This is a genomic window from Pseudomonas sp. P5_B3, assembly GCF_056400405.1.
Window position 1 is genome coordinate 57,672 of the sequence record NZ_JBFULI010000033.1, and the last position, 46,645, is coordinate 104,316.

Annotated in this window: 49 protein-coding genes (1 of these 49 running past the window's edge); 18 read left to right on the top strand and 31 right to left on the bottom strand. The window is 60.5% G+C overall.

The features are described from left to right. The 9 genes from AC1DRN_RS19345 to AC1DRN_RS19385 form a co-directional block, all read right to left on the bottom strand. A protein-coding gene (locus tag AC1DRN_RS19345) for a secretin N-terminal domain-containing protein (RefSeq protein WP_223461559.1) crosses the window boundary here: on the bottom strand, positions 1-267 show its 5' portion. The gene continues 495 nt to the left of window position 1, outside the view; the window shows 267 of its 762 coding nt (coding positions 1-267); the start codon lies at positions 265-267; the stop codon falls past the left edge of the window. 216 nt (positions 268-483) lie between these two features. Beyond that, positions 484-909 carry a GNAT family N-acetyltransferase gene (locus tag AC1DRN_RS19350; RefSeq protein ID WP_223461561.1) on the bottom strand — a complete coding sequence of 142 codons (426 nt, stop codon included), beginning with the start codon at positions 907-909 and terminating at the stop codon, positions 484-486. Beyond that, positions 902-2,071, bottom strand: a complete 1,170-nt coding sequence (locus AC1DRN_RS19355; RefSeq protein ID WP_223461563.1) for a ribosomal protein uL16 3-hydroxylase — start codon at positions 2,069-2,071, stop codon at positions 902-904. Before AC1DRN_RS19355 ends, AC1DRN_RS19350 begins: the two co-directional genes overlap by 8 nt. A gap of 86 nt (positions 2,072-2,157) precedes the next feature. Next, positions 2,158-3,528, bottom strand: a complete 1,371-nt coding sequence (purB, locus tag AC1DRN_RS19360; RefSeq protein WP_007972090.1) for an adenylosuccinate lyase — start codon at positions 3,526-3,528, stop codon at positions 2,158-2,160. 124 nt (positions 3,529-3,652) lie between these two features. Continuing rightward, positions 3,653-4,276, bottom strand: a complete 624-nt coding sequence (hflD, locus tag AC1DRN_RS19365; protein ID WP_108217855.1) for a high frequency lysogenization protein HflD — start codon at positions 4,274-4,276, stop codon at positions 3,653-3,655. Beyond that, on the bottom strand, positions 4,273-5,406 hold the full coding sequence (gene mnmA, locus AC1DRN_RS19370) for a tRNA 2-thiouridine(34) synthase MnmA (RefSeq protein WP_223461565.1): 1,134 nt from the start codon (positions 5,404-5,406) through the stop codon (positions 4,273-4,275). Before mnmA ends, hflD begins: the two co-directional genes overlap by 4 nt. A gap of 59 nt (positions 5,407-5,465) precedes the next feature. Further along, the gene (locus AC1DRN_RS19375) at positions 5,466-5,912 is read right to left on the bottom strand and encodes an NUDIX hydrolase (RefSeq protein WP_223461567.1); all 447 of its coding nucleotides are present in this window, start codon (positions 5,910-5,912) and stop codon (positions 5,466-5,468) included. Positions 5,913-6,083: 171 nt separating this feature from the next. Next, positions 6,084-8,309, bottom strand: a complete 2,226-nt coding sequence (locus AC1DRN_RS19380; protein ID WP_223461570.1) for an NADP-dependent isocitrate dehydrogenase — start codon at positions 8,307-8,309, stop codon at positions 6,084-6,086. A gap of 339 nt (positions 8,310-8,648) precedes the next feature. Next, positions 8,649-8,816: a hypothetical protein gene (locus AC1DRN_RS19385; RefSeq protein WP_223461572.1), complete on the bottom strand. Its 168-nt coding sequence runs from the start codon at positions 8,814-8,816 to the stop codon at positions 8,649-8,651. Between AC1DRN_RS19385 and icd the strand changes: the two genes are divergently transcribed. Continuing rightward, complete coding sequence (gene icd, locus AC1DRN_RS19390) at positions 8,815-10,071, top strand: NADP-dependent isocitrate dehydrogenase (RefSeq protein WP_075947937.1); 1,257 nt, start codon at positions 8,815-8,817, stop codon at positions 10,069-10,071. The two genes, AC1DRN_RS19385 and icd, sit on opposite strands and share 2 nt — an antisense overlap. A gap of 80 nt (positions 10,072-10,151) precedes the next feature. Here icd and cspD read toward each other — a convergent pair whose 3' ends face one another. Next, positions 10,152-10,418, bottom strand: coding sequence for a cold shock domain-containing protein CspD (gene cspD / locus AC1DRN_RS19395; protein WP_223461574.1), 267 nt, complete (start codon positions 10,416-10,418; stop codon positions 10,152-10,154). A 224-nt stretch (positions 10,419-10,642) separates the two neighbouring features. Here cspD and clpS point away from each other — a divergent pair, with 224 nt between their 5' ends. Together clpS and clpA are read left to right on the top strand one after the other, a co-directional pair. After that, positions 10,643-11,005 carry an ATP-dependent Clp protease adapter ClpS gene (gene clpS / locus AC1DRN_RS19400; RefSeq protein ID WP_032829596.1) on the top strand — a complete coding sequence of 121 codons (363 nt, stop codon included), beginning with the start codon at positions 10,643-10,645 and terminating at the stop codon, positions 11,003-11,005. A gap of 30 nt (positions 11,006-11,035) precedes the next feature. Continuing rightward, positions 11,036-13,306 (top strand): ATP-dependent Clp protease ATP-binding subunit ClpA, encoded by a 2,271-nt coding sequence (clpA, locus tag AC1DRN_RS19405; protein WP_223461576.1) that lies wholly within the window; start codon positions 11,036-11,038, stop codon positions 13,304-13,306. Positions 13,307-13,476: 170 nt separating this feature from the next. Here clpA and infA read toward each other — a convergent pair whose 3' ends face one another. The 4 genes from infA to trxB all read right to left on the bottom strand — a co-directional run bounded on the left by infA (position 13,477) and on the right by trxB (position 16,274). Next, positions 13,477-13,695 (bottom strand): translation initiation factor IF-1, encoded by a 219-nt coding sequence (infA, locus tag AC1DRN_RS19410; RefSeq protein WP_002553999.1) that lies wholly within the window; start codon positions 13,693-13,695, stop codon positions 13,477-13,479. Between the two features lie 111 nt (positions 13,696-13,806). Beyond that, on the bottom strand, positions 13,807-14,514 hold the full coding sequence (locus AC1DRN_RS19415) for an arginyltransferase (RefSeq protein ID WP_223461579.1): 708 nt from the start codon (positions 14,512-14,514) through the stop codon (positions 13,807-13,809). A gap of 57 nt (positions 14,515-14,571) precedes the next feature. Further along, on the bottom strand, positions 14,572-15,252 hold the full coding sequence (gene aat, locus AC1DRN_RS19420; protein ID WP_477786775.1) for a leucyl/phenylalanyl-tRNA--protein transferase: 681 nt from the start codon (positions 15,250-15,252) through the stop codon (positions 14,572-14,574). A 62-nt stretch (positions 15,253-15,314) separates the two neighbouring features. Further along, positions 15,315-16,274 carry a thioredoxin-disulfide reductase gene (trxB, locus tag AC1DRN_RS19425; protein ID WP_223461583.1) on the bottom strand — a complete coding sequence of 320 codons (960 nt, stop codon included), beginning with the start codon at positions 16,272-16,274 and terminating at the stop codon, positions 15,315-15,317. A 305-nt stretch (positions 16,275-16,579) separates the two neighbouring features. Between trxB and AC1DRN_RS19430 the strand changes: the two genes are divergently transcribed. The 6 genes from AC1DRN_RS19430 to cysG all read left to right on the top strand — a co-directional run bounded on the left by AC1DRN_RS19430 (position 16,580) and on the right by cysG (position 24,219). Beyond that, positions 16,580-18,991, top strand: coding sequence for a DNA translocase FtsK (locus AC1DRN_RS19430; RefSeq protein WP_223461585.1), 2,412 nt, complete (start codon positions 16,580-16,582; stop codon positions 18,989-18,991). Between the two features lie 66 nt (positions 18,992-19,057). Further along, on the top strand, positions 19,058-19,681 hold the full coding sequence (gene lolA, locus AC1DRN_RS19435) for an outer membrane lipoprotein periplasmic chaperone LolA (RefSeq protein ID WP_223461587.1): 624 nt from the start codon (positions 19,058-19,060) through the stop codon (positions 19,679-19,681). A 149-nt stretch (positions 19,682-19,830) separates the two neighbouring features. Beyond that, positions 19,831-21,153: a replication-associated recombination protein A gene (locus AC1DRN_RS19440; protein WP_477786776.1), complete on the top strand. Its 1,323-nt coding sequence runs from the start codon at positions 19,831-19,833 to the stop codon at positions 21,151-21,153. Then, positions 21,153-21,527 (top strand): fluoride efflux transporter CrcB, encoded by a 375-nt coding sequence (gene crcB / locus AC1DRN_RS19445; protein WP_223461591.1) that lies wholly within the window; start codon positions 21,153-21,155, stop codon positions 21,525-21,527. Before AC1DRN_RS19440 ends, crcB begins: the two co-directional genes overlap by 1 nt. Positions 21,528-21,543: 16 nt before the next feature. After that, positions 21,544-22,824 (top strand): serine--tRNA ligase, encoded by a 1,281-nt coding sequence (gene serS / locus AC1DRN_RS19450; protein ID WP_223461593.1) that lies wholly within the window; start codon positions 21,544-21,546, stop codon positions 22,822-22,824. Further along, the gene (cysG, locus tag AC1DRN_RS19455) at positions 22,825-24,219 is read left to right on the top strand and encodes a siroheme synthase CysG (RefSeq protein ID WP_223461595.1); all 1,395 of its coding nucleotides are present in this window, start codon (positions 22,825-22,827) and stop codon (positions 24,217-24,219) included. It abuts the gene before it with no gap. A 117-nt stretch (positions 24,220-24,336) separates the two neighbouring features. Here cysG and AC1DRN_RS19460 read toward each other — a convergent pair whose 3' ends face one another. From AC1DRN_RS19460 to AC1DRN_RS19500, 9 genes are all read right to left on the bottom strand, one after another. Further along, a complete protein-coding gene (locus AC1DRN_RS19460; protein ID WP_223461597.1) occupies positions 24,337-25,332 on the bottom strand; it encodes a glutathione S-transferase family protein in 996 nt (331 codons plus the stop codon). Between the two features lie 91 nt (positions 25,333-25,423). Next, positions 25,424-26,425 (bottom strand): glycosyl transferase family protein, encoded by a 1,002-nt coding sequence (locus AC1DRN_RS19465; protein WP_477786777.1) that lies wholly within the window; start codon positions 26,423-26,425, stop codon positions 25,424-25,426. Beyond that, positions 26,422-26,757 (bottom strand): TusE/DsrC/DsvC family sulfur relay protein, encoded by a 336-nt coding sequence (locus tag AC1DRN_RS19470; RefSeq protein WP_223461602.1) that lies wholly within the window; start codon positions 26,755-26,757, stop codon positions 26,422-26,424. Before AC1DRN_RS19470 ends, AC1DRN_RS19465 begins: the two co-directional genes overlap by 4 nt. After that, positions 26,754-27,047 carry a sulfurtransferase complex subunit TusB gene (gene tusB, locus AC1DRN_RS19475; protein ID WP_223461604.1) on the bottom strand — a complete coding sequence of 98 codons (294 nt, stop codon included), beginning with the start codon at positions 27,045-27,047 and terminating at the stop codon, positions 26,754-26,756. Before tusB ends, AC1DRN_RS19470 begins: the two co-directional genes overlap by 4 nt. Beyond that, positions 27,047-27,409, bottom strand: a complete 363-nt coding sequence (tusC, locus tag AC1DRN_RS19480; RefSeq protein WP_477786778.1) for a sulfurtransferase complex subunit TusC — start codon at positions 27,407-27,409, stop codon at positions 27,047-27,049. The genes tusB and tusC overlap by 1 nt, the downstream gene beginning before the upstream one ends. A 1-nt stretch (position 27,410) precedes the next feature. Further along, positions 27,411-27,803, bottom strand: a complete 393-nt coding sequence (tusD, locus tag AC1DRN_RS19485; RefSeq protein WP_223461648.1) for a sulfurtransferase complex subunit TusD — start codon at positions 27,801-27,803, stop codon at positions 27,411-27,413. 200 nt (positions 27,804-28,003) lie between these two features. Then, positions 28,004-28,708 (bottom strand): YoaK family protein, encoded by a 705-nt coding sequence (locus AC1DRN_RS19490; protein WP_223461609.1) that lies wholly within the window; start codon positions 28,706-28,708, stop codon positions 28,004-28,006. A 25-nt stretch (positions 28,709-28,733) separates the two neighbouring features. Then, entirely contained in the window at positions 28,734-29,063 is a 330-nt protein-coding gene (locus AC1DRN_RS19495) for a DUF6388 family protein (protein ID WP_223461611.1), read from the bottom strand. Positions 29,064-29,083: 20 nt separating this feature from the next. Further along, positions 29,084-29,332, bottom strand: coding sequence for a hypothetical protein (locus AC1DRN_RS19500; protein WP_008015571.1), 249 nt, complete (start codon positions 29,330-29,332; stop codon positions 29,084-29,086). A 148-nt stretch (positions 29,333-29,480) separates the two neighbouring features. Between AC1DRN_RS19500 and AC1DRN_RS19505 the strand changes: the two genes are divergently transcribed. After that, entirely contained in the window at positions 29,481-29,831 is a 351-nt protein-coding gene (locus tag AC1DRN_RS19505; protein WP_111287897.1) for a hypothetical protein, read from the top strand. A gap of 130 nt (positions 29,832-29,961) precedes the next feature. Here AC1DRN_RS19505 and AC1DRN_RS19510 read toward each other — a convergent pair whose 3' ends face one another. Further along, entirely contained in the window at positions 29,962-30,387 is a 426-nt protein-coding gene (locus AC1DRN_RS19510; protein WP_223461613.1) for a GNAT family N-acetyltransferase, read from the bottom strand. A 166-nt stretch (positions 30,388-30,553) separates the two neighbouring features. Between AC1DRN_RS19510 and AC1DRN_RS19515 the strand changes: the two genes are divergently transcribed. Continuing rightward, positions 30,554-31,147, top strand: a complete 594-nt coding sequence (locus tag AC1DRN_RS19515) for an NUDIX domain-containing protein (protein ID WP_223461615.1) — start codon at positions 30,554-30,556, stop codon at positions 31,145-31,147. Here the strand turns inward: AC1DRN_RS19515 and AC1DRN_RS19520 are convergent, their stop codons facing one another. Beyond that, positions 31,148-31,660 (bottom strand): methylated-DNA--[protein]-cysteine S-methyltransferase, encoded by a 513-nt coding sequence (locus AC1DRN_RS19520; RefSeq protein ID WP_223461617.1) that lies wholly within the window; start codon positions 31,658-31,660, stop codon positions 31,148-31,150. Positions 31,661-31,796: 136 nt separating this feature from the next. On the opposite strand from AC1DRN_RS19520, the gene ggt reads away from it, so the two are divergent. From ggt to AC1DRN_RS19555, 7 genes are all read left to right on the top strand, one after another. Then, positions 31,797-33,524, top strand: coding sequence for a gamma-glutamyltransferase (ggt, locus tag AC1DRN_RS19525; protein ID WP_223461619.1), 1,728 nt, complete (start codon positions 31,797-31,799; stop codon positions 33,522-33,524). Between the two features lie 69 nt (positions 33,525-33,593). Beyond that, on the top strand, positions 33,594-34,127 hold the full coding sequence (locus AC1DRN_RS19530; RefSeq protein WP_223461621.1) for a cysteine hydrolase family protein: 534 nt from the start codon (positions 33,594-33,596) through the stop codon (positions 34,125-34,127). A 389-nt stretch (positions 34,128-34,516) separates the two neighbouring features. Then, a complete protein-coding gene (locus AC1DRN_RS19535) occupies positions 34,517-35,539 on the top strand; it encodes a helix-turn-helix transcriptional regulator (protein ID WP_223461623.1) in 1,023 nt (340 codons plus the stop codon). 201 nt (positions 35,540-35,740) lie between these two features. Further along, positions 35,741-37,537: an amidohydrolase gene (locus AC1DRN_RS19540; RefSeq protein ID WP_223461650.1), complete on the top strand. Its 1,797-nt coding sequence runs from the start codon at positions 35,741-35,743 to the stop codon at positions 37,535-37,537. Positions 37,538-37,555: 18 nt separating this feature from the next. Beyond that, on the top strand, positions 37,556-39,295 hold the full coding sequence (locus tag AC1DRN_RS19545; RefSeq protein WP_223461625.1) for an amidohydrolase: 1,740 nt from the start codon (positions 37,556-37,558) through the stop codon (positions 39,293-39,295). A gap of 106 nt (positions 39,296-39,401) precedes the next feature. Further along, entirely contained in the window at positions 39,402-40,142 is a 741-nt protein-coding gene (locus tag AC1DRN_RS19550) for a TorF family putative porin (protein WP_223461627.1), read from the top strand. Between the two features lie 45 nt (positions 40,143-40,187). Then, on the top strand, positions 40,188-41,576 hold the full coding sequence (locus AC1DRN_RS19555; RefSeq protein WP_223461630.1) for a purine-cytosine permease family protein: 1,389 nt from the start codon (positions 40,188-40,190) through the stop codon (positions 41,574-41,576). A 57-nt stretch (positions 41,577-41,633) separates the two neighbouring features. On the opposite strand, the gene AC1DRN_RS19560 is transcribed toward AC1DRN_RS19555, so the two are convergent. The 6 genes from AC1DRN_RS19560 to AC1DRN_RS19585 all read right to left on the bottom strand — a co-directional run bounded on the left by AC1DRN_RS19560 (position 41,634) and on the right by AC1DRN_RS19585 (position 46,566). Next, complete coding sequence (locus AC1DRN_RS19560; protein WP_223461632.1) at positions 41,634-42,350, bottom strand: L,D-transpeptidase family protein; 717 nt, start codon at positions 42,348-42,350, stop codon at positions 41,634-41,636. Further along, positions 42,347-43,105 (bottom strand): M15 family metallopeptidase, encoded by a 759-nt coding sequence (locus AC1DRN_RS19565; RefSeq protein ID WP_223461635.1) that lies wholly within the window; start codon positions 43,103-43,105, stop codon positions 42,347-42,349. Before AC1DRN_RS19565 ends, AC1DRN_RS19560 begins: the two co-directional genes overlap by 4 nt. Positions 43,106-43,135: 30 nt before the next feature. Next, on the bottom strand, positions 43,136-44,128 hold the full coding sequence (lipA, locus tag AC1DRN_RS19570) for a lipoyl synthase (protein WP_223461637.1): 993 nt from the start codon (positions 44,126-44,128) through the stop codon (positions 43,136-43,138). A gap of 167 nt (positions 44,129-44,295) precedes the next feature. Further along, the gene (gene glyA / locus AC1DRN_RS19575; RefSeq protein ID WP_223461639.1) at positions 44,296-45,552 is read right to left on the bottom strand and encodes a serine hydroxymethyltransferase; all 1,257 of its coding nucleotides are present in this window, start codon (positions 45,550-45,552) and stop codon (positions 44,296-44,298) included. 30 nt (positions 45,553-45,582) lie between these two features. Next, the gene (gene gcvH / locus AC1DRN_RS19580) at positions 45,583-45,966 is read right to left on the bottom strand and encodes a glycine cleavage system protein GcvH (RefSeq protein ID WP_223461642.1); all 384 of its coding nucleotides are present in this window, start codon (positions 45,964-45,966) and stop codon (positions 45,583-45,585) included. A gap of 390 nt (positions 45,967-46,356) precedes the next feature. After that, on the bottom strand, positions 46,357-46,566 hold the full coding sequence (locus tag AC1DRN_RS19585) for an integrase core domain-containing protein (RefSeq protein WP_477786779.1): 210 nt from the start codon (positions 46,564-46,566) through the stop codon (positions 46,357-46,359). Positions 46,567-46,645: the final 79 nt, after the last annotated feature.

The following is a 46,645-nucleotide window of genomic DNA, read 5'->3' on the forward strand; positions in this document are numbered from 1 at the left end:
GCTGGTGTCGACGGTAATCAACAGGCGCTTGGGTGCAGTGTCGAGTTGCGAAAGGAGGGCTTTAAGTTCGTCGATCTTGCGCTGATCGGCGTTGACGATGAGTTGATTGCCGTAGGCGCTGACCTGGCCTTCCTTGCCGATGAAGTCCTGCGCCACCGGTAGCAGGTCCGCGCTGGTGTGGTACTGGAGGGAGACGATTTCTGTGGCTGCCATCACCGAAAAACTGCAGCCGAGCAGCAGGGTGGTGAGCAGGGTGCGTAGGGACATATCCGTTATCTCCGCCAACTTGAGTTGATGATAGTGCCAGTTTGTCGGCCTGGAGTGGCGCTAGTTGAATCGTAGGCAGCAAAACGCCCCGGCATCGTGAGATGTCGGGGCGTTTTGTGGTGTGCTTCAGGGCCTCATCGCGAGCAGGCTCACTCCTGCAAGGTCTAGCGCAATCCTTGYAGGAGYGAGCCTGCTCGCGATGGCCGCGACTCGGTATCAGGCCGAATGTCGCACCATGTCCACATGCGGAATCCCGGCTTCCAGGAACTCTTCACTGACCATGTGAAAGCCCAGGCGCTCATAGAACGCCGTGGCTTGTACCTGGGCGCTGAGCATCTGCTGTTTGAGCCCGCGCTCTTCGGCTTCACCGATGACCGCTTGCATCAGTGCATCGCCGACTTTCAGGCCGCGCCAGTCTCTGAGTACCGATACCCTGCCGACGTGGCCGTCGGGCAACAGGCGGGCTGTGCCGATCGGAAAGTCGCCTTCGTAAGCGAGGAAATGCACTGCATCAATGTCATCGGCGTCCCATTCCAGTTCTGGCGGAACGGATTGCTCGGCGACGAACACCGCTTCACGAATGCGCCGGATCTCGGCGTTGTCCTTTTGCCAGTCTGCGACACGTACGTGAATTTTATTCATCGGCGAACCCCAGGCTTCCTTGCTTGACCAGTTCGCACAGCAGGCCGCGGCCGTCTTCGTCGCTCAGCCATTCGCCGAGGTTGTCGGCGTGCAGAGCGTCGGCGGCGCAGATCATCTTCAGCAGTTCGCGCAGTTTGCCTGGCAGATAACGGCTCTGGCCGCTGGCGAACAGCAGCAGGTCGTCATCGACTTCGGACCACGCCAGGCGTGCGCTCGGGTTGCGAATCAGGATCGCGCCTTGCTCCAGGGCGGACATGAAGTCGTCTTCTTCGACGTCTTCCGGGCCCACCACCAGTTCCGGGTAGCGTGGCTCGGTCATGAACTGGCCGAACCAGGTCAGCAGCAGGCGCTCGTCGCTCATGTGCTCGGCCAGCAGGCCTTTGAGGCGGTCGAGTGCGTCGCGCTGGATCTGGTGAGGATCGGCAGTCGGCAAGGCGTCGGCGTCGGTGTAGCGTTCTTCGTCCGACAGGAACTGGCTGAGGAAGTCAGTGAAGTGGGTCAGTACTTCAGCGGCGCTCGGCGCGCGGAAACCAACCGAGTAGGTCATGCAGTCATCAACGGCGACGCCGCAGTGGGCCAGGCGCGGTGGCAGGTAGAGCATGTCGCCCGGTTCCAGCACCCATTCGTCGGTGGCTTCGAATTCGGCGAGGATGCGCAGGTCGGCGTGGGCCAGCAGCGGGCTTTCGGTGTTGCACATCTGGCCGATCTTCCAGTTGCGCTTGCCGTGGCCTTGCAGCAGGAACACGTCGTAGTTGTCGAAGTGCGGACCAACGCTGCCACCCGGCGCGGCGTAGCTGATCATCACGTCGTCGATGCGCCAGCTCGGCAGAAAGCGGAAATTTTCCAGCAGTTCGCTGACTTCCGGGACGAACTGATCCACGGCTTGAACCAGCAGGGTCCAGTCACGTTCAGGCAGCTTGCTGAACTCATCTTCGGCGAACGGGCCGCGACGCAGTTCCCACGGACGCTCGCCATTCTCGATGATCAGTCGCGATTCGACTTCTTCTTCCAGCGCCAGGCCGGCCAGTTCGTCGGCGTCGATCGGGCTTTCGAAATCAGGAATCGCCTGGCGGATCAACAGTGGTTTTTTCTGCCAGTAGTCGCGCAGGAATTCCCGTGCCGTGATGCCGCCCAGAAGTTGAAGAGGAATATCAGGATTCATGTGTAACCTATTGAAAAAATGCACTTTTCAGACGGGAATAAAAACGCCCGGCGCGGCCGGGCGTCTTAAAAGGGTCTAGCGGTCGATCAGATGCGCTTGGCTTGTTCTACAGCGTTGCCGATGTAGTTCGCCGGGGTGAGCAGTTTCAGCTCGGCCTTGGCGGCGGCTGGCATGTCCAGGCCGTCGATGAAAGTCTGCAGCGCTTCTGGGCTGATGCCCTTGCCGCGGGTCAGTTCTTTCAGCTTTTCGTACGGGTTTTCGATGTTGTAGCGACGCATCACGGTCTGGATCGGCTCGGCCAGGACTTCCCAGCAAGCGTCCAGGTCAGCGGCAATCTTCTGCTCGTTGAGCTCAAGCTTGCTGATGCCCTTGAGGCTGGCTTCGTACGCGATCACGCTGTGGGCGAAGCCGACACCGAGGTTGCGCAGTACGGTGGAGTCGGTCAGGTCGCGCTGCCAGCGGGAGATTGGCAGTTTGCTCGCCAGGTGCTGGAACAGTGCGTTGGCGATACCCAGGTTGCCTTCGGAGTTTTCGAAGTCGATCGGGTTGACCTTGTGCGGCATGGTCGACGAACCGATTTCGCCAGCGATGGTGCGCTGTTTGAAATAACCCAGGGAGATATAGCCCCAGATGTCGCGGTCGAAGTCGATCAGGATGGTGTTGAAACGGGCGATCGCGTCGAACAGCTCGGCAATGTAGTCGTGCGGTTCGATCTGCGTGGTGTACGGGTTGAAGCCTAGGCCCAGCTCGTCTTCGATGAAGGCGCGGGCGTTGGCTTCCCAGTCGATCTCGGGGTAGGCCGACAGGTGGGCGTTGTAGTTGCCGACAGCGCCGTTGATCTTGCCCAGCAGCGGAACGGCAGCGACTTGAGCGATCTGGCGCTCCAGGCGGTAAACCACGTTCGCCAGTTCTTTGCCCAGGGTGGTCGGCGAGGCCGGTTGACCGTGGGTGCGCGACAGCATCGGTACGTCGGCGAAGCGGATCGCCAGTTCGCGGATGGCGTTGGCGGTCTGGCGCATCAGCGGCAGCATCACGTCATCACGGCCTTCGCGCAGCATCAGGGCGTGGGACAGGTTGTTGATGTCCTCGCTGGTGCAGGCAAAGTGGATGAACTCGCTGACCTTGGCCAGTTCCGGCAGCTTGGCCGCCTGCTCTTTGAGCAGGTATTCGATGGCCTTGACGTCGTGGTTGGTGGTGCGCTCGATCTCTTTGACGCGCTCGGCGTGCTCCAGAGAGAAATTTTCCGCCAGGGTGTTCAACACAGCGTTGGCTTCGGCGGAGAACGCCGGCACTTCGCTGATGGCAGGGTGAGCGGCCAGGCGCTGGAGCCAGCGCACTTCAACCAGAACGCGGGCACGGATCAGGCCGTACTCGCTGAAAATTGGGCGCAGGGCCTGGGTTTTGCCGGCGTAGCGGCCGTCAACAGGGGAAACCGCAGTGAGCGAAGAGAGCTGCATGGGGTGTTCTCGGACAGTCGGGCAACGAAATGGGGCGCGTATCATACATGAAAAAATCCGCCGGTCCGTCGCCAACTGACCGGCGTATTACGCGTATTGCTGAGTTCGGTGCTGTCGATGCGGGTTATTCGTTACGCATCAATGGGTAAAGCTCTTTCAACAATTTGCGGCGGCTGATCACCAGTTGCCAGCGATGACCGCCCAATTGCCGCCACAGGCGGGCCGAACGGATGCCGGCCAGCAGCAGGGCGCGAATTTTCGAGGCGTTGCTCGGTTGTTGCAGGTTGCGCATGTCGCCGTGCACCTGGATGCGTTGGCGCAGGGTGCTCAGGGTGTCCTGATACAGTGCGCCGCATGCAGCGATCACGTTTTCGTGGGCCGGGCCGAAGTGTTCGACCTGGGACTGAATCTGCGGCAGACGCTTGCCGATCACGTCGAGCATGTCGTTGCGCTTGGCCAGCTGACGCTCAAGGCCGAGCATGGCCAGGGCATAACGCAGCGGTTCGCGCTGCAGGGCGCTTGGATCGCGTTCGAGGGCGCCGATCAGTGCGCGATAGCCTTCGCGCAGGTTGATGTCGTCACCGCCGTAGACTTCGAGTGTGTCCTTGGGGTCGCGAATCAGCAGGCTGCCGAGCATGCAGGTCAGTCCGGCTTCGTTGGTTTGGCCTGACTTGGCAATCCTGTCCACCAGCACGGCGGCGAGAAACACGCCGCCCAGTGCTGTCAGTTGCTCCTGAATCGGGTTCATAGGGCCTGGCCCTTGCTCGTCCACGGCTCCGCCACTTCAATCACGCCGCCGCCGAGGCAGATTTCACCATCGTAGAACACCACGGACTGGCCCGGAGTGACCGCGCGTTGCGGATCATCGAAGGTTGCGCGATAACCCGTGGCGGTTTTCTCCAGGGTGCACGGCTGGTCGCTCTGGCGATAACGAACCTTGGCGGTCAGCTTGCGTGGCTGGCTCAGGTCGATCGGGTTGACCCAGTAGATATCGGAAGCGAGCAGGGCACGAGAGAACAGCCACGGGTGATCGTTGCCCTGGCCAACGATCAGCTCGTTGTGTTCCAGGTCCTTGATCAGCACGTACCACGGCTCATCGCTGGCATCTTTCAGCCCGCCAATGCCCAGGCCCTGGCGCTGGCCGATGGTGTGGTACATCAGGCCGTGGTGACGGCCGATGACTTCACCTTCGGTGGTCTTGATCTCGCCCGGTTGCGCTGGCAGGTACTGCTTGAGGAAGTCGCTGAAGCGGCGCTCGCCGATAAAGCAGATCCCGGTGGAGTCCTTCTTCTTCGCGGTCGCCAGCTCGTATTTCTCGGCAATGGCGCGCACCTGCGGTTTTTCCAGCTCGCCGACCGGGAACAGGGTCTTGGCGATCTGTTCACCGCCGACGGCGTGCAGGAAGTAGCTCTGGTCCTTGTTCGGGTCCAGGCCCTTGAGCAGTTCGGTGCGGCCGTCGATGTCGCGGCGACGCACGTAGTGACCGGTGGCGATCAGGTCGGCACCCAGCATCATGGCGTAGTCGAGGAACGCCTTGAACTTGATTTCACGGTTGCACAGGATGTCCGGGTTCGGCGTGCGTCCGGCCTTGTATTCGGCCAGGAAATGCTCGAACACGTTGTCCCAGTACTCGGCGGCGAAATTGGCGGTGTGCAGCTTGATGCCAATCCTGTCGCACACGGCCTGGGCGTCCGCCAGGTCATCCATGGCGGTGCAGTATTCCGTTCCATCGTCCTCTTCCCAGTTCTTCATGAACAGGCCTTCCACCTCATAGCCCTGCTCGATCAGCAGGAGGGCGGAAACGGAGGAGTCCACGCCGCCGGACATGCCGACAATGACGCGCTTCTTTTGTGTGTCAGAAGGGGCTGGATCACGCATAGGGATTCAATGAGTGTCTTGAAAAAGGACGCGATTCTATCAGGCTCGGGGCCGCATGGCTAAAGAGAAGGACGGATCAGTTCGAGGTCGAAGCGAATGCCTGCCAGATAATCATCGATGCAACGGATGATCAGCTCGCTGCGCCAATTGTCGCGCTGCTCGATTAACTCCTCGCGGGTCAACCACTTGGCGCCGACGATGCCTTCATCCAGTTGATAATCCGCGTGGTGTTTCAGTGGTTTGGCGATGAAACAGACCCGCTGGTACGTTACGCCGTTGCTCGGGGCGGTGTAGAGGTAAATGCCCAGTACGCCGGTCGGTTCGACGTCCCAGCCGGTTTCCTCGAGGGTTTCGCGAATGGCGGCTTCGGTCAGGGTTTCGTTCGGGTCCAGGTGGCCGGCGGGTTGGTTGAGTACCGTGCGTCCGCTCTTGAGCTCTTCGACCATCAGGAAGCGGCCGTTGTCTTCGACGATGGTTGCTACGGTGATGTGGGGTTTCCAGTCCATGAGATGTCCTCAAATTCCAAAGTTGAAACACAGTCCAATGTAGGAGTGAGCCTGCTCGCGATGGCGGTNTACCGCCATCGCGAGCAGGCTCACTCCTACAATGGGTTTGTGTGAATTCTGAAAACACAAACCCCGGCACGGGGCCGGGGTTTGTGGTGCTTCCTTACAACCTTACACCAGCGCAGCGACAGCCGCGTTGAAGGTTGCGCTTGGGCGCATGGCCTTGCTGATCAGCTCGGCGTCGGCGTGGTAGTAACCGCCGATGTCCACTGGTTTGCCCTGAACGGCGTTGAGTTCGGCAACGATGGTCGCCTCGTTCTCGGTCAGGGTCTTGGCCAGGGTCGCGAACTGCGCTTGCAGTGCAGCGTCTTCGGTCTGGGCAGTCAGGGCTTGAGCCCAGTACAGCGCCAGGTAGAAGTGGCTGCCGCGGTTGTCGATGTTGCCGACTTTGCGCGATGGCGACTTGTTGTTGTCCAGGAACTGGCCGGTGGCCTGGTCCAGGGTCTTGGCCAGCACCAGCGCCTTGGGGTTGTTGTAGGTCACGCCCAGGTGTTCCAGGGACGCGGCCAGGGCGAGGAATTCACCCAGCGAATCCCAGCGCAGGAAGTTCTCTTCCAGCAGCTGCTGCACGTGCTTCGGTGCGGAGCCGCCAGCGCCGGTTTCGAACAGGCCACCGCCATTCATCAGCGGCACGATCGACAGCATCTTGGCGCTGGTGCCCAGTTCCATGATCGGGAACAAGTCAGTCAGGTAGTCACGCAGTACGTTGCCGGTCACCGAAATGGTGTCTTTGCCATCGCGGGTGCGCTGCAGGGTGTACTTCATCGCGTCGACCGGCGCCATGATCTGGATGTCCAGGCCGGCAGTGTCGTGATCCTTCAGGTAAGCCTGAACTTTCTCGATCACCACGCCGTCGTGGGCGCGCATCGGGTCCAGCCAGAAAATCGCCGGGGTCGCGCTTGCGCGAGCACGGTTGACGGCCAGTTTGACCCAGTCCTGGATCGGTGCGTCTTTGGTCTGGCACATGCGGAAGATGTCGCCGGCCTCGACAGCCTGTTCCATCAACAGGTTGCCCTTGCTGTCGGTGACGCGAACAACGCCGTCAGCCTTGATCTGGAAAGTCTTGTCGTGGGAGCCGTACTCTTCGGCTTTCTTCGCCATCAGTCCAACGTTTGGCACGCTGCCCATGGTGGTCGGATCGAACGCGCCATTGGCCTTGCAGTCTTCGATCACTGCCTGGTAGATGGTCGCGTAGCAGCGATCCGGGATCACGGCCTTGGTGTCGTGCAGCTGGCCGTCGGTGCCCCACATCTTGCCGGAGTCACGGATCATCGCCGGCATCGAGGCGTCGACGATCACGTCGCTCGGCACGTGCAGGTTGGTGATGCCTTTGTCGGAGTTGACCATCGCCAGGGAAGGGCGAACGGCGTAGACCGCCTGGATGTCAGCTTCGATGGCCGCTTGCTGCTCGGCAGGCAGGGCCTTGATGCGCGCGTACAGGTCGCCGATGCCGTTGTTCAGGTTGAAGCCGATCTGTGCCAGCACGTCAGCGTGCTTGGCCAGCGCGTCTTTATAGAACTCGGCAACGATCTGGCCGAACATGATCGGGTCGGAGACCTTCATCATGGTGGCTTTCAGGTGAACCGACAGCAGCACGCCTTGTTCCTTGGCGTCTTCGATTTCGGCCGCGATGAAGCTGCGCAGGGCGTTTTTGCTCAGTACCGCGCAATCGAGGATCTCACCGGCTTGTACGCTGGTCTTTTCTTTCAGGACGGTGGCGGTGCCGTCTTGAGCGATCAGTTCGATTTTCACGGCGTCAGCGGCGTCGATCAGGGCGGCCTTTTCGCTGCCGTAGAAATCGCCGGTGTTCATGTGCGCGATGTGGGACTTGGAGTCCTTGGCCCACGCGCCCATTTTGTGCGGGTGCTTGCGTGCGTAGTTCTTGACCGACAACGGAGCGCGACGGTCGGAGTTGCCTTCACGCAGAACCGGGTTCACGGCGCTGCCCTTGATCTTGTCGTAGCGCGCCTTGGCTTCTTTGTCGGCGTCGCTGGTGACGGTCTCAGGGTAGTCCGGCAGTGCGAAGCCTTGAGCTTGCAGCTCTTTGATCGCGGCTTGCAGTTGCGGAACCGAGGCGCTGATGTTCGGCAATTTGATGATGTTGGCTTCAGGCGTAACGGCCAGGGCGCCCAGTTCGGCGAGGTGGTCGGCTACGGCTTTGTCGCCCAGTTGCTCGGGGAAGCTGGCCAGGATGCGCCCTGCAAGAGAGATATCGCGGGTTTCAACGGCGATATCAGCCGAGGCGGTGAACGCCTCTACGATAGGCAACAGTGAATAGGTGGCGAGGGCAGGAGCTTCGTCGGTGAAGGTATAGATGATCTTCGAGCGGGTGGGCATATTCGGATTAACTCTCTCTTCTTTGCTAAAGCGTGCGCAGAAACTCGAGGGCGCCGGGTAAGCGCGTTCGTTCAAAGTCATCCATGAGCCGAATATCGAGGTTTCGTTGCTGTGATGTTGGGTGCATCAGTAGGGCGTCAAGCAGTCGGGCTGCGGTAACAGACCGGTTTTGGGCTGAAACACTCGTCGCTATTTATCAAGCAGCAGGCTGTTCAGTCCGTCGTGACCCTTTAGTCAGCGGCGGCATTATACATAGGTAGCTGGCAATCTGCCGATGGTTCATACGCAACGAATGTCGTCCATTGGTCTAAAGGTCGCAGGGGCGAGCAGGGCACAAGGTCATTCGTCGTGCTTGAGTTTGGCGTTTTTCCCTTTGCTTTCAAGCTTGTAGCTCGCGAGTTGCAAGGCTTTGCGGCAGATGGACGGAACATAGGGTTTGCGCGCCGATTCAACTGGGTTACGCTCGAACCAAGCCAGATGTTCAATCCAATCAATGGAGTTCAGCATGGGTTACAAGAAGATTCAGGTTCCAGCCGTCGGCGACAAAATCACCGTCAATGCAGACCATTCTCTCAATGTTCCTAATAACCCGATCATCCCCTTCATCGAAGGCGACGGCATTGGTGTCGACATCAGCCCGGTCATGATCAAGGTTGTCGATGCTGCTGTTAAGAAGGCTTACGGTGGCGAGCGCAAGATTTCCTGGATGGAAGTGTACGCCGGGGAAAAAGCGACCCAGGTTTACGATCAGGACACCTGGCTGCCTCAGGAAACCCTGGACGCGGTCAAGGATTACGTGGTTTCCATCAAGGGCCCGCTGACCACCCCGGTCGGTGGCGGCATCCGTTCCCTGAACGTAGCCCTGCGCCAGCAACTCGACCTGTACGTCTGCCTGCGCCCGGTGCGCTGGTTCGAAGGCGTGCCGAGCCCGGTCAAGAAGCCGGGCGATGTCGACATGACCATCTTCCGTGAGAACTCCGAAGACATCTACGCCGGCATCGAGTGGAAGGCCGGTACGCCGGAAGCCACCAAGGTCATCAAGTTCCTTAAAGAAGAAATGGGCGTGACCAAGATCCGTTTCGACGAAAACTGCGGCATCGGCGTCAAGCCAGTATCCCTGCAAGGCACCAAGCGTCTGGCGCGCAAGGCCCTGCAATATGTGGTCGACAATGACCGCGATTCGCTGACCATCGTGCACAAAGGCAACATCATGAAGTTCACCGAAGGTGCCTTCAAGGAATGGGCCTACGAAGTGGCGGCTGAAGAGTTCGGCGCGACCCTGCTCGACGGCGGTCCGTGGATGCAGTTCAAGAACCCGAAAACCGGCAAGAACGTCATCGTCAAGGATGCGATCGCCGACGCCATGCTCCAGCAGATCCTGCTGCGCCCGGCCGAGTACGATGTGATCGCCACCCTGAACCTGAACGGCGACTACCTCTCCGACGCCCTGGCGGCGGAAGTGGGCGGTATCGGTATCGCGCCGGGTGCCAACCTGTCCGACACCGTGGCCATGTTCGAAGCCACCCACGGTACTGCACCGAAGTACGCCGGCAAGGACCAGGTCAACCCCGGTTCGCTGATCCTCTCCGCTGAAATGATGCTGCGCCACATGGGCTGGACCGAAGCAGCCGATCTGATCATCAAGGGCACCAACGGCGCGATTTCCGCCAAGACCGTGACCTATGACTTCGAACGTCTGATGGACGGCGCCAAGCTGGTGTCGTCTTCCGGCTTCGGTGATGCGCTTATCTCGCACATGTAAGAAAACGCAGGCACACAAAAACCGCCTGATTCAAGAATTTGAGTCAGGCGGTTTTTTTATGGCGGGATGACGGTGTGGTCTTACGCCGTAACGGTCTGTTGCGGGGCGGATGCCGTCGCTTTCGAGGCATCCACCGGGTTGCCGATGTTGACCGCGTGCAGGCCTTTGGGGCCCTGGATTATGTCGAATACGACAGCTTGCCCGGCTTTCAGGGTTTTATAACCTTCCATCTGGATGGCGGAGTAGTGGGCAAACAGATCTTCTGTCTTGCCGTCCTCGACGATGAAACCGTAACCCTTGGCGTTGTTGAACCATTTGACCTTGCCGCTGACCTTGCCGCCTGACATACCCAACTCCCTCTGCAACAGACTCCATCACTGGAGTATCATCCAGTACATCCGCAGTCGAATCTGTAAATAAGATTGACTCCGCGGACCTTTTTTACCCACTGTGGGCTCTATTGGTTGTAACACCGTTTTGCCGATAGTCAAGCTGACCGGGCAGTCGGAGTTGAAAACGCTGATAGCCGCCCCCACCACTGTATTTGAACAACTGACGAACCTTTCTTTCCATGCATGCAATCAGCCAGATTCGACTAACATTCAATCAGGATCGCCCTGATTTACACGACGACGATTCCACAGGCATTGCTGTTCAGGAGGCAAAGCCTGCACTGCAGGCGCCGCCGATGTACAAGGTGGTTTTGTTCAACGATGACTACACACCGATGGATTTCGTGGTCGAAGTGCTCGAGGTGTTTTTTAACCTGAATCGCGAGCTGGCGACCAAGGTCATGCTGGCCGTCCACACAGAAGGGCGGGCAGTATGTGGAGTGTTTACCCGCGACATCGCCGAGACCAAGGCCATGCAGGTCAACCAGTACGCCAGGGAAAGCCAGCATCCGCTACTCTGTGAAATCGAGAAGGACGGTTAATCGCCGACCACTTGGGTATGAGGTGAAGCTATGTTAAACCGCGAGCTCGAAGTCACCCTCAATCTTGCCTTCAAGGAAGCCCGTTCGAAGCGTCATGAGTTCATGACCGTCGAACACCTCTTGCTGGCCCTATTGGACAATGAGGCTGCCGCCACCGTTTTGCGTGCGTGCGGCGCAAACCTCGACAAACTCAAGCATGACCTGCAGGAGTTCATCGACTCCACCACGCCATTGATCCCCGTGCATGACGAGGATCGCGAAACCCAGCCAACCCTGGGCTTCCAGCGTGTCCTGCAGCGTGCTGTGTTTCACGTACAGAGCTCGGGCAAACGCGAAGTGACCGGTGCCAACGTGCTGGTCGCGATCTTCAGTGAGCAAGAGAGTCAGGCGGTGTTCCTGCTGAAACAGCAGAGCGTTGCCCGTATAGATGTCGTCAACTACATCGCCCATGGCATTTCCAAGGTGCCGGGGCATGGCGATCACTCTGAAGGTGAGCAAGATATGCAAGACGACGAGGGTGGTGAGTCTTCTTCCTCGGGCAATCCCCTGGATGCTTATGCCAGCAACCTCAATGAGCTGGCGCGCCAGGGTCGTATCGATCCGTTGGTGGGGCGTGAGCTGGAGGTCGAGCGTGTCGCGCAGATTCTCGCGCGCCGGCGCAAAAACAATCCGCTGCTGGTGGGCGAGGCGGGCGTGGGTAAAACCGCGATTGCCGAAGGCCTGGCCAAGCGCATTGTCGACAACCAGGTGCCGGACCTGCTGGCCAACAGCGTGGTTTACTCCCTTGACCTGGGTGCCTTGCTGGCCGGTACCAAGTACCGTGGCGATTTCGAGAAGCGCTTCAAGGCGTTGCTCAATGAATTGAAAAAACGTCCGCAGGCGATCCTGTTCATCGACGAGATCCACACCATCATTGGTGCCGGTGCCGCGTCCGGTGGTGTCATGGATGCCTCGAACCTGCTCAAGCCGCTGCTGTCCTCGGGTGATATCCGGTGCATCGGTTCGACCACCTTCCAGGAATTTCGCGGCATCTTCGAGAAGGACCGTGCCTTGGCCCGGCGCTTCCAGAAGGTCGATGTGTCGGAGCCTTCCGTGGAAGACACCATCGGTATCCTGCGCGGTCTAAAGGGGCGCTTCGAACAGCATCACAACATCGAGTACAGCGATGAAGCCCTGCGCGCCGCCGCCGAACTGGCTTCGCGCTATATCAACGACCGGCATATGCCGGACAAGGCGATCGACGTGATCGACGAGGCGGGTGCCTACCAGCGCCTGCAACCGGTCGAGATGCGCGTTAAACGCATCGAAGTGCCTCAGGTCGAGGACATCGTCGCGAAAATCGCGCGGATTCCGCCCAAGCACGTCACCAGTTCCGACAAGGAGCTGCTGCGTAACCTCGAGCGTGACCTGAAATTGACCGTGTTCGGTCAGGATGCCGCGATCGACTCGCTGGCAACCGCGATCAAGCTGTCCCGTGCCGGCCTCAAGTCCCCTGACAAGCCTGTCGGTTCGTTCCTGTTCGCAGGGCCGACCGGTGTCGGTAAAACCGAAGCGGCGCGTCAGTTGGCCAAGGCGTTGGGTGTCGAGTTGATTCGTTTCGACATGTCCGAGTACATGGAGCGCCACACCGTATCGCGTCTGATCGGTGCGCCTCCAGGGTATGTCGGATTCGATCAGGGTGGTCTGCTGACCGAAGCCATCACCAAGCAGCCACACTGCGTGCTGTTGCTCGATGAGATCGAGAAGGCGCATCCGGAAGTCTTCAACTTGCTGCTGCAGGTCATGGATCACGGTACGTTGACCGATAACAACGGACGCAAGGCGGATTTCCGTAACGTGATCGTCATCATGACGACCAACGCCGGTGCCGAAACCGCAGCCCGCGCTTCGATCGGTTTCACCTATCAGGATCACTCGTCCGATGCGATGGAAGTGATCAAGAAGAGCTTCACGCCGGAATTCCGCAACCGTCTGGACACCATCATCCAGTTTGGTCGCCTCAGCCATGAGGTCATCAAGAGCGTGGTGGACAAGTTCCTTACCGAGCTTCAGGCGCAGCTGGAAGACAAGCGAGTGTTGCTGGAAGTCACCGATGCGGCCCGCAACTGGCTGGCCGAAGGTGGCTACGACGCGGCAATGGGTGCTCGCCCAATGGCTCGCCTGATCCAGGACAAGATCAAGCGTCCGCTGGCGGAGGAGATTCTCTTTGGCGAACTGGCCGAACATGGCGGTGTGGTGCACATCGACATCAAGGACGGCGAGCTGACCTTCGAGTTCGAGACCACGGCCGAGATGGCCTGACGTTCAGAAGCAAAACAAAAAGGCGCCGGGAGGCGCCTTTTTGTTGTCTGCAAAATGCACATCAAAACCTGTGGGAGCAAGCTCGCTCCCACAGGGTTTTGTGTTGTGGTCGCTAAATCGCAGACAAACAAAAACGCCCGGCATGAGCCGGGCGTCTTGTATTGACCTGATTAGCGAGCGCGGTAAGTGATGCGCCCTTTGCTCAAGTCATAGGGCGTCAGCTCGACGCGCACTTTGTCGCCGGTAAGAATGCGGATGTAGTTCTTGCGCATCTTGCCGGAGATGTGCGCGGTTACGACGTGCCCATTTTCCAACTCCACACGAAACATGGTGTTGGGCAGGGTGTCGACGACAGTGCCTTCCATTTCGAAGCTGTCTTCTTTCGACATGCAGTAAAGCCCTCGGTGTCCAATGAATGGCCCGGTGCAACTGCGCCAGGCAAAAGCGGCGTGCATTGTGCCCGAAAAGTGGGGTTTAAGCCAAGGGGTTTAGGGCTGGCTCTAGTTTAGAACCACCCAGCGCTGATTAATCAGCAACTCAATGGGGCGATATTGAGTCTTGTAGTTCATCTTTTTGCAGTTTTTGATCCAGTAGCCGAGGTAGACCGCCTCCAGCCCGAGCCGGCTGGCCTCGGCGATTTGCCAGAGGATTGCGTAGCGCCCAAGGCTGCGACGCTCTTCGGCGGGCTCGTAGAAGGTGTAGACCGCCGAAAGACCGTTCGGCAGTAAATCGGTGACGGCGACGGCCAGCAGCCGGCCGTTCAGGCGAAACTCATAAAAGCGTGAAAACGGCAGGTCCCGCACCAGGAATGTCGAAAACTGGTCGCGACTTGGCGGGTACATGTCGCCATCGGCGTGACGCTGTTCGATATAGCGCTGGTAAAGGTCGAAGTACTCTTCGTTGAAGCCGGGCCTGGCGGGACGCACCTGCAAATCCGCGTTGCGCTTGAAGATGCGTTTCTGTTGCCGGTTGGGCGTGAACTGTCCCACGGGAATACGCGCCGGAACGCACGCATTGCAATTCTGGCAATGCGGCCGGTAGAGATGGTCGCCACTGCGACGAAACCCCATCTCCGACAGGTCTGCATAGACATGCACATCCATGGGCTGACTAGGGTCGAGGAACAGGGTTGTGGCCTGCTCATCGGGCAGATAACTGCAAGAGTGCGGCTGAGTGGCATAGAACTTCAAACGCGCCAACTCGGTCATGATCAACCCTCGGGATAATGCTTTTGAATAAGTGTAAGCCACACGGGAGAAAGTCGCTCAGCAAACCCAGGTGGCGGTGTTGGCTTGGTCCAGGTGCCTGGCCAGATAGCTGGCAAATTCACGGCGAGGAATGGCGCGGGCGCCCAGGCTGTGCAGGTGGTCGGTGGGCATCTGGCAGTCGATCAGCACAAACCCCGAGTCTTTCAGATGCCGCACCAAGGTGGCAAAACCGAATTTCGAAGCGTTGTCGGCGAGGCTGAACATGGACTCGCCGAAAAACAGCTGGCCCATTGCCAGGCCATACAACCCGCCGACCAGTTCGTCTCCGTCCCACACTTCCACCGAGTGGGCGTGTCCGCGCCTGTGCAACTCGATATAAGCGTCCTGCATGGCCTCGGTGATCCAGGTGCCGTCGGCGTAATCCCGGGGCGCGGCACAGGCGCGGATAACGGCGGCGAAGTCCTGGTCAAAGGTCASTTGATAGCGTTGCTGGCGCAGCAGTTTGTTCAGGCTGCGTGAGACGTGCAATTCGTCGGGAAACAGAACCGTGCGCGGATCCGGAGACCACCAGAGAATCGGCTGGCCTTCGGAAAACCAAGGGAAGCAGCCGTGGCGATAAGCCGAGACCAGCCGATCGGCGGACAGATCGCCACCGGCAGCCAGCAGCCCGTTGGGGTCGCGCATGGCCTTTTCCAGCGGTGGGAAATGCAAGGTATTGCGTTGTAACCAAGTCAGCATGGCATCCGGGCTTGCAGAAGGGGAGGGCAGTGGCGGGTGTTGGCCCGCCGTAAAGTGTGCCTTCAAACGGCAGGAATGTCGTCGAGGTATTTTTCGGCGTCCAGCGCCGCCATGCAACCGGCCCCGGCAGACGTAACGGCCTGGCGATAAACGTGGTCGGCCACGTCACCGGCGGCAAACACACCGGCAATCGCCGTAGCGGTGGCATCGCCTTCGCTGCCACCCTTGACCAGCAGATACCCGTCGCGCATCTCCAGTTGGCCCGTGAACAGGTCGGTGTTGGGTTTATGGCCGATGGCGATAAACACCCCGGCCAGTGGCAGTTCCCTGGTTTCGCCGGTGTGGCTGTCCCGCAGGCGGGCGCCGGTCACGCCGCTGGCATCGCCGAGCACTTCGTCCAGATTCTGGTTCCAGTGCAGGCGGATATTGCCGTTGGCGGCCTTTTCGAAGAGTTTGTCCTGGAGGATCTTCTCCGAGCGCAGCTTGTCGCGTCGATGGATAAGGTGCACTTCCTTGGCGATGTTCGACAGGTACAAAGCTTCCTCGACCGCCGTATTACCGCCGCCGACCACCGCAACCACCTGATTGCGATAGAAAAATCCATCGCATGTCGCGCACGCCGAAACCCCTTTGCCAGCAAACCTTTCTTCCGATGGCAAACCCAGGTATTGCGCAGAAGCGCCGGTGGCAATGATCAGTGCGTCGCAGGTGTAAGTTGCGCCATCGCCGATCAGTTCGAACGGCCGTTGTTGCAACTTGGCGGTATGGATGTGGTCGTAAATGATCTCGGTGGCAAAGCGCTCGGCGTGTTTTTGCATGCGGTCCATCAGCACCGGTCCGGTCAGGCCTTCGACGTCGCCTGGCCAGTTGTCGACTTCGACGGTGGTGGTGAGCTGGCCACCTGCCTGTATGCCAGTAATGACAACGGGCTTGAGGTTGGCGCGGGCGGCATAAACGGCTGCGCTGTAACCGGCAGGGCCGGAGCCCAGGATAATCAGGCGTGAATGCTTCGCTTCGCTCATAAAAACACCTCATAAGCCTTTGTCACAAAAGAGAATGCATGCTCAAATTGAGCGGCATGTCATGCGCTGTTGACTATGCTACACCCAAGGGGCTCAAGCATGGCGTCGTGCGTACAAACCCGTACAATGCCCTGCGTGTTACCTATATTCATTGCGCGCCGTGTTTATAAAAACCGGGGCACAGTGTTAAAAGTAGTCCCGGTAACACGTGTTAACTTTTTTACCTGCCTGGATTGGGCAGTTTTCGGCAGTTTTTATAGTCATTCAACAGATGGACGCGCCCATGGCGCAGGAAAAGAAGCGTTTTGAAGAAATCCACCGCAGCACCTAAACCAGCCGTCGTTCCGCTCTGGCGCCAGCACTTGCACTACCGACTCAAGGAAGGTGCGCTGATCGCCATCGGTGCCTTGTGCCTGTTCCTGATGATGGCCTTGTTGACCTATGGCAAGGATGATCCGGGCTGGAGTCATAACAGCAAGATCGACGACGTGCAGAACTTCGGCGGTCCAGCGGGCTCCTACAGCGCCGATATCCTGTTCATGGTGCTGGGTTACTTCGCCTACATCTTCCCGTTGCTGCTGGCGATCAAGGCGTACCAGATCTTCCGTCAGCGTCACGAACCGTGGCAGTGGAGTGGCTGGCTGTTTTCCTGGCGCCTGATCGGTCTGGTGTTCCTGGTGCTGTCGGGCGCCGCTCTGGCCCATATCCATTTCCATGCCGCGACCGGTCTGCCGGCCGGTGCGGGCGGTGCGCTGGGCGAAAGCCTCGGCGACCTGGCCAGGAACGCCCTGAATATCCAGGGCAGTACGCTGCTGTTCATTGCGTTGTTCCTGTTCGGCCTGACCGTGTTTACCGACCTGTCGTGGTTCAGGGTGATGGACATCACCGGCAAGATCACCCTCGACCTGTTCGAACTGTTCCAGGGCGCGGCCAATCGCTGGTGGGCGGCCCGTACCGAGCGCAAGCAACTGGTCGCACAGCTGCGTGAAGTCGACGACCGTATGGATGAAGTGGTCGCGCCGACCGTCACCGACAAGCGCGAGCAGGCCAAGGTCAAGGAGCGGTTGATCGAGCGTGAGCAAGCCCTGAGCAAGCACATGTCCGAGCGCGAGAAGCAGGTGCCACCGGTGATTGCACCCGCGCCGCCAAAGCCTGCCGCACCGAGCAAGCGCGTCGAAAAAGAGAAGCAGACGCCGCTGTTCGTCGACAGCGCCGTCGAAGGCACCTTGCCGCCGATCTCGATTCTCGATCCGGCGGAAAAGAAACAGCTCAATTACTCGCCTGAATCCCTGGCGGCGGTTGGCCACCTGCTGGAAATCAAGCTCAAGGAATTCGGCGTTGAAGTTACAGTGGACTCGATTCACCCGGGGCCGGTGATTACCCGTTACGAAATCCAGCCGGCGGCCGGCGTCAAGGTCAGCCGCATTTCCAACCTGGCCAAAGACCTGGCCCGTTCCCTGGCCGTGACCAGCGTGCGCGTGGTGGAAGTGATTCCGGGCAAGACCACCGTCGGTATCGAGATTCCCAACGAAGACCGGCAGATCGTGCGCTTCTCCGAGGTGTTGTCGACCCCCGAGTACGACAACTTCAAATCCCCGGTCACCCTGGCCCTGGGCCACGACATCGGCGGAAAGCCGGTCATCACTGACCTGGCGAAAATGCCGCACTTGCTGGTGGCCGGTACCACCGGTTCCGGTAAGTCGGTGGGTGTGAACGCGATGATCCTGTCGATCCTGTTCAAGTCCGGCCCGGAAGACGCCAAGCTGATCATGATCGACCCGAAAATGCTGGAATTGTCGATCTACGAAGGCATTCCGCACCTGCTGTGCCCGGTGGTCACCGACATGAAGGACGCCGCCAACGCCCTGCGCTGGAGCGTTGCCGAGATGGAGCGGCGCTACAAGCTGATGGCCAAGATGGGCGTGCGAAACCTGTCGGGCTTCAACGCCAAGGTCAAGGAAGCCCAGGACGCCGGCGAGCCGTTGAGCGATCCGTTGTACAAGCGCGAAAGCATCCACGACGAAGCGCCGCTCCTGCAAAAGCTGCCGACCATTGTGGTCGTAGTCGACGAATTCGCCGACATGATGATGATCGTCGGCAAAAAGGTTGAAGAACTGATCGCCCGTATCGCCCAGAAGGCGCGGGCGGCCGGTATCCACCTGATTCTTGCGACCCAGCGTCCGTCGGTGGATGTGATCACCGGTCTGATCAAGGCCAACATCCCGACCCGCATGGCGTTCCAGGTGTCGAGCAAGATCGACTCGCGGACCATCATCGATCAGGGCGGTGCCGAACAACTGCTGGGCCACGGTGACATGCTGTACATGCCGCCGGGTACCAGCCTGCCGATTCGTGTTCACGGTGCATTCGTGTCCGACGATGAGGTTCACCGCGTGGTGGAAGCCTGGAAGCTGCGGGGTGCGCCGGAATACAACGACGACATCCTCAATGGCGTCGAAGAGGCGGGCAGCGGCTTCGAAGGCAGCAGCGGTGGCGGCGACGGAGACGATCCAGAGGCCGACGCTCTGTACGACGAAGCGGTCCAGTTCGTGCTGGAAAGTCGTCGCGCCTCCATTTCCGCGGTCCAGCGCAAGCTGAAGATCGGCTACAACCGCGCCGCGCGCATGATCGAAGCCATGGAAATGGCCGGGGTCGTGACGTCCATGAACACCAACGGTTCGCGTGAAGTCCTGGCCCCGGGCCCGGTGCGCGACTGACCCGAGTATGAAAAGGGTGGTGCCTTTGGCGCCGCCCGAACTCCCACGAATGTTATGAGGACTCCCATGCGTCTGATCCGCATGCTGTTGCTGCCGGTACTGGCTCTGACCACGCTTTCGGCCCACGCCGATGACAAGGACGTGGCACGCCTGACCCAACTGCTGGAAAAATCCCAGACCCTGACTGCACGTTTCTCGCAACTGACCCTTGATGGCACCGGCACCCAGTTGCAGGAAACCGCTGGCGAGATGTCGCTGCAGCGTCCGGGCCTGTTCTACTGGCACACCGATGCGCCGGCCGAGCAGACCATGATCTCCGATGGTAAGAAAGTCACCCTGTGGGACCCGGACCTGGAACAGGCCACCATCAAGAAGCTTGACCAGCGCCTGACCCAGACCCCAGCGTTGCTGCTGTCCGGTGACGTGTCCAAGATCAGCCAGAGCTTCGACATCAGCGCCAAGGAAGCCGGCGGCGTGATCGATTTCACCCTGAAGCCGAAAACCAAGGACACCCTGTTTGACAGCCTGCGCCTGTCGTTCCGCAACGGTCTGGTCAACGACATGCAGTTGATCGACAGCGTTGGTCAGCGCACCAATATCCTGTTCACCGGGGTGAAGGCCAACGAGCCGATCCCGGCGTCCAAGTTCAAGTTCGATATCCCGAAAGGGGCGGACGTGATCCAGGAGTAACACGCAAACCCCTGTAGGAGCGAGCCTGCTCGCGATGGACGTCAACGATAACGTTGGCAGCCTGACACCCAGCGGTGTTCTTGAGTCCATCGCGAGCAGGCTCGCTCCTACAGGGGGGGCGATGTTCAATTGAGGTTTCAGAGATAGTCATGGATCTGTTTCGCAGCGCCCCCATCGCCCAGCCCTTGGCCGCCCGCCTGCGTGCGGCCAATCTGGACGAGTACGTCGGTCAGGAACACGTGCTCGCTCGCGGCAAGCCCTTGCGCGAGGCGCTGGAGCAGGGTGTCCTGCATTCGATGATTTTCTGGGGTCCGCCCGGCGTGGGCAAAACCACCCTGGCGCGATTGCTCGCGGAAGTCTCGGATGCGCACTTCGAAACGGTCTCGGCGGTATTGGCCGGGGTCAAGGAGATCCGCCAGTCGGTGGAAATCGCCAAGCAGCAGGCCGCGCAGTACGGCCGCCGCACCATTCTGTTCGTCGACGAAGTGCATCGCTTCAACAAGTCCCAGCAGGATGCGTTCCTGCCGTACGTTGAAGACGGCACACTGATTTTCATCGGCGCGACCACGGAAAACCCTTCGTTTGAACTCAATAACGCCTTGCTCTCCCGGGCGCGTGTCTATGTGCTCAAGAGCCTCGACGAAGCGGCCCTGCGCAAACTGGTGCAGCGCGCGCTGACCGAAGAACGTGGCCTGGGCAAGCGCAACCTGACCCTCAGCGACGAAGGCTTCCAGATGCTGTTGTCGGCCGCCGATGGCGATGGCCGGCGCCTGCTCAACCTGCTGGAAAACGCCTCGGACCTCGCCGAAGACAACAGCGAAATCGGCACCGAGCTCCTGCAAAGCCTGCTCGGCGATACCCGCAGGCGGTTCGATAAGGGCGGCGAAGCGTTCTACGACCAGATTTCCGCGCTGCATAAATCGGTGCGCGGTTCCAACCCCGACGGAGCCTTGTATTGGTTCGCGCGGATGATCGACGGCGGTTGCGACCCCTTGTACCTTGCCCGGCGAGTGGTGCGTATGGCCAGCGAAGACATCGGCAATGCCGACCCACGCGCCCTGAGCCTGTGCCTGGCGGCCTGGGAAGTGCAGGAGCGCCTCGGCAGCCCCGAAGGCGAACTGGCGGTGGCCCAGGCCATCACCTATCTGGCCTGTGCGCCGAAAAGCAACGCGGTCTATATGGGCTTCAAGACCGCACTGCGCGCCGCCGCCGAGCACGGCTCGCTGGAAGTGCCGCTGCACCTGCGCAACGCAYCGACCAAGCTGATGAAGCAATTGGGCTACGGCGATGAATACCGCTATGCCCACGATGAGCCGGACGCCTACGCCGCCGGAGAAGACTATTTCCCGGAAGAACTCGACCCGATCCCGTTCTATCAGCCCGTGCCCCGTGGCCTGGAATTGAAGATCGGCGAAAAGCTCAATCACCTGGCGAAACTCGACCGTTCAAGCCCCCGGCAGCGGAGAAAATAGTGCTTCCAGCGATCGTTGCGGTTTCCGTCGGCGGGATGGCCGGTACGCTGTTGCGCTTTGCCGCGGGCAACTGGATCAACGCGAATTGGCCACGGCACTTCTATACCGCGACGCTGGCCGTTAATATCGTGGGCTGTTTGCTGATCGGTGTTCTATACGGTCTGTTTTTGATACGCCCGGAGGTGCCTTTTGAGATTCGCGCCGGGTTGATCGTTGGCTTCCTCGGGGGGCTGACGACTTTTTCATCCTTTTCACTGGATACGGTGCGCCTGCTGGAAAGCGGGCAGGTGCCGCTGGCCCTGGGCTATGCGGCGCTCAGCGTATTCGGCGGGCTGCTTGCAACCTGGGCCGGCCTGTCCTTGACCAAACTTTGATAAACGAGAAACCGACATGCTCGATTCCAAACTGTTACGTAGCAACCTTCAGGACGTAGCGGACCGCCTGGCATCCCGTGGCTATGCCCTGGATGTTGCGCGCATCGAAGCGCTGGAAGAACAGCGCAAGACCGTCCAGACCCGCACCGAAGCACTGCAGGCTGAACGTAATGCGCGTTCCAAATCCATCGGTCAGGCCAAGCAGCGTGGCGAAGACATCGCGCCGCTGATGGCGGACGTCGAGCGTATGGCGGGCGAATTGAGCGCCGGTAAAGTCGAACTGGACGCGATCCAGACCGATCTGGACTCGATCCTGCTGGGTATCCCCAATCTGCCGCACGAATCGGTGCCGGTCGGCGAAGACGAAGACGGCAACGTCGAAGTGCGCCGCTGGGGCACCCCGACAGCCTTCGATTTCCCGGTTCAGGACCACGTGGCCCTGGGCGAGAAGTTCGGCTGGCTGGACTTTGAAACCGCCGCCAAGCTGTCCGGCGCCCGTTTTGCCCTGCTGCGCGGCCCGATTGCCCGTCTGCACCGTGCCCTGGCGCAGTTCATGATCAACCTGCACGTCACCGAGCACGGCTACGAAGAGGCCTATACGCCTTATCTGGTCCAGGCACCGGCGCTGCAAGGCACCGGTCAACTGCCGAAGTTCGAAGAAGACCTGTTCAAGATCGCGCGCGAAGGCGAAGCCGACCTGTATCTGATCCCGACCGCCGAAGTGTCGCTGACCAACATCGTCGCCGGCGAAATCGTCGATTCGAAACTGCTGCCGATCAAGTTCGTTGCCCACACGCCGTGCTTCCGCAGTGAAGCCGGCGCATCGGGTCGCGACACCCGCGGCATGATCCGCCAGCACCAGTTCGACAAAGTCGAGATGGTGCAGATCGTCGAGCCGTCGCAGTCGATGGAAGCGCTGGAAGGCCTGACCGCCAACGCCGAGAAAGTCCTGCAACTGCTGGAACTGCCTTACCGCACCCTGGCGCTGTGCACCGGCGACATGGGCTTCAGCGCGGTCAAGACCTACGACCTGGAAGTGTGGATCCCGAGCCAGGACAAGTACCGCGAAATCTCGTCGTGCTCCAACTGCGGCGACTTCCAGGCCCGCCGCATGCAAGCGCGTTTCCGCAACCCGGAAACCGGCAAGCCGGAACTGGTGCACACCCTGAACGGCTCCGGTCTTGCAGTCGGTCGTACCCTGGTGGCGGTGCTGGAGAACTATCAGCAGGCCGACGGTTCGATCCGTGTGCCTGAGGTCCTGAAGCCGTACATGGGTGGCCTCGAGGTCATCGGTTAAATGAACTATCTGCCGCTGTTTCACAACCTTCGCGGCAGTCGTGTGTTGGTCGTCGGTGGAGGGGAGATTGCCTTGCGCAAATCCCGCCTGCTGGCCGATGCCGGTGCGCTGCTGCGGGTGGTTGCACCTGAAATCGAAGCACAACTGCGCGAACTGGTTGCCGGCAGCGGTGGCGAGTGCCTGTTGCGCGGCTACACCGAAACGGACCTGGACGGTTGCGGGCTGATCATTGCCGCCACCGACGACGAAGCGCTGAACGCACAAGTCTCCGCCGATGCCCATCGGCGTTGCGTGCCGGTCAACGTGGTGGACGCGCCAGCCCTGTGCAGCGTGATCTTCCCTGCCATCGTCGACCGTTCGCCACTGATCATCGCGGTGTCCAGCGGCGGCGATGCGCCGGTGCTGGCACGTCTGATCCGCGCCAAGATCGAAACCTGGATTCCTTCCACCTACGGTCACCTGGCTGGTCTGGCGGCGCGTTTTCGTCATCAGGTCAAAGGCCTGTTTCCGGATGTACAGCAGCGTCGGGCGTTCTGGGAAGATGTTTTCCAGGGACCGATTGCCGACCGCCAGCTGGCCGGGCAGGGCGCTGAAGCCGAGCGCTTGTTGCAGGCGAAGATTGATGGCCAAGCGCCGGTGGCAACCGGCGAAGTCTATCTGGTGGGCGCGGGGCCGGGCGATCCCGACCTGTTGACCTTCCGCGCCTTGCGTTTGATGCAGCAAGCCGACGTAGTGTTATACGACCGCCTGGTGGCGCCGGCGATTATCGAACTGTGCCGTCGCGACGCCGAGCGGGTTTACGTTGGCAAACGTCGCGCCGATCACGCGGTGCCGCAGGATCAGATCAATCAGCAATTGGTGGATCTGGCCAGGCAAGGCAAGCGTGTGGTGCGATTGAAGGGCGGCGATCCGTTCATCTTCGGTCGTGGTGGTGAAGAGATCGAAGAACTGGCGGCCCAGGGCATCCCGTTCCAGGTGGTGCCGGGGATCACGGCGGCCAGCGGTTGCGCGGCCTACGCCGGGATTCCGCTGACTCACCGTGATTATGCGCAGTCGGTGCGCTTTGTCACCGGGCACCTGAAGGACGGTTCCACCGATTTGCCCTGGGCCGATCTGGTGGCCCCGGCGCAAACCCTGGTGTTCTACATGGGGCTGGTGGGCTTGCCGATCATCTGCGAACAGTTGATCAAGCATGGTCGCGGTGCCGATACCCCGGCAGCGTTGATCCAGCAGGGCACCACGGTCAACCAGCGGGTGTTTACCGGCACCCTGGCGGACCTGCCACGGCTGGTGGCGGAGCATGAAGTGCATGCGCCGACATTGGTGATCGTGGGTGAAGTGGTGCAACTGCGCGAGAAACTGGCGTGGTTTGAAGGGGCTCAATCAGACGTCTGAGCACCGCGTCGACCTCAATCGCGAGCAGGCTCGCTCCTACAGGGGATGTGTAAACGACACAAATCCACTGTAGGAGCGAGCCTGCTCGCGATGGGGCCTTCAAAACCTACACAAATCTCAAGCTCTGCGCCAAACCCCTTTCCCGCTCTCCCGATCATGGGCCGCGGTGAAGTCCTGCGCCGGCCCTTTCGGCACCACACCCGTCGGGTTGATGGTGCGGTGGCTGGCGTAGTAGTGGTTCTTGATGTGGGTGAAGTCCACCGTCTCGGCAACCCCCGGCCACTGATAGATCTCGCGCAACCAGTTCGACAGATTCGGATAATCCGCAATCCGCCGCAGATTGCACTTGAAGTGCCCGTAGTACACCGCATCGAAGCGAATCAGTGTGGTGAACAGGCGAATGTCCGCTTCGGTCAGGTATTCGCCTGCCAGGTAACGATTGGCACCCAGCAGCAGCTCCAGCCGATCCAGCTCGGTAAACACATCGTCGAACGCTTCTTCATAGGCCTGTTGTGACGTGGCAAAGCCGGCGCGGTACACGCCATTGTTCACCGCCGGATAAATCCGCTCGTTCAACGCATCGATCTCACCGCGTAGCGGTGCCGGGTAGAAGTCCAGGTCGTTACCGGTCAAATCGTCGAAGGCACCATTGAACATGCGGATGATTTCCGATGATTCATTGCTGACGATGCGCTTTTGCTGTTTGTCCCACAGCACCGGCACGGTGACGCGGCCGGTGTAGTCGGCGGTGTCGGCGGTGTAGCGCTGGTGCATGAAGTCGAAGTGATCGAGCTTGTCGCCGGTAGATCCCAGGTTCTGGTCGAAGGTCCAGCCATTTTCCAGCATCAACCAACTGACCACCGAAACGTCGATCAGGTTTTCGAGGCCTTTGAGTTTGCGCAGGATCAGCGTGCGATGGGCCCACGGACAGGCCAGGGACACGTACAAGTGATAGCGCCCCGGTTCGGCCGCAAAGCCGCCGACGCCGGTCGGTCCCGGCTTGCCGTCAGCGGTTAACCAGTTGCGACGCTGCGCCTGTTCACGCTGGAACGCGCCGTCCTTGCTGCTTTCGTACCACTTGTCCTGCCAGCGGCCATCAACTAACAAACCCATGTTCAAGACTCCCGAAACCCATAATCGATGGAGTCGAGTCTATTCCGATGAGTTCGAACAAAAAGCGCAAAGATCGGGCGAAAATGATCGATTAAATCGATTTGTCCCGCGCAGCCCAGTATTTTTCAGCGGTTTCGAAGGCCTGTTCGCGGCTCTGCCCCAAGCCACGCAGGGCCAGGGCCATGGTCGAGATCAGGGCCATTTGTGGGTAGCTGTCGACCACATCGCCACGCCAGACCGCTTTCAAGTGCTCGGGATCAAGCGATGCGGGTTTGACATGACGCTGCGCGGACAGCTGCGGCCATTCCTCGTCCCAGCTCTCGCCGCCGGTGGTGCCGTACAGGTGGCTGTCGGCGTCCGGGTTGACCTCGATTTCGCCGCCATCACCCTTGATCACGATGGCGGTGTCACCCAGCAGGCCGCTGGCATCGCGATGCACCGCCTGATMACCCGGGTGGAAAATGCTCTGCAGGCCGCAACGGGCGCCCAGCGGATTGAGAATCCGCGCCAGGGAGTGGATCGGCGAGCGCAGGCCCAGGGTGTTGCGCAGGTCGATCATCCGTTGCAGCTGTGGCGCCCAGTCCATCAATGGCATGAAGGCCAGGCCGCCGTTATCCAGCGCCGAACCCACCTGTTGCCAGTTGCGGCACAGCGGGATGTTCAGTTCGCCCAGCAGTTGTTCGCTGTACAGGCGGCCGGCCGTGTGGGCGCCGCCACCGTGCATGAAAATCCGCACACCGTTTTGCGCCAGGCACTTCGCTGCCAGTAGATACCACGGCAGATGGCGTTTCTTGCCGGCATAGGTCGGCCAATCCAGATCCACCGCCAGTGCCGGAGGATTCAGGCGTTCGCGCAAGGCTTCGGTGAAGCCTGCCATCTCTTCTGCACTTTCTTCCTTGTGCCGCAACAGCATCAGGAATGCGCCGAGTTGGGTTTCCTCGACCTTTTCATCGAACACCATGCCCATGGCTTCGCGGGCTTCGACCCGGGTCAAATCGCGGGCGCCGCGCTTGCCTTTGCCAAGGATCCGCACGAACTGGGCGAACGGATGCTCGGCGGGCGTTTCGAGTGTCAGTGCTGGGTAATCAGTCATAAGCAATTCGTCGGTTTGGGCAGGCCCGCCAGTTTCGCGGCGAGTTTGGCGGGAGTGCCTTTGAACAGTCGGTTCAGATGCAGGCTGTTGCCTTTTTCCGGGCCGAGTTTCAGGGCGGTGTATTTGATCAACGGGCGGGTGGCCGGTGACAGCTGGAACTCGGCGTAGAAACTGCGCAGCAGTTCGAGGACTTCCCAGTGTTCAGGCGTCAACTCGATGTCTTCGGCAGCCGCCAGGGCACTGGCCACGTCGGCGGACCAGTCACTCAGTTCGACCAGGAAACCGTCCTTGTCCAGCTGGATGGCGCGGGCGCCGACCGTCAGTGCATTCATAGCCAACTGTTGACCTTGTCGTAGTGAATCGACAGTTCGACGAAGACCGGGTAATCGATGGCTTTGGCCCAGTCTGGAACCGCAAGCGCACGGGCCTGGGCGTCTTCAGCCAGGACGAACAACTTCAGGCCGCGTGCACTGAGCACCGTGAACGGTGCGGTGCCTGGTCGCAACGCATAGGCCGCGTCGCCCGACAGCAGCAACCCGTCGTTGGCGCCGATCACGCGCAGGCAACTGGTCAGGCGTTCGTCGCCGAACGGGGAATGAGACAACACATGCAAAGTCGACATCAGAGGGTGATCACCTGGTCGTAACGGTCAATGAGGGCGGTGATTTCGTGGGCGGCCAACACCCGGGCTTCTTCCAGCGAAAGGCCGCTCGGGTCCAGGCCGCGCTGGGTGATGCTGTCGCCACAGGCGAACAGTTCCTCGACACCGAACATCGGCAGGGCTTGCAGATTGGYGCTCAGGTCTTTCTGTTGCAAGGCCTTGGCGTCCTGACTGGCGACGAGCTGGAACACGCCGTCATCGAGAAACAACAGGCCGATCGGCAGGTCGAAGGCACCGCCGGCCAGCACGATATCCAGCGCTTCGCGCGCGCCTGGGCCGGACCATGGCGACTGGCGGCTGATGATCAATATGGATTTGGCCATGTCACGCGCCTCCGAAACAGATCAGACGGTCGGCATCCTGCGCGGCGTCATGCAATTGGCCGAGGCCGGACAATTCCCACGGCGCACCGACGGCTACCGCCTCGCGCTGATAGCGCCTGGCTTCTTCCTCGTTCAACACGCCACGACGCAGGGCGGCGGCGATGCACACCACGCCATCGAGTTGATGGTCGCTGACGAAGGCGCGCCATTGCCTGGGCAAGTCCAGTTCATCCTGGGGCGTGACCACGCTGTCGGACGCGTTGTAGACGCCGTCCTGGTAGAAAAACACCCGGACAATCTCGTGCCCGCCGGCCAACGCCGCTTGGGCGAACAGCAAGGCGCGGCGCGAGGAGGGCGCATGGGCGGTGGAAAACACGGCGATGGCGAACTTCATGACGGACTCGATCAGCGAAACTGCGGCCATGATAAAGCTTTATCGGCGGGGCGGCTAAATCGATGTTGTCTATTCTGGCCCCATCGCGAGCAAGCTCGCTCCCACAATTGTTTCGTGGTGGATTTCAATTTTGTATTCGACACCGATCTCCTGTGGGAGCGAGCTTGCTCGCGATGAGGGCCGCATAGGCACCGCCAAGCTCAGCGCGGCATATACCCCAACTGCCAGCGCCGCGGGATCTTCAACGACAACACCCCGAGCCCGGCCGCCAGCAGGCCATTGGCAAACAACGCCTTGAGCCCCAGGTGATGTTCCAGCACGGCACCGAGTACCGCGCCGGCGAACATGCCGGTCCAGGGGATCAGTTGCACGCGCCAGCCGTTACGACGCTCGCCGAGCATCCAGCGACCCAGTCCGCGGCCGAAACGCGACAGGGCACCGGTGACGTAGGTCAGGCCCACCGGCAGGCCGTTCACTTCTTCCACCGCGGCGTTGAGCATGCCCATTGCAATGATCGCCGCCAGCAGGGCTGGCAGCTGCACGTCATAAGGCCAGGCCGCGGCGGTGCACAGCAGGGTGGCGATGCACAACAACAAGGGCAGGGCCCGACGTCTGCCTAGCCGGCTGACGATTATGCCCAGCGCGTTGCCGACGATGAAAGTGGCGACGAGGATCACCAGGCGCAGGGTCAACCCAAGGTCGCCAGTACTGATGGCGACGGCCATCCGGGTGGTATTGCCGCTCATGAACGAGACGAAGTCGCCGCTGGCCATGAAGCCGATGGCGTCGGTCATACCGGCGAGTACCGAGAGCATGGCCACCAGGCTCAGGCCTATGCGCCCGCGCCATTTCTGCGTGTGCAGGTGACCGGGGCTGGCGTGGGTCCTGGCGGTGTTGGGCAGCATCGGCGAAGGTATCCCTGAACAGTGCTTAGGGTTTTATGCCATTCAACTCGCAATATTCCAGCCAGTCCATGCCGGCCATTTCCGCCACTTCCCGGTGCACTTCCAGGCGCTGCGCTTGGTAATCCTGGGGTGTGGCGGTGGTTAACTGCAACGTCAGTTCCCAAGCGAACAATTTCTGGCGTTCTGCTTCAGCTTCAAACGCTTCGTGCAGCCGTTCCTCGCGATACTGAGCCGCCGTTTCACCCTTGGCCTGAGCCAACAGTGGGTTGAGGTGGTCGAGTTCTTCGCGCAACTCGGGGCGCGCATCGAGAAATTTCTTGAGTGCTTGCTCATGCTGCAGTTCGGTTGCCGCCATGGTCGCTCCTTGAGAACGGATTACGAGGATTGCTTCTTGCTGGCCTTGGCCGCTGCCGCCAGGCATTCGAGGGCAAACTGTTCGGTGTAAGTCATCTGGATCGGCGTGGTTTCGCCTTTGACGGTTCTTTCACCATCGAGGATGTAGCGAATCCGCTTGTCGGTGACGCCGATTCGCTTGGCAATCCAGGACGGCGTCTGACCGATCTGGCTGATCAGCTTGTCGGCATATTCAGTGCTCGGTTTGTAGAACTCGGCATTAGGTGTCATCAGATTTCCAGTCAGGGGTGCGATGGGGCGTTATTGGCGCGACAGGGTGCGCGAATCGTTGCGCGCTGTCGCGGTATAAATGCAGTAAAGCAGAACGATACGGGCTGCCGGGGTGATAAAGTCCGCTTTTTCCTGATGAGTGAATGCAATGCGAATTCTGATGGTGGCGCTGGCCGTGACGTTGCTGGCGGGATGCGCCGGCTCGGCGATGAACGATGCCCGCACCAAGGCCCCGTACAAGACCCTGAACTCGGAAAAGCCGGCAAAAGACGTCGCCCAGTGCGTGCAGTTTTCCTGGCAGGACGAGGCCGTGTTCGGTGTCGATGCCGCTGCCTATTTGCAGGCCGGCGAGAAGGGTGGCACGACCGTTTACACCCGTTCGGCGGAGTCCTTCGTCGACGTGACCACCGATGCCTCGGGCACGGTGTTGAGCTACTACGCACAGAAGGATGATTTCGTGGCCAAGCGCCGGCTGGCGGCGTTGGCGACCTGCCTATGATTTGAAGGTTTATTGCATACCCCTGTAGGAGCGAGCCTGCTCGCGATAGCGGTAAGTCAGTCGACATCAATGTTGAATGACAGTCCGCCATCGCGAGCAGGCTCGCTCCTACAGTGGTTTTGTGTGCTGGTCAGTAGCTCAGGCGCTTCTGGAAGAAGAAGTGCTTGTGGCCTGGCGGGTAATCGGCAATGTGCCCGATCTCGCTGTAGCCGCATTTCTTGTAGAACTCCGGCGCCTGGAATTCAAAGGTGTCGAGCCACAGCCCGACGCAGCGTCGTTCCCGCGCCAGGTCCTCGGCCATCTGCATCAGTTTCGAACCCAGGCCCTGTCCCCGTGCCTGTTCCGGCACCACCAGCAAGTCGACGTACAGCCACTGGTAAAACAATCGGCCATGCAGGCCGCCGAGGATCTCGTCGTTGTCGTCGCGCACCAGCAAGGCGATGTGCTCAGGTACGTTACCTTCGGCCTTCGAGCCGTTGTACGCGCGCAATGGCTTGAGGATGGCCAGGCGTTGTTCTTCCGTGGGGTTTTGCGACAGTTCGATACGCAGGTTCATGGCTATATCCTTATGGCATGGAAGCCGCAGCCTATCCCGGTCGCAGCGATTGTTCCATCCCCGGAAAAGTTGAACCGTCGCCAACGCGCAGCTTGCTTGAGGGGACAAGTGCCGTTCGTTTTCACTTAACATGTGGACCCTCAGACAAATAACAGGACGCGTTGTCATGTCGAACACGGCCGAGCGGGTCAACATCCTTGAGTCCCAGGTGTTGTCCCACGACTGGTACCTGCTCAGGAAAATCACCTTCGATTACCAACGCAACAACGGCGAGTGGCAACGCCAGACCCGGGAAGTCTACGACCGTGGCAATGGCGCGGCGATTCTCTTGTACAACCGCGAAAAGAGAACCGTGGTACTGACCCGGCAGTTTCGCCTGCCGGTGTTCGTCAACGGCCACGATGGCCTGTTGATCGAAGTGGCAGCTGGGCTGCTGGAAGGCGCGGCGCCTGAAGATCGCATCCGCGATGAAGCCGAGGAAGAGACCGGTTATCGCGTGCACCATGTGCAGAAGGTGTTCGAGGCGTACATGAGCCCGGGTTCGGTGACGGAAAAGCTGCACTTTTTCATTGCCGAGTACGACGCGAAGTCGAAAGTCAGCGACGGTGGTGGACTGGAGGCGGAAACCGAAGAGCTGGAAGTGCTGGAGTGGGCGTTCGAGGACGCGCTCGAAGCGTTCTACCGCGGCGAAATCTGCGACGCCAAGACCATCATGCTGTTGCAGTATGCGGCGATGAAAAACCTCTTCGCCCAAGCATGATCAAAAGCCTGGCAGGCGTGCCGTGCCGGGCCATTGCCCGCCCTCCAGCGTCAGCAACAACTCCTTCGCCTCAAGCCCCCCGGCAAACCCGGTGAGCTTGCCCGACGCGCCAATTACCCGGTGACACGGCGCCACGATCGAGATCGGGTTCTTGCCATTCGCCGCACCCACTGCCCTTACCGCCGCCGGGTTGCCGATCTGTTCGGCGATCTGGCTGTAGCTGCGGGTCTCGCCGAACGGGATGGTCAGCAGCGCCGTCCAGACCTTCTTCTGAAATTCCGTGCCGGCAAAATCCAGTTCCAGTTCGAAGTGATCGCGGGTGCCGGAAAAATATTCGCGCAACTGCGCAGCCGTGTGCACCAGGATCGGGTTGTCCGGCGCTTCGCTCATCGGCCCCAGGCGCACCCGACCGGGTTTGTCGTTTTCCCAGAGGATGGCCGCCAGTCGCGAACCGTTCGCGACCAGCTTCAACTGGCCCACGGGTGAAGCCACGGTGGTGCAGGTATAGGTCATGCCAGGGCTCGCGCAAAATTGCTCAACAGGCGTAAAGGATACTGTCTCGACGGGGAGGCGCAAACCGTAATCCCGACCATACTTGGCTACGGCTTTTGAAGCGTTTTCCTACGTAATAACAAGAAGAGACCGACTCATGAAGTACGAACCTTTTGCCAAATCGCTGATTGCGACCTCATTGGCACTCAGCTGTCTGACTGCTCACGCCGCCTCCGTGGCCCCGGCTACCGGGGAAAACGGCATGGTGGTCACGGCCCAGCACCTGGCCAGCCATGTGGGCGTGGATGTGCTGAAGAAAGGCGGCAACGCCGTGGATGCGGCGGTCGCGGTCGGCTATGCGCTGGCGGTGGTGTACCCCGCGGCAGGCAACCTCGGTGGCGGTGGTTTCATGACCATTCAACTGGCGGACGGGCGCAAGACCTTCCTCGACTTCCGTGAAAAAGCGCCGCTGGCCGCAACCGCCAACATGTACCTGGACAAGGCGGGCAACGTCGTCCCTGATCTGAGTACCCGTGGCCACCTGGCCGTGGGCGTGCCGGGCACCGTTTCGGGCATGGAGTTGGCGCTGTCCAAGTACGGCACCAAGCCGCGCAAGGAAATCATCGCCCCGGCCATCAAGCTGGCTGAAGACGGTTTTGAACTGGAGCAGGGCGACGTCGATCTGCTGGACTACGCCACCGACATGTTCAAGAAGGACATGAAGGATTCCGGCTCGATCTTCTTGAGCAAAGGCGAGCCGATGCAGGTCGGCCAGAAACTGGTGCAAAAGGACTTGAGCAAGACCTTGCGGGAGATCTCCGAGAAAGGCGCCGACGGTTTCTATAAAGGCTGGGTGGCCGATGCCATCGTCACCTCCAGCCAGGCCAACAAGGGCATCATCACCCAGGCCGACCTCGACAAATACAAGACCCGCGAACTGGCGCCCATCGAGTGCGACTACCGTGGCTACCACGTGGTTTCGGCACCGCCACCGAGCTCCGGCGGCGTGGTGATCTGCGAGATCATGAATATCCTCGAAGGTTATCCGATGAAGGATCTGGGCTACCACTCGGCCCAGGGCATGCACTATCAGATCGAGGCGATGCGCCACGCCTATGTGGACCGCAACAGCTACCTGGGTGACCCGGATTTCGTGAAGAACCCGATTGCCCACCTGTTGGATAAAAACTACGCGACCAAGCTGCGCGACGCGATCAAGCCGCAAAAAGCCGCGGTATCCAGCGAACTCAAGCCCGGTGTAGCGCCCCATGAAGGCAACAACACCACCCATTACTCCATCGTCGACAAGTGGGGCAACGCGGTGTCGGTGACCTACACCCTCAACGACTGGTTCGGTGCCGGCGTGATGGCGAGCAAGACCGGGGTCATCCTCAACGATGAAATGGACGACTTCACCTCGAAGATCGGCGTGCCGAACATGTACGGCCTGGTGCAGGGCGAGGCCAATGCCATCGCCCCCGGCAAGGCGCCGTTGTCGTCCATGAGCCCGACCATCGTGACCAAGGATGGCAAAGTGGTGATGGTGGTCGGTACGCCGGGTGGCAGCCGGATCATCACCGCGACCTTGCTGACCATGCTCAACGTGATCGACTACGGCATGAACATCCAGGAAGCGGTGGATGCACCGCGGTTCCACCAGCAGTGGCTGCCGGAGGAAACCAACCTGGAGGCCTTCACCACCAGCCCGGATACGGTGAAAATCCTCGAAAGCTGGGGGCACAAGTTCGCAGGTCCACAGGATCCCAACCACCTGGCGGCGATCCTGGTCGGCGCGCCGTCCCTGGGCGGCAAACCGGTCGGCAAGAACCGTTTCTACGGGGCGAACGACCCACGGCGTAACACCGGGTTGTCGCTGGGTTATTGAGGGTTGTGTCTGGAGGGGGACGGGCTTATGTTCGTCCCCTGATCACTCGGCATATCAAGGAAGGAAATCATGACCACTGCGTTGTTAATCATCGACGTTCAACAGGCTTTGTGTTCCGGTGAGTACGAGTGCTTCGAGATTGGACGGGTCATCAACACCATCAATGACCTTTCTGCCCGGGCGCGTGAGGCCGGCGTGCCCGTGGTACTGATCCAGCACGAAGAAACGGGCAGCCCGCTGGCCCATGGCGCTGCCGGCTGGCAACTGGCCGAAGGGCTGCAAACCTCGCCCAAGGACCATCGCGTGCGCAAGACCACCGGGGATTCGTTCTACCAGACCAATCTGCAAAAATTGTTACCGGAAGAGGACTTCGAGCGCCTGGTCATCTGCGGCCTGCAGACTGATTACTGCGTCAACGCCACCGTGCGCCAGGCGCTGAAACTGGGCTACGACGTGGTGCTGGCGGGCGACGCCCATTCCACCGTCGACAACGGCAACCTCAGCGCCGAAGACATCATTGCCGAGCACAACAAGGACCTGGCGCACCTGACCGGTTCCGTGGCGCGGATCGATGTGATACCGGCCAAGGACATCCACTTCTGAAACCACAACATTCCCCTGTGGGAGCGGGCTTGCCCGCGATGAGGCCAGCACATTCAACATTGATGCTGGCTGACCCACTGCCTTCGCGAGCAGGCTCGCTCCCACCGTAATCCCGGTTGCTCGCAGATGTTGCGTACACCTACCAACCCTGTGTGCGAGCTTGCTCGCGATGGCGTCATTACAGCCAGCATCGGTGTCGGCTGACCCGCCGCTACCGCGAGCAGGTTCACTCCCACAGTAATTTCAGTCGCTGGCCGATTTTGCATACGCCCATTTACCCCGTGGGAGCGGGCTGTTTGTAACTATTGATGTCACGGCAAGCTGGACGCCATTCCCGACGCTATGGCATCGTCGAAACACCAGACCATGCAGTGAACGGGATCGCAACGATGGAGGAGGGAAACAAGGTCGACGACAACAGGTCGCTGACCACGCTGAAGGCGTTCAATCATTGCGTATTGCACCTGGGCCGGCTGGCGCGGGAGAGCGGGGCGTCGCGATTCATCGCCGATGGCCTGCAGGCATTCGGTCAACTGGTGCCCTTTGCGTCCGCCTGGTGGGGCGAGATGTCGACGCCAGGTCCTGATGTTCCCCCCCAGAGCTGGATGCACGGCAGCATCAATCTCCCCGAATCCTTTGCCGCCGAATGGCATCCGGTGGCGGCAAACGATCAGTTCTCCCACGCCACGCTCAACCGTCCCGGTGAGGTGGTGCGCGACAACGGTTTCAACGACCCGTGCGAAGCGGTCAATGATTTCGCCCGGCGCTACGATCTCTACCACTTGATGAGCATCACCTATGAGCTGCCCGAAAGCGGCTTGATGTTTTTCGTTTGTCTCTACCGTGGCCAGCATGAACAGGCGTTCGAGGAGAGCGAAGCCGAGCTGTTTTCGGCATTCTGCGATCACCTGTTCCAGCTGTGGCGGTTCCAGGTGCAGGACATGATTCGCTTCGACAGCGAAAACGGCGCGAGTGATTTTGGTGTGGCGCGCATGGACGGCAGCCTGCTGTATGTAGGCGCCAGGTTGTGCGCCGCCATTCAACGCGAACTGCCCGGCTGGAGCGGTTCAATGCTGCCGGGCGAGGTGATCGCGCAACTGTCGAAGGCGCCCTGCGTGATCCGCCTGGGCCGCTGCGCCCTGACCCTGAGCCCCAACGCCGGACATGTCATCCTGTCCCTGGAAGCACCGTCGGGCGGGGACGGCCTGGCACCACGGGAACGCACGGCGGCGATGCTGTTCGCCGCCGGGCACTCCTACAAGGAAATCGCCAAAATGCTCGCCCTGAGCCCCGCGACCGTGCGCACCTATTTGCGTAACTGCTACTTGCAACTCGGTGTGAAAAGCAAGGTGGAACTGGGCTCGGCCCTGCGTTCGCCGGGTGCGCTGGCGGAGTCCGTGCGCCGGGATTAATCCCAGCGGTTTCAATTATTTGCCTTACCCCTCCTCATTTGCAGAGGTCCATTCGAACGCTGCGCCCTATAGGGTAGGCCCTGTCTATCAGGGGCTGGCGCAATCGCTTCGGGCCGCTTCAAAACAATAAGAACAGGGGTGAGGCATTTGAGACTTTCCAGGTTGTTCATCGCCGTTGCGTCGACAACGGCGTTTTCCTGCATGGCGTTGGCGGCGACACCCGCCGACACGGTCATGCGCAATGGCTACGTCTACACCGTCGATGGCCAGGATTCCGTACAGCAGGCCATTGCCATTTCGGGCGGCAAGATCGTCTATATCGGCAGCGATGCCGGGGTCGACGCCTACATCGGCAAGCAAACACAACTGATCGATCTGGCCGGGCGCATGCTGATGCCGGGCTTCGTCGATGCGCACATGCACCCCGGCGATGGCGGTCGCGCCATGACCTTGTGCGATTTGAAATACCAGACCCTGACCCGCGCGCAGTTTCAGGCGAGCATCCAGGCCTGCCTCGATGCCGACAAGGGCAAGGGCCCGGACGTGTGGCTGGAAGTCGGCAGCTGGGACCGCGTGGGCATGACCGGGCTCGACGGCGACGCCGACAAATCGACCCTGGATGCGCTCAAGACCAAGCGCCCGATCCAGGTGCGCTCCACCGACTTCCACACCGTGCTGACCAACTCTCGCGGCCTGGAACTGGCCGGCATCAACAAGTACACCGCCGACCCCGAAGACGGCAAATACCGACGCGACAGCGCCGGCAACCCGAACGGCATCTGCGAAGACGGCGCCGCCGAATCGTTGGCCGCCGTGGTGCCACCCGCCACCGACGCGGAAAAACTCAATCAGGTTCGTGCAGCCCTCGACGCCATGCGCCAGCAAGGCATCACCAGTTTCTTCGATGCGCTGTCGGGACCTGAAAACGGCAAAGCCTTCACCAGCCTGCAAAAGACCGGCGAGCTGACCGCCCGGGCCTTGCTGGCGATCAAACTGGACCCGGCCGCCGCTGCCGCCGACCCGGTGAAAACCATCGCCGAGGCCAAGGCTTTGGCCAGCACTTACGATCAGGGCGAAGTGAACGTGGCGCCGGGCGTGAGCATGCGTCACGTCAAACTGTTCATGGATGGCATCATCAATGCCCCGGCAGACACCGGCGCCATGTTGACCCCCTACCTGCACAACAGCGGCACCGACAAGGCGCCGAAGTGGACCCCGGGCAAGAACCTGGGCGAACTGTACTTCCCGCCGCAAGTGCTCAATCCGTTGTTGCTGCAAGCGGTCAAGGCCGGTTTCGACCCGCACCTGCACGCCACCGGCGAGCGCGCGGTGCGGGATGCACTGGACAGTGTCGCCTACGTGCGCAAGGAACTGCCCGGTACTGATTTCCGTCCGGCCATCGCTCACGCCGAGTCTGTCGACCCTGCCGACTATTCGCGCTTCAAGGCACTGGACGTCACGGCCACCATGTCGTTCCAGTGGGCACAGCAGGCACCGTCCACGGTCGATGGCACCAGTGATCACCTTGGTGCCGCGCGATTTGCGCGCATGGAACCCTCGGGCAGCATCGCCCATGCTGGCGGCCGCGTGGCGTTTGGCAGCGATTGGCCGGTCGATCCCCTCGATGAGTTCCTGGCGCTGAAAGTCGGTGTCACCCGTTCCGGCGACCCGACCAATCCGCACAGCTATGGCCCCAAGTATGCCGGGCGACTCAACACCGATCCGGCGTTGTCGCGAGCCGAAGTGCTGCGCAGCATCACCCTCAGTTCCGCCGAACAGCTGAAGCTGGACGCGGTGTTGGGGTCGGTCGAAGTCGGCAAGTTCGCTGACCTGATCGTGCTCGACAAGAACTTCATGCAGGTGCCCGAGGAGGAACTGGGCCGCAATGACGTGCTGCTGACGCTGGTCGGCGGCAAGGTCGTGTGGGCCAAGGCGCCGTTCCTGGGGATTGCGCCGCACGTGGTTTCCCAAGCTGTTACTTCCCGATCCGCCCCATAAAAACCAGAGAGCGTTCCGATGCGATTCATTCCAAACCTGTTAGCCGCCGCGCTGGCCTTGTCTTCGGTACAAGCGATGGCCGCCGCTGACCTGGTGTTGTTCAACGGCAAGGTCTTTACCGCCGAACCCGGCCAGGCGCTGGTGCAGGCTGTTGCGGTGCAAGATGGCAAGATTCTGAAAGTGGGCAGCGATGCCGAAATCAATGCCCTGGCCGATGCCAAGACCCAGCGCATCGACCTGGCAGGCAAAGTGTTGATGCCAGGCATGATCGACACCCACAGCCACCCGGTCTCGGGCGCCTTCGACAGCATGAAGGCCAACCTGCTGGACGAGGTCAAACCCTTGCCGGAACTGGAGCAATGGTTGATCGAAGAAGACAAGGCCGGACGAGCCCGCTCCGGCGATGTGATCAGCGTCGCCGGGGTCAGTTCGGCCTACTGGGAGAAGAGCCGTGAACTGGGCAAGGTGTTCAACCAGGGACGCTGGGCCGATCAGCCCATCGTTTTCAGCGGCATCGATGGCCACACCGGTTGGGCCAACAACGCGATGCTCAAGCGCCTGAATATCGATGCGGCACTGGTCAAAAGCCTGCCGGAGAAAGAGCGCGGTTACATCGGCCATGAAGCGGACTTCACCCCTAATGGCTACTTTGCCGAATCCCGCTGGGACGTGGTGCGCAACGGTATTCCTGCGCCCAGCCCCCAGACCATGCTCAAGGCCGCGAAAGAGGCGGTGCGGGTCAACAACCAATACGGTATCACTGCCTGGATGGACGCGGCGGCGAACGGCGGCAGTGAAGATTCGCTGTTCGATTTCCATGCCACCGCGGAAAGTGTCGGCGTGCTGCCGCTGTACAAGGAGCTGGCGCAGAACGGCGAACTCAGTGCCCACGTCGCCGCGTTGATGGTCACCAATCCGAAGAGCAAACCCGCCGACCTGGAAGTGATTGCCACTGTGATGAAGCAATTCGAGGGCGTGCCTAACCTGACGTTCCCCGGCATCAAGGTGTTTGTCGACGGCATTCTCGAATTCCCGGGGCAGACTGCAGCGGTCATCGTGCCGTTCAAGAACAGCCATAAAAATGGTCAGTTGCTGACCGACCCGGCGCACTTCGGCGAACTGGTGGTGGCGGCGGAAAAACGCGGCTGGATCGTGCACATGCATGCCGTCGGCGATCGCGCGGTGCGTGAAGCGCTCAATGGCGTGGCGTATGCGCGCAAGCTCAGCCCGACGCCCGTGCCCCACAGCATCGCGCACCTGCAACTGGTCAACCCAAAGGAGTTTCCACGCTTCAAAGAACTGGGCGTGATCGCCTCGATGCAACTGCTGTGGGCCACCGGTGAGTCCTACACCGTCGAACTGGTCAAGCCTTACATCAGCGCCTTTGCCTACGGTTACCAGTATCCCGCGCGGTCCCTGCATAACGCTGGCGCAACGATTGCCGGTGGCAGCGACTGGCCGGTGTCCAGTCCCAACCCGTTCAACGCCATTGCCCAGGCCAGTACGCGCAAAGGTCCGTTGGGCGTACTCAATGCCAAGGAAAGCATCGACCGCCAGACCATGTTCTACGCCTACACCATCAACGCGGCGAAAACCCTGCGCCTGGAGCAACAGATCGGTTCGCTGGCACCGGGCAAGCAGGCTGACCTGATCATCCTCGACCGCGACGTGTTCAAGGTCAGCGATGACGACCTGTTCGAAACCAAAGTCCTGAACACCTTCTTCGCCGGCAAGCAGGTCTACGCCCCCGCGTCCTGACCTGCGAACACCCAGCACACGTAAAACCGCCAGCCCCTCGTCACGCGAGGGGTGTGGCATCGCCATGCCTGAAATTCCCCGTACGCCATAACAACAAGAGAACTGTATGAACGCACTTTCAGCATTGACCCTCGCCGCACTCGCACTGGCCCCCCTGACCAGCCAGGCCCTGACCCTCAATGATGACTTCAGTCTGGACATGACCCTGGGCATCGTCAGCGACTACCGCACCCGGGGCATCTCGCAAACCCAGGGCGATCCGGCGGTACAGGGCGGCGCAACGCTGCTGCACAGCAGTGGCCTGTACATCGGCGCCTGGACCTCCAACGTGGATTTCGGCGGCGGCTTCGATACCCGGCAGGAGCTTGAGTACTACGCCGGTTACTACTGGCAGGCGACGGACGCGATCAGCCTGGACCTTGGCTACATCAAGTACGACTACCCGAAAAATTCCGAATTCAACTTGAGTGAGGTCTACGCCGTCCTTGATGTCTATGGCGTGAAGCTCGGCGCCTATTACTCGAACGACACGCCTAACGTTTTCGGCGAAGACCAGGACACGCTCTACACCTACGTCGGCTACAAATTCGCGCTGCCGGCCGAAGTCGGCCTGGAGCTGCGGGTGGGACGCAACGATGTGAAAGACCCGGCTTTCTGGTCCGCCGACGGCGACAACCGCGAGGCTTACTACGAGTGGGAAGCCAAGCTGACCCGCGACTTTGTCGGCGTGACCTGGGGGCTGAGCTATGTCGACACCGACCTGACGAAAAGCGAGTGCAGTGGCTGGTATGGCTATGACGATCTGTGCTCGGCCACGGTCGTTGCAAGCGCCACCAAAAGCTTCTAAGTTCATCCCCGACAACAAAAACAGTTCCTCAAAGGAAACATCGTCATGAGTGCGCAACGAAGTCCCCTGATCGAGACCCGCTCGATCGATTTCATTCCCGAGGCTGAGCGACACGGCAGTCTCTACAGCCAGTTCACCCTGTGGCTCGGCGCCAACCTGCAAATCACCGCCATCGTCACCGGCGCCCTGGCCGTGGTGCTGGGCGGCGATGTGTTCTGGTCGCTGATCGGCTTGCTGATCGGGCAAGTGCTCGGCGGTGCCGTGGTGGCGCTGCACGCGGCGCAAGGGCCGAAGCTTGGACTGCCGCAGATGATCTCCAGTCGCGTGCAGTTCGGCGTGTACGGCGCGGCGATCCCGATTGTCCTGGTGTGCCTGATGTACCTCGGTTTCAGCGCCACCGGCGCAGTGTTGTCGGGGCAGGCGATCGCGCAGTTGATCAGCGTCAGCGACAGCACCGGCATCCTGATTTTCGCGGCGTGCATCGCGTTCCTGACGATCTTCGGTTATCGGGTGATTCACCTGGTCGGGCGGGTGGCCAGCGTACTGGGCATCATCGCCTTCGCCTACCTGTTCACCCGGTTGATGACCCTCAACGACATCGGCCTGCTGCTCGACAATCGTCACTTTGGCTGGAGCACCTTCCTGCTGGCGGTTTCGCTCTCGGCGTCCTGGCAGATCGCCTTCGGCCCCTATGTGGCGGACTACTCGCGCTACCTGCCGAGCAAGACTTCGTCGTGGAAAACCTTCGCCGCTGTCGGCCTCGGCACGGTGCTGGGAGCGCAGACTTCGATGGTGCTGGGGGTGTTCGCCGCCGCACTGGCCGGGGCGAATTTCCGTGGGCACGAAGTGGCGACCATTGTCGGCCTGGGCAGCACCGGGGTGATCGCGTCCCTGCTGTACCTGAGCATTGTCTTCGGCAAGGTCACGGTGTCCACCCTCAACGCCTACGGCAGTTTCATGTGCATCGCCACCATCATCAGTGGCTTTCGTCGTCGCCTGGAAATCACCGCCCGCCAGCGCATGCTGTTCGTGCTGCTGATCGTCGCGGCGTCCACCGCGCTGGCATTGCTGGGGCAGTACTCGTTCCTCAACTCGTTCAAGTACTTCATCCTGTTTTTGCTGACGTTCTTCACCCCGTGGAGCGCGATCAACCTGGTGGATTACTACTTCATCAACAAGGAGCGTTACGACATCCCGGCGCTGTCCGACCCGGCAGGGCGCTACGGTCGCTGGAACGTGCTGGGGATCAGCGTGTATGTGATCGGCGTGTTGATCCAGTTGCCGTTTGTCGACACCCATTTCTACTCAGGACCAATGGTTGCGCAACTGGGCGGGGTGGATATTTCGTGGATTGTCGGGCTGCTGGTGCCGAGTGTGATCTATTACGCGCTGGCCAAGCCGTCGATGGGTGCGGTGGTGGTTGAGCGGGGGTAATACCCGCACCTGTGGCGAGGGAGCAAGCTCCCTCGCCACAGGTTCAGCGTTTACCAGTTAGCGCTTCGGCAGTCTCCAGCGCTCGCGCAACTGCTCGTACTGCGCTTCGGGCAGTTGCACCAGTACCGGGGATTTGCCCGGGTCCAGCCAGTTGAACAGCCGCGCGATGTTCGCCGGGTCCATGGCCGTACAGCCACGGGTCGGCGCCGTGGGGCCGCGCCAGATGTGGAAGAAAATGCATGAGCCGGCAGCGGGCGAGGCCGGGGTGTTGTGCTGGATGACGATGCCTTGGCGGTATAGCTCATCCGAGCGGCGCATCCGTTCGGAGCTGCTCCAGTCTTTTTCGACGACCGCTCCATCGACCAGTTCGTTGTAGCGATTCGATTGGCTGTCATCCACGCATTCGATGGTCGGTGTCAACGGTAGATAAGGCAGGCGGGTTTCGGCCGAAGGCGCGTAGCCAAACGCCGTACCCAGTTTGAACATTCCAGCCGGCGCCTTGCCATCGCCTTCCTGTTTGACCGGTCCTTCAGGTTGCCCGATATCGAGCGGCCCCTTGCCCCAACCCATGCCGTTCTTGCCGAGCACCACTGCAAAGGGTGCGTCGAATTTCTGCAAGGTCTGCCCGCGCCGTTCATAGCGCTGGGCAGTGCCCTGGATGTCATCCCAGCCTTTACTGGTGACCACGATCAGTTGGTCGCTGCCGTCGAGTCCCTGGGCTAATGCAGCCAGCGGAAAAAACGCCACCAACATTGCCTTGAGCAGAATGTTCATGGTGCAGGCGGCGTGATGGGGAAGTCCATGACGTCCGGCTTCTGCGGATTCCCGCTGTACGTGAAGTGCCACCACTCGGCCGAATAACCGACAAAGCCTTCCTTGGCCATGGCACTGGTCAGTCGCTGGCGATTGGTTTTGGCCGTGGCGTTGATCAGCGCCGAGTCGGTGTGCGCACGCTCATCGAAGCAATCGAAACCGGTGCCCATGTCGAGCGCACCGTCGTGCCAGCGCTGGCCGTAAGGCGCCGTGCAATCCACCGGTTTGACGGAAGGCGTCCAAGTATCGGCAGGCAGGGCGTCGGGACCGATCAGGGTCAGGTCGACGGTGTTGCCCCGGGAGTGATTGGACACCCGGGCCACATAACCCAGGCGCCAGAAGTCCTGCTTGTCGACCCGTGGATAGAACTCGGTCTTGAGCGGGTCGCCGGGCTCGGTGGCGAAGCGTCCCATGTCCGCCACCGCGCGCTTGGGTCGATAGCAGTCGAACACCTTCAAGCCGTAGCCTTCGGCTTTCAGTGCCGCTTGTACCCGACCCAGCGCTTTGGCCGCGTCTACCGACATCAGACACTCCGCCGCCTGATAGCCGTCCAGCGCATGCCCGGTGAAGTTGTGGGCGCCGGCGTAGCGGATGTCCTGCTCGATGCCCGGATCGATGCTGCGCACATACACCATGTGCTCGGGCCTCGGCTCATCGGCAAGGCAAGGTGTGGCGAGGCTCAGGCATAGCAGTAACAGACAGGGTGAACGAGACATCGGCAACGGCTCCAGGCATGACCAGTCTGTTCATGATGGCTTGAAACCGTCGCCGCCTCCATGCAGTTGTTGGTCAGCATGATACGACGAGCGCACCAGCGGCCCGGACGCCACGTTCTTGAAACCCATGCGCGTACCTTCTTTGGCGAACCAGGCAAAGGTGTCGGGATGCACGAAACGCTGCACCGGCAAGTGACTGCGCGACGGTTGCAGGTATTGGCCGAGGGTCAGCATGTCGATGTCGTGTTCGCGCATGCGCTGCATGACCTCGATGACTTCCTCGTCGGTTTCGCCAAGGCCCAGCATCAGGCCGGATTTGGTCGGCACGTGGGGTACCGATTGCTTGAATTTCTGCAGCAGGTCCAGCGACCACTCGAAGTCCGAACCCGGCCGCGCGGCCTTGTACAGGCGCGGTACGGTTTCCAGGTTGTGGTTGAACACATCCGGTGGCTCGTTGGCGGTGATCGCCAGGGCCACGTCCATGCGTCCACGATAATCCGGCACCAGGGTTTCCAGTTGCACGCCGGGCGACAGCTTGCGGATCTCGCGCAGGCAATCGACAAAGTGCTGGGCGCCGCCATCGCGCAAATCATCGCGGTCCACCGAGGTGATCACCACGTACTTCAGGCGCAGCTCGGCGATGGCCACGGCCAGGTTCATCGGTTCGTTGACGTCCAGCGGCTTGGGCCGGCCATGGCCGACATCGCAGAACGGGCAACGGCGGGTGCAGATGTCGCCCATGATCATGAAAGTCGCGGTGCCACCGGAAAAACACTCACCGAGGTTCGGGCACGAGGCTTCTTCGCAGACGCTGTGCAGCTTGTGCTTGCGCAGCAGCTGCTTGATCCGGTCGACCTCGGGAGAGATCGGCATGCGCACGCGAATCCAGTCCGGTTTGCGCGGGAATTCTTCCGTGGGAATGATCTTCACCGGAATCCGCGCGACCTTTTCCGCACCGCGCAGTTTGGTGCCGACCTCCACTTTCGCCGGGCTCTTGCCGGTCGATTCGACAATGGCATTCATGATGCTTTCCTTGTGCAGCAGGGTACTGAACCTGTGGGAGACCCCTGTGGGAGCGAGCTTGCTCGCGATGGCGGACTTACATTCAACATCAATGCTGGATGTACTGGCCTCATCGCGAGCAAGCTCGCTCCCACAGGGTTTTTCCCACAGGGTTTTGTGTTGTGTGCTCAGTCGCGGTAGACCGGGAAGTCCGCACACAGGGCGGCCGCCTGCCGTGCGACATTGGCCTCGATATCGGCATCGCCCAGGTGATCGAGGATGTCGCAAATCCATCCAGCCAACGCAATGCTCTGCGCTTCCTTGAAGCCACGGCTGGTGATCGCCGGCGTGCCGATGCGCAGGCCGGACGTCACGAATGGCGATTGCGGATCGTTGGGCACGGCGTTCTTGTTGACGGTGATGCCGGCACGGCCGAGGGCGGCGTCGGCGTCCTTGCCGGTGAGGCCCTGGCGGATCAGGCTGACCAGGAACAGATGGTTGTCGGTACCGCCGGACACCACGTCATAACCGCGTTCGATAAACACCTGCGCCATGGACTGGGCGTTACGGATCACTTGCGCCTGATAGGTCTTGAAGCCTGGTTCCAACGCTTCTTTGAAGCACACGGCCTTGGCGGCGATCACGTGCATCAGCGGGCCGCCCTGGCCGCCGGGGAATACCGCGGCATTGAGCTTCTTCTCCAGTTCAGCATTGGCCTTGGCCAGAATCAGACCGCCACGGGGGCCGCGCAGGGTCTTGTGGGTGGTGGTAGTGACCACGTCGGCGTAGGGCAGCGGGTTCGGGTACAGACCGGTCGCCACCAGGCCGGCGACGTGGGCCATGTCGACGAAAAAGTACGCGCCGACCTTGTCGGCGATCTGGCGGAAGCGCGGGAAGTCCAGGGTCTTCGAATAGGCCGAGAACCCGGCGATGATCATTTTCGGCTGGTGCTCGACCGCCAAGCGCTCGACTTCGTCGTAATCGATCAGCCCTGTTTTGGTGTCGATGCCGTATTGCACCGCGTTGTAGAGCTTGCCGGAAAAACTCACCTTGGCACCGTGGGTCAAGTGACCGCCGTGGGCCAGGCTCATGCCCAGCACGGTGTCGCCGGCTTGCAGCAGAGCCAGATAAACCGCGGCGTTGGCCTGGCTGCCGGAGTGGGGCTGGACGTTGGCGTAGTCGGCGCCGAACAGCTGCCTGGCGCGGTCGATGGCCAGTTGCTCGACCACATCGACATGCTCGCAGCCGCCGTAGTAACGCTTGCCCGGATACCCTTCGGCGTACTTGTTGGTCAGGCCGCTGCCTTGCGCCTCCATCACCCGCTGGCTGGTGTAGTTTTCCGAGGCGATCAGTTCGATGTGGTGTTCCTGCCGCGCATCCTCGGCGTTCATCGCCGCCAGCAGTTCGTCGTCATAGCCTTTGATCTGGTCGTGCTTGCTGAACATGGTGTGGTCCTTGTGTGGAAGGGTTGGGCTTCAAGCGTCGGCGTGTTCTGCGGTCAGGCGTTCATAGGCGTCTTGATCCAGTAGATCGCTCAGCGCCAGGGCATCGACCGGTTTGAAGCGAAAGAACCAGCCTTCGCCCAATGGGTCTTCGTTGACCAGTTCCGGGGTACTCTCGAGCGTCGAGTTGATCTCGACCACTTCGCCGTCCAGCGGCATGCCGATACTGCTAGCGGCTTTCACCGATTCCAGCACCGACACTTCCGCGCCTGCATCGAAGGCGCCCAGTTCAGGTACCTGAACGAACACCACATCCCCCAGCGCCTGCTGGGCAAACGCCGTGATGCCGACGGTGACCAGGCCATTGCTCTCAAGGCGCAACCATTCGTGATCGACGGTAAAACGCAATTGGCTCATATCAACTCCTTATTGTTTTAAGGCTCGTGGCGGGGCGACGAGCGGGATTGCAGGAGTGATAGCAAGGGCGGTGCCAAGGTTGATTAGTTGTTTTAAATCAATGGTTTGGCGTGATTTTTTGAAGTGCGAGAGATTTCATCCGTATTGAAATCAGTACAGACAAGCAGGGCTGTGGGCGCAGACGCCGTAAATGCGGGGTGGGAAAGGCTTTGTCTTGATTTCGCTACGCTGTATCGATTTGAAGACGGAGAATTCAGCAACAACACTGATCCCCTGTGGGAGCGAGCTTGCTCGCGATGAGGGAGTGTCAGTCAATATCAATGTGACTGTCATACCGCTATCGCGAGCAAGCTGAACTGGTCAACTAATTTTGGACACCAGTTACGGTTTTCATGCCGCCAGTTTTTCCATAGCTACCGGTGAACGATAGCCGTTGTAGCTATGGAGCCTGACGTTGTTGTAACGCATCACGTAGCGTTGCACGTCTATGCGGGCTTCATGCTCAGAGTTGTAGCCATCTTCTGGCACCCACTCTGATTTAAGGATCGCATAGAAACGCTCGTTCGTGGCGTTTTCCCAGGACTGACCTTGGCGACTCATGCTTTGCTAAAGTCCATTCTTGCGCATCTCACTTCTGAATTTATGGCTGGTGTTTTGGCAGCCTTGATCCGATTGAAAC

What these genes read in the sequence shown, in the direction of transcription:
- AC1DRN_RS19350 (WP_223461561.1), bottom strand. Translation starts at nt 909, where the DNA reads ATGAATAAAATTCACGTACGTGTCGCAGACTGGCAAAAGGACAACGCC.
- AC1DRN_RS19355 (WP_223461563.1), bottom strand. Translation starts at nt 2,071, where the DNA reads ATGAATCCTGATATTCCTCTTCAACTTCTGGGCGGCATCACGGCACGG.
- purB (WP_007972090.1), bottom strand. Translation starts at nt 3,528, where the DNA reads ATGCAGCTCTCTTCGCTCACTGCGGTTTCCCCTGTTGACGGCCGCTAC.
- hflD (WP_108217855.1), bottom strand. Translation starts at nt 4,276, where the DNA reads ATGAACCCGATTCAGGAGCAACTGACAGCACTGGGCGGCGTGTTTCTC.
- mnmA (WP_223461565.1), bottom strand. Translation starts at nt 5,406, where the DNA reads ATGCGTGATCCAGCCCCTTCTGACACACAAAAGAAGCGCGTCATTGTC.
- AC1DRN_RS19375 (WP_223461567.1), bottom strand. Translation starts at nt 5,912, where the DNA reads ATGGACTGGAAACCCCACATCACCGTAGCAACCATCGTCGAAGACAAC.
- AC1DRN_RS19380 (WP_223461570.1), bottom strand. Translation starts at nt 8,309, where the DNA reads ATGCCCACCCGCTCGAAGATCATCTATACCTTCACCGACGAAGCTCCT.
- icd (WP_075947937.1), top strand. Translation starts at nt 8,815, where the DNA reads ATGGGTTACAAGAAGATTCAGGTTCCAGCCGTCGGCGACAAAATCACC.
- AC1DRN_RS19385 (WP_223461572.1), bottom strand. Translation starts at nt 8,816, where the DNA reads ATGCTGAACTCCATTGATTGGATTGAACATCTGGCTTGGTTCGAGCGT.
- cspD (WP_223461574.1), bottom strand. Translation starts at nt 10,418, where the DNA reads ATGTCAGGCGGCAAGGTCAGCGGCAAGGTCAAATGGTTCAACAACGCC.
- clpS (WP_032829596.1), top strand. Translation starts at nt 10,643, where the DNA reads ATGCATGCAATCAGCCAGATTCGACTAACATTCAATCAGGATCGCCCT.
- clpA (WP_223461576.1), top strand. Translation starts at nt 11,036, where the DNA reads ATGTTAAACCGCGAGCTCGAAGTCACCCTCAATCTTGCCTTCAAGGAA.
- infA (WP_002553999.1), bottom strand. Translation starts at nt 13,695, where the DNA reads ATGTCGAAAGAAGACAGCTTCGAAATGGAAGGCACTGTCGTCGACACC.
- AC1DRN_RS19415 (WP_223461579.1), bottom strand. Translation starts at nt 14,514, where the DNA reads ATGACCGAGTTGGCGCGTTTGAAGTTCTATGCCACTCAGCCGCACTCT.
- trxB (WP_223461583.1), bottom strand. Translation starts at nt 16,274, where the DNA reads ATGAGCGAAGCGAAGCATTCACGCCTGATTATCCTGGGCTCCGGCCCT.
- lolA (WP_223461587.1), top strand. Translation starts at nt 19,058, where the DNA reads ATGCGTCTGATCCGCATGCTGTTGCTGCCGGTACTGGCTCTGACCACG.
- serS (WP_223461593.1), top strand. Translation starts at nt 21,544, where the DNA reads ATGCTCGATTCCAAACTGTTACGTAGCAACCTTCAGGACGTAGCGGAC.
- cysG (WP_223461595.1), top strand. Translation starts at nt 22,825, where the DNA reads ATGAACTATCTGCCGCTGTTTCACAACCTTCGCGGCAGTCGTGTGTTG.
- AC1DRN_RS19460 (WP_223461597.1), bottom strand. Translation starts at nt 25,332, where the DNA reads ATGGGTTTGTTAGTTGATGGCCGCTGGCAGGACAAGTGGTACGAAAGC.
- AC1DRN_RS19470 (WP_223461602.1), bottom strand. Translation starts at nt 26,757, where the DNA reads ATGAATGCACTGACGGTCGGCGCCCGCGCCATCCAGCTGGACAAGGAC.
- tusB (WP_223461604.1), bottom strand. Translation starts at nt 27,047, where the DNA reads ATGTCGACTTTGCATGTGTTGTCTCATTCCCCGTTCGGCGACGAACGC.
- tusD (WP_223461648.1), bottom strand. Translation starts at nt 27,803, where the DNA reads ATGAAGTTCGCCATCGCCGTGTTTTCCACCGCCCATGCGCCCTCCTCG.
- AC1DRN_RS19490 (WP_223461609.1), bottom strand. Translation starts at nt 28,708, where the DNA reads ATGCTGCCCAACACCGCCAGGACCCACGCCAGCCCCGGTCACCTGCAC.
- AC1DRN_RS19495 (WP_223461611.1), bottom strand. Translation starts at nt 29,063, where the DNA reads ATGGCGGCAACCGAACTGCAGCATGAGCAAGCACTCAAGAAATTTCTC.
- AC1DRN_RS19500 (WP_008015571.1), bottom strand. Translation starts at nt 29,332, where the DNA reads ATGACACCTAATGCCGAGTTCTACAAACCGAGCACTGAATATGCCGAC.
- AC1DRN_RS19505 (WP_111287897.1), top strand. Translation starts at nt 29,481, where the DNA reads ATGCGAATTCTGATGGTGGCGCTGGCCGTGACGTTGCTGGCGGGATGC.
- AC1DRN_RS19510 (WP_223461613.1), bottom strand. Translation starts at nt 30,387, where the DNA reads ATGAACCTGCGTATCGAACTGTCGCAAAACCCCACGGAAGAACAACGC.
- AC1DRN_RS19515 (WP_223461615.1), top strand. Translation starts at nt 30,554, where the DNA reads ATGTCGAACACGGCCGAGCGGGTCAACATCCTTGAGTCCCAGGTGTTG.
- AC1DRN_RS19520 (WP_223461617.1), bottom strand. Translation starts at nt 31,660, where the DNA reads ATGACCTATACCTGCACCACCGTGGCTTCACCCGTGGGCCAGTTGAAG.
- ggt (WP_223461619.1), top strand. Translation starts at nt 31,797, where the DNA reads ATGAAGTACGAACCTTTTGCCAAATCGCTGATTGCGACCTCATTGGCA.
- AC1DRN_RS19530 (WP_223461621.1), top strand. Translation starts at nt 33,594, where the DNA reads ATGACCACTGCGTTGTTAATCATCGACGTTCAACAGGCTTTGTGTTCC.
- AC1DRN_RS19535 (WP_223461623.1), top strand. Translation starts at nt 34,517, where the DNA reads ATGGAGGAGGGAAACAAGGTCGACGACAACAGGTCGCTGACCACGCTG.
- AC1DRN_RS19540 (WP_223461650.1), top strand. Translation starts at nt 35,741, where the DNA reads ATGGCGTTGGCGGCGACACCCGCCGACACGGTCATGCGCAATGGCTAC.
- AC1DRN_RS19545 (WP_223461625.1), top strand. Translation starts at nt 37,556, where the DNA reads ATGCGATTCATTCCAAACCTGTTAGCCGCCGCGCTGGCCTTGTCTTCG.
- AC1DRN_RS19550 (WP_223461627.1), top strand. Translation starts at nt 39,402, where the DNA reads ATGAACGCACTTTCAGCATTGACCCTCGCCGCACTCGCACTGGCCCCC.
- AC1DRN_RS19555 (WP_223461630.1), top strand. Translation starts at nt 40,188, where the DNA reads ATGAGTGCGCAACGAAGTCCCCTGATCGAGACCCGCTCGATCGATTTC.
- AC1DRN_RS19560 (WP_223461632.1), bottom strand. Translation starts at nt 42,350, where the DNA reads ATGAACATTCTGCTCAAGGCAATGTTGGTGGCGTTTTTTCCGCTGGCT.
- AC1DRN_RS19565 (WP_223461635.1), bottom strand. Translation starts at nt 43,105, where the DNA reads ATGTCTCGTTCACCCTGTCTGTTACTGCTATGCCTGAGCCTCGCCACA.
- lipA (WP_223461637.1), bottom strand. Translation starts at nt 44,128, where the DNA reads ATGAATGCCATTGTCGAATCGACCGGCAAGAGCCCGGCGAAAGTGGAG.
- glyA (WP_223461639.1), bottom strand. Translation starts at nt 45,552, where the DNA reads ATGTTCAGCAAGCACGACCAGATCAAAGGCTATGACGACGAACTGCTG.
- gcvH (WP_223461642.1), bottom strand. Translation starts at nt 45,966, where the DNA reads ATGAGCCAATTGCGTTTTACCGTCGATCACGAATGGTTGCGCCTTGAG.
- AC1DRN_RS19585 (WP_477786779.1), bottom strand. Translation starts at nt 46,566, where the DNA reads ATGAGTCGCCAAGGTCAGTCCTGGGAAAACGCCACGAACGAGCGTTTC.